We start from the raw sequence: 57,671 nt of genomic DNA on the forward strand, positions 1-57,671 counted from the left end.
GATGATTTGTCTGCCATCTTTTTTGACCTGTTTTGAGCCACAGAAAAAGCATTTTTTGTGTTCAAAGCTTTTGACCTCGCTAAAAGCCTTACAGAATAAGGCTTTTCAAACTTTTTAGCACCTAAAATGTCCCTTTGCCCTCATAAAAGGTAAGAGTTTCAACTCATAAGGAGTTTTTGATGAACATACTGCTCTATGGCATTAGCAACTGCCATAGCGTGCAAAAAGCACGGCAATGGCTTAGCGCCCAACAAATCGATTATCAATTTATCGATTTCAAAAAACAATTACCCAATGAGAGCCTAATCTACCAATGGCTAAAACATATTGAACTCGCTCAACTTCTAAATAAACGCAGCAAAACATGGCGCGGCCTGAGTGCGGCAGAACACAGGCAAGCCGAAACAAGAAGCGGCGCTATCGCCCTGATAATTAAATATCCAAGCCTGATAAAACGCCCCATCTTGCAATATCCGCAAGGCATTACTATCGGCTTTGATGCGGAAATTTATCAGCAACGCTTCGCCGTCTAAAAAATCATGAAAAAATCGCTTATCATCCATGCCCTTGTCAGCCTCATCTGCGTACTGAATTCAACGACTAGGATTCCGAATATTTTGAGATGCTTTATCATGAATTGTCGATAGATTGCGCCCAGAGCGCCATAAATCTTCGTTTATGGCGCTCCATGCGATTCCAAAGCGGTTTCTAGCACAAATCGCGCTTGCTGCCCTGCGCTGCCTGCCACTTCTGCGCAAAAATCCGCCAAACTGCGCAGCCACAAGCCGTAATCGCCGTATAGCGCGCGGTATAGCACAAAGACTTCTTCCGTATCGCAATGTTTTGCCACGTCAATGACTTGATATAAATTGCCTTTGTAATGCCGGTAAATGCCTTTAATCGGTACGGTCATGTTTTTCTCCTGCTGCAAGAAATGTTAATAATAAGGGGCGATGGTCGGAACCGAGCCAAGACAGGGCTTCCGCTCGTATGGCGATATTGTGGCCTAAGATATGGTCGATATTGAGAAAAAACGGACGCCACGTGGGCAGATAATAAGGCGTAGCGGTCTGCAAATCCGCCTCGGCAAGCAGACGGCGGAACAGCGGTGAAAAGGGGCTGCTGTTCAAATCGCCCAAGACAATCACGCGCTCATGCTTTGCCGCTTCAGCGGCGATTATATCCAAATAAGCGTGCCGCGCCGCCGCCAATTCGGCACTAATCGGCGGTGGCGGATGAACGGTCAGTATATGCACATCCGCAGTCTCGGCAAGGATATAGGGATACTCCGCCGCCATCCGCACTTGGCAGCGCTTAAGCGGCTTGCGGCTCCAAAACAGCAGGGCAAAGGGACTGTCTTCGGCAAAGGCGCAGCCCTGCGGATAGTCGGCGCGCAATTCCCGCCACGAAGCGGCTTCGGGATGCATTTCGCCGATAGCGAGCATATCGGGTGCCAACTTACGGATGCGCGCCACTTCATCTGCCGCCGCCGTATTGTGCAGATGCGCGTTATACCACAGCAGCCGCTGCTGCCCCGCCGTCTCGGGCAAGCGCTGCGAAACGCCGCCCTGCATCAGCCATATGAAGGCGCCCAATGCACAAAGCAGCCACAAATAGCGGTATTTCCGCCCTGTGCACAAGGCGGTCAAACCGAAAATCACCGCATAATGCGGCAGAAAATGGCTGAACAATTCTGTATAGTCAAGGAATTCAAAAAGAGTTACAATTTAAACACATCTCGCCGTACTCTCTGCGCTACCTGTTAGCAGCATTACTGTACCACTTTTTCATTTCTTTGACTATATACCACAGCGGTAGCTGTCCTAAGCCGATGGCGAGCAGCGATAAAAAAGCCAGCAAACGCAAACGGCTGATGAGGATTATGCGCCATTTTTGCATGATTCAGCCTAGAAAAAATCGCTTACGCCCAAAGGCGTTCTGCCTAATAAGGCGGCAAAGGTCTGATTATCCGCGCAAGCCCCCTGTTCCAGCAAAGTCATATTGTCGCGGCTGATAAAGCCTTTGCTCAAGTGTGCTGCCAAGGGCAGAAAAGGCTGCATCAGTGTCAGCGGCACATTTACGATGGTCGCCGCCTTTTTGCCATAAAAATTGCGGCGCAACAGGTTGAGATATTCCGCCAAGCTCACTTCCTGCGCACCGGTCATGTGAATAATGCTGCCTGAAGACACATCCGCCGTCAGCATCACCTTCATTCCTTCCGCCACTTCTTGCACATGCACGGGCTGCAGGCGGAAACACCCGCCCTCGGGCAGCGGTATCACGGGCAAACGTGCCAAACGCAGAAAATGCCGCGTATTGATGCTGTCGCGACCATAAACCAAAGAAGGTCTGGCAATCAGGGTATGGATGCTGCTGGTAGCAAGCGCCGCATCACCGCGCCCCTTGCTGCCGACAAAGGCAATATCCTGCGCCGCATCCGCACCCAAAGCGGATAATTGCAGCCATCGGCGCACGCCCTGCGCCTGCGCCCATTGCGCCAATTGCAGCGGCGCCAGATGATGCACTTGCTCTAAAAAGGCGGCATCAAGACTCATCACGCCCACACAATTAACCACCGCTTCCATGCCGGCAAAATGCGATGCCATATCAGGCTTCAAAGCGGCAAAATCTATCTGCCCGCGCCCCAATGCCTTGACTTCATGCCCCGCCGATAACAAGGCTTGCTTTACCGCGCGCCCGATAAAGCCGCTGCCGCCTAATAATAAGACTTTCATTATTGCTCCTAAAACCGTCTTCAATCCGCGATATTGTACGCGCATTTAAGTATATTGTTAGAAATATTATGCTTTTCCTAAAACCGTCTTCAATCCGCGATATTGTACGCGCCCGACAAAAAGCCCTACAATCGCCTGTTTTCAACCATCGGGACATCTTCATGACGATTGCTTTTTTCTGCGTGCTGCTTGCCGCGCTTTTGCCGCTTTTCTGTGCTTTTTATGCCAAAATTGCCGGCGGTTTTGATTTTCAGCGCGATAACGGCGAACCGCGTGTTTTTCTTGCTCGCAGCACAGGCATTGCCGCCCGCGCGAATGCGGCTCAGCAAAACGGCTATGAAGTTTTTGCGCCTTTTGCCGCCGCCGTCATCATCGCCCATATTTCGGGCAATGCCGCACCGAATACCATCAACTTTTTCGCGGTCTTATTCATCCTCTTTCGCTTAGCATTTATCGCCTGCTATCTTGCCGATAAAGCCTTACTGCGTTCGCTGATGTGGACAGGCGGATTTTGCTGCATCATCGCGCTTTTCCTCGCAGCCATTTAAGCGGCAGGCACATATGTAGAAATAAAAATGAGGCAAGGCGGCGAGCCGCAGACAGTACAGATAATACGGCAAGGCGAGCCAACGCTGTATCATTGCAATTTTAATCGACTATATTAGGCTATCTTCTGTTTTTTCAGACGCAAAGCATTACCCAATACGGAAATAGAACTCGCCGCCATTGCTGCGCCGGCAATCACGGGACTGAGCAAACCGAAAGCCGCCAGCGGTATACCCAAGAGATTGTAGAAAAAGGCGAAAAAGAGATTTTGCCGAATCGTTTTCAGCGTCATTCTTGCCACCGTCAAGCCCTCTGTCAACTGCTTGAGACTATGCCGCATCAAGGTTGCCGAAGCGCTGTGCACCACCACCGCCGCGCCCTCCTGCATGGCAAAGCTCACATTTGCCGCCGCCAAAGCGGGCGCATCGTTCACACCGTCGCCGACCATCGCCACGACCTTACCCGCCGCACGCAATGCCTGCACCGCCGCCGCTTTCGCCCGCGGACTCATCTCACCCTGCGCATCGGCAATGCCTAATTGCGCCGCCACCGTCTGCACCACGCTGTTTTTGTCGCCGCTCATAATCAGCACTTCAATACCCTGCGCCTGCAAGGTCGCCACCGCTGCCGCGCTATCGTCTTTTAAAGTATCCGCCAAAGCAAAAGCGCCCAGCGGCACATCATTGACCGCCACCGCCACAAGGCTCGCCGTCTCCCATACCTTATCCGCATTCGGCGGCAAATCGAATCCGCACCATGCCGCCTTGCCGACCTTAACCAAGCCCAGCCCCGCCACTTGCGCCTGCACGCCCTCGCCGACCACCGTTTGCACCGCTTCTGCCGAGGGAATCTCCAAGCCGCGTGCTTGCGCCGCCTGCCACAGCGCCTGCGCCAAAGGATGCCGCGCATATTGCTCGACCGCCGCCGCCACGCGGAGCAATTCCTCCTCGCTCACGCCCTCCGCCGGCAATACCGCCGTCAACTCGGGCTTGCCCTGCGTCAGCGTACCGGTTTTATCCAAGACTACCGTATCCACGCGCGCCGCCTCTTCCAATGCCGCCGCATCTTTAAACCACACGCCCTGCCGCACCGCCTTACCCATGCCGACCATCACCGCCGCCGGCGTTGCCAAACCCAAGGCGCAAGGACAGGCAATAACCAAGACCGCCACCGCATGCATCAAAGCCTGCGTCCAATCGCCTTGCAGCCAAAACGTTAAGACAAAAGTCACAGCGGCAATCGCCACCACACTCGGCACGAACACCGCCGCCGCCTTATCCGCCAAACGCGCAATCGGCGCTTTTGTGCCCTGCGCCTGCGACAAAGCCTGCATCATATCGCCCAAGACCGTCTGACTGCCCAATTGCTCGGCGCGATATTCCACGCTGCCCTCGCTCAACATCGCCCCTGCCAACACGCGGCTGCCTGCCGCTTTCGGCTCCGGCAAAGACTCACCGGTAAGATGGCTTTCATCCGCCCAAGCCTGACCGTCCAAAACCACGCCGTCCGCCGCAATCCGCTCGCCGTGGCTGGCGCGCAAGACATCGCCGATACGCACTTCGGCAAGCGGCAGACATTGCCAAGCCCCCTCGCGCCACACATTAACCTGCTGCGGCGTGAGCTTAAGCAGCAAAGCCAAACTGTTCAAACTCGTTTTCTTGCTGCGCTGCTCAAGGAATTTGCCCAAAGAGACAAAAGCCACCACCATCACGCCCGCCTCAAAATACACCGGCGCACCGTGATGCTGATGCGGCGCAAAAAACAACATGAAAACCGAGTAAAAATAAATCGCCAAAGTCCCCAAACTGACCAGCACATCCATATTCGCCACACCGCCGCGCACACTCATCCATGCGCCGCGATAAAAAGGCAAAGCCAGCCCCCATTGCACCACGCTCGCCAAAGCAAATTGCCACAGCGGTGGCAACATCCAATCATGCCGCCCTATCAGCATGCCCGCCATGCCGAACAAAAACGGCAGATTAATCAGCAATAATAAAGCCAAACGCCAGCCCATCTGCGGCGTTTCCTGCTCCGTCCATTCATCGGCATCTGTTTTCAGCTTCGCCCCGAAACCCGTTTTAACAATAATTTCCTCAATGGCCGCTGCCGTCGTTTGATTGGCATCAAAACGCACCTGCGCCTCTTCGCTGGCAAAATTCACACTCGCCTCGCTGATAAAAGGCTTTTTATTCAGCACCTTTTCAATTCTTGCGGCGCAGGCTTGGCAAGTCATGCCCTCAATCTGAAAACGCGCGGCGGCATTGCTCTGTGTCATGCTTTACTCGGCGCGCGCCTCAAAACCGCCGTCTTCAATCGCGGCAATCATCGCCTCGGGCGCAATCTGCGCGGCCTCATAAGCAACCGCCGCCTGCTGTTGTTCCAAACTGACTTCCGCACTCTGCACGCCGTCCAAGCCCTGCAAAATATTGCTGACGCTCTTCACGCAACCGCCGCAAATCATACCCTCAATATGTAAAACAATCTTCTGCATCTGTACTCTCCAAAAACGCGGCATTGCCGCAAAAATGCTACTATAAGCCTTTACCCTAGGTTAAAGTCAAACATGAATATCAGCCAAGCCGCCGCCGCATCAGGACTATCCGCCAAACAAATCCGCGACTACGAAAAATACGGACTCTTGCACAGCAGCCGCAACCCTTCCGGCTATCGCCAATACAGCTCCGCCGACATCAAACGCCTGCAATTTATCCGACAAGCCCGCGCCGTCGGCTTCTCCCTCGCACAAATCTCCCGCCTGCTGCATCTGCAGGAAAATCCGCATCGCCACAGCAGCGAAGTCAAAAGTCTGACCGCCGCCCATATCGCGGAAATCAAAACGCAAATCGCCGATTTGCAGCACATGCTCGCCCTGTTGCAAGACTGGCACGACGCCTGCCAAGGCAATGACTGCCCCGACTGCGCGATTTTAGATAGCTTGCAACAGACGGCTAAAAGCAGCCGGCAAGATTAAATTTCTCTTAATCTATTAATCACGTCGGATATTCAAATCAATAAATTGCGCCAAAAATAATGGACGTGCATAAAATGCACGAGAAGTAGAACCATGACCAGCCCCTTTTGTTCTTGGTTGAATATACTGTCCCATTTTACCTGTTAAAGTAAGAAATCCCCTTTTAGGATCTAGCAAGGTATCTCTCACTAAATCATAATCCGCTTTTACCGCTTCATATAATTCCGTACCTTCATCAAGATCCAACTCTACAATATCGTGGATCACAGTTGGATCATTAAAAGTTTTCCCAACAATCCTTGCAACCACAACAGCTTTTTCAGCTTAGCTAACAAATGGCTCTCAGCAAATTCTTTTTGACAAACATTTACAGGGTCTATCATAGTAATTGCCATAGTTTCTTTAAAAGTTAATTGACCATTGCGTAAAAATTTTAACGGTACAGACTTTAATTCCCAAGATCCAAAATTAGGAGATTGTGCCGAATTTAATGGCAGCTCTAGAAAACGTTCTATCACATGACCTGCCCAGCCTTTATTGACCGTGCCATTTGCAGTAAGAATAGTCACCCCATATTTTTTAGCCAAATCGTGCAAATTTTGACCGATTAATACTTGCATCCTTTCAATTGCTTCTTTACGTTCCATTATTCAATCTTCTCTTTGCTAGTTCAAAAAATTCATCTTGCATTTCACAACCACAAAATTTCCGCCCATGTTTCAAGGCAGCGACAGCAGTTGTACCGCTACCCATAAAAGGATCAAAAATCAAATCTCCAACATTAGAAGCTGCTTGGATACAACGCTCTAATAACATCAAAGGCTTTTGTGTAGGATGCCTACCAAACATTTTTTCAGATTTAGCCGGTGGCGCAATTTTCCATATAGATTTCATCTGCTTACCGCTATTCTGCAATTTCATTGCATCATAATGAAATACGTGCTTAGATTTTTTATCTTTTTTTGCCCAAATTAAGGTTTCTGTTGAATGGGTAAAAAAGCGGCAGGAAAGATTTGGTGGAGGATTAGGCTTTTCCCATGTAATATTATTTAAAATATGATATCCAATACTTTGCATCAAATAGCCAATTAAATAAATATTATGATAAGTTCCGCATACCCATATTGTGCCATTAGGCTTAAGCAAGGCATAGCATAAACGCAACCATTCTTCATAAAACTCTAAATCTGTTGAAAAACCTTTAGATTTATCCCAATCTCCTTTATTTACAGATACCATCTGACCATTTTGACAAGTAAAACCATCATTAGAAAGAAAATAAGGTGGGTCGGAAAAAATCATATCAAAGCAGCCATTGGGATATTTATCTAAAACACGACGCATGACAGTCAAAGCATTTTCATGATAAATAACCGCATCTGCTAACAAATATTTTCTTAAACCAACCGAATAGGTTTCAGTTTCCTCTCTAAAAACTAAAAAATCATTTTTCATAAATTGCCAATAATTCTACAACTTTTTTTCTACTACTACCTTTTGCAGCAATATTACGTTGCACAAAAATAGTTTCTAAACGGGCAATTTTATAAATTTCACGAGTAAATTCTGTATCATGATTAGAAATTAAGATTGCTTGTGTATTTTGAAAACTATCTTCTGCAATCTTTGCCAAACGTTTTTGATCGTTATCAATAAATCCTCCTTTCGCATAGGCAGTAAAAGAAGCTGTTTCACTTAACGGTACATAAGGAGGATCACAATAAATAAGGTCATCATTATTAATCATAGTAAATACTTGCGCAAAATCGCCCTGCATCATTTCTACCCTAGGTGCCTTTTCTAAAAATTTTTGCATCTCAATTTCTGGAAAATAGGGTTCTTTATAACGTCCAAAAGGAACATTAAATTTACCTTTACTATTATATCGACACAAACCATTAAAAGCATGACGATTCAAATAGACAAACAATGCCGCGCGTTCTATCAAGTCACTACTATTATTAAACATTTCTCGCAATTCATAAAAGCGGATTTCCTGATTATTTTCAGAATTAAAAAAACTTTTTGCATAATCAATAAATGACTGTTTCTCTTTCTTTAAAGTTTGAAATAAGCCAATAAGATCGGGGTTGGTATCATTAAGTAAATAAGCTTCAAATTCTAATGCTAATGATAAAGCGGCAGATCCTGAAAATGGTTCAATCAGGCGTTTACGTGCTTTATTGGGCAAGTTGGCGGCAATAAAAGGGCTAAGTTTTGCTTTGCCTCCTGCCCATTTGAGAAAAGGTTTGGACATATTCATTAGTTTAAAAATTTTTGCCATTATACCTTATTGAAGGCTATTTAGCATCTTTCTGTTGAGCGCCTATCAAAATAAAAAAGCCGGGATTTTGTTCCCAGCTTTTTTATTTTATTTAGTTCTCACTCCTTATTCTGCCAGTAGATCCGCCGCCTTGACCGTCTCTCCGTAAACGGGCAGCAAGGTTTTTTCATAGGCGCTTTGCAATCTGCCGTCGGCTTTAATGGCGGCAATTTCCTCATTCACCCATTTCAGCAGAGCTTCATCGCCTTTGCGTACCGCCGGAGCGATAAAATCGGGATTGCCCAGATTGCCGATAAAAACGCTGTAGCCCGCATTTTCATTCGCCCATGCCCACAGCAGCGCATTGTCATGCGCTAAAGCGGCACCGCGACCGTCTTTAAGCGCATCGAAGGTTTCGGTGTTTTGGTCGTATTTGAGCAAAGCGATGTCGGGTTGGTTTTTACCGAACCATGTGTCGGCGGTCGTGCCTTTATTGACCAAAAGGGTTTTGTCTTTCAGTTCGCTGATGTCTTTTATCGGCGCGCTGTCGGGGGATACCACGCCGAGAGCGACTTTCATATAGGGGCTGGCAAAATCCACCACTCTCTCACGCTCGGGGGTTTGGGTGAAATTCGCTAAGATGACATCGACTTTGCCCGATTTGAGATATTCCACGCGGTTGGCGGCTTCGGTTAAGACAAATTCGACTTTATCCGCGCTACCCAGCAAATCTTGGGCAAAATATTTGGCGATTTCCACATCAAAGCCTTGATTTTTGCCGTTTTGGTCAAGATAGCCGAAGGGCGGTTTGTCGCCGAAAACACCGATGCGGATGCTGTCGCGGGCTTTGATGTCATCCAGCGTATCGGCAACAGAGGCAAGGCTTGCCAATGCCAAGGCGGCAGCCAAGAGGATTTTTAAAGGTTTCATAGGTTTCTCCTTAGGTTAAGTAAATCAATAAGTCAATCCGTTTAAAAATTGCCGCGCGCGTTCGCTTTGCGGGCGGATAAAGAAGGATTGCGGACGGTTTTCTTCGATAATCCTGCCGCCGTCCATAAACAGGATGCGGTCGGCGACTTTTTCCGCAAAACCCATTTCATGAGTCACAATCAGCATACTCATGCCTTCGCGCGCCAAGCCCAGCACCACATCCAAAACTTCGCGCACCATTTCGGGATCGAGCGCGGCGGTAATTTCATCAAGCAGCAAAATATCGGGGTTCATGCACAGGGCGCGCACAATGGCAATCCGCTGTTTCTGTCCGCCGGAGAGTTCGCGCGGATAAGCGTATTTGCGCGATAAGAGTCCCACGCGTTCCAGCCATCGATCCGCCTCCGCTTCGACGTCCTCGCGGCGGCGTTTCTGCACTTTGAGCGGCGCCAGCAAAATGTTGTCAATCACATTCAAATGGGCAAATAATTCATAGCTTTGAAATACCATGCCGATATGTTGGCGTGCCGCCGTCCAGCCGATGTCTTGTCCTAAAACGCCCTGCCCTTGCAAACGGATTTTGCCGCCTTGAATGACTTCTAAACCGTTGATACAGCGCAGCAGCGTACTTTTGCCGCAGCCCGAAGGTCCTAAAATGACCAGCACTTCGCCTTTTTCCAACCGCAAATCAATTTTTTGCAAGGCAATGGTCTCGCCATAGCGTTTGTGCAAACCTTCGATTTCAAGTAATGCCATTTAACTTTCCCACCGTTTTTCTAAACGCGACGCCCACAGCGACAGCGGATAGCAAATCAAAAAATATAAGATGAAAATCAAGCCGTAAACCCATAAAGAGGCATTCGCTACGCCGCTCAAGCCGCTGTCTGCCAGCGCGCCGCTATGCTTGGCGCTAAGCAGGGAGTTTTCAATCAATTGCTGCCCCACTTTGATGATTTCAATCACGCCAATCAAGGCTGCCAGCGAGGTAGTTTTGACCATACGGGTAAACAGATTAATCATGCCCGGCAAGACGCGGCGCAATGCCTGCGGTGCTTCGATAAAGAAAAAGACTTGTCGGGCGGATAATCCCAAAGCCTGCGCCGATTCACGCTGGTGCCGCTCAATCGAGCCCAGTGCGGCACGCAGCAAATCGCCCGCTTCCGCCGTCCCCCATAAAGTAAACACCCAAATGCAGACCCACAGTCCGTCAATATGAATCCCCGTCCATGTCGAAAAGCCGAAATGCAAAACAAAAAGCCACAGCAAAATCGGCACGATGCGGATAGTTTCCAAATACAGGCGGCAAAGCCAGCGCAGCATCCGAGACTTGCTGCGCATCAGCAGACCCAAGCCCGTTCCGAAAACCGCCGACAATGCCACGGAGATAAAAGCGATTTGCGCGGTCAGCCACAAACCCTGCGCCAGACGCGGAATATTCTGCCCCGCCCACAACCACTCAAGTCCCATATTTCGCCCTCCTGACGCGCCGCTCGCCCCAAGAGGCAAATGCCGATACCGGCAGCAAAATCGCCAAATACGCGGCAAATAAAAGAAACAATGCCTCATTGGTCATATATTCGCTGCCGATGATGTCTTTGGTCACAAACATCAACTCCGCCACCGACACCGCATTAATCACCGAGGTTTCCTTCATTAAAAACAAAGCATTTGCCGCCACCGCCGGCAAAGCGACCGCCCAAGCCTGCGGCAGCAGCACATAACGCAGCACTTGCGCTCGCCGCAATCCCAAAGCCCGCGCCGCTTCTATCTGCGCCGGCGGCACCGCCTGCAAACCGGCGCGCAGCACCTCTGCCATATATAGTCGAAGAATTGAAAAAGTATTACGGCGTTGACTCGCTTTGCCGTACTATCTGTACTGTCTGCGGCTCGCCGCCTTGTACTACTTTTTCACTTCTCCGACTATAACTGCCGCCTAAAAACGTCAGCGCAATCACGCCGCAGGTAAAGCCGTCCCAACGAATGCCGATCTTAGGCAAGCCGAAATAGAGAAAATACAGCTGAATGAGCAAAGGCGTATTGCGCGAGACTTCAATATAAATCCGCGCCGGCAGATAGAGAAAACGCGTGCGGTAAGTAGTGATGAGGGCAATCAGCAATCCTAAGAGCAAAGACAGGGCGATGCCCCAAGCCGAGAGCTTGAGCGTCAAGCCGGTTGCCTCTATAAAACGCGGCGCGCTTTGCCAAATATAATTCCAGTCTATACTGCCTGCCTTCAAAGAAGTAGGGATTATAAAAGAGCGCCACAGCCTGCTTTAGAGCGTTTTCTTTGGGGCTTATGAACATTTGGAATGAGACCTTATCCATAAAAATTTTTCATTATTCCATAATATTAAATCATTTTTATTCATCTAACCTTTCGCTTAGAGTATTTCTCATCGAGTTAAGTAAGAAAGGAATCCCTATGAGTCAGTCTAATATTTTTCATTATTCCGTTAAAAGCCATGTTTTTGACGAGCATTACGAGCCGGCGAGCAGCACGCGCCTGACCACTAATTTTGCCAATTTGGCGCGCGGCGAGAACCGTCAGCAAAATCTGCGCAATACCATCAACATGATTAATCACAGATTCAACGATTTAGTCCATTGGGACAATCCCAATAGCAATCGCTACAGCATTGAGCTGGAAATCATCTCGGCAGATTTGCATATTGAAGGGCATGAAGAAGTCTTCCCCTCGATTGAAGTGCTGAAAACCAATATCATCGACCACGAGAAAAATCTGCGGATTGAAGGATTAGTCGGCAACAGCTTTTCATCCTATATCCGCGATTATGATTTCAGCGTATTGCTTTTGGATTACAACAAAGACAAAGCGCAATTCAGCGTTCCGCAAGGTTTCGGCGATTTGCACGGCGAATTGTTTAAATATTTCCTGCGTTCGGAAGTGTATCAAGAGCATTTCAAAAAACCGCCGGTCATTTGTCTGAGCGTTTCCACTACCAAGACCTACCATAAAACCAGCAATTACCACCCCGTCTTAGGCTTTGAATACCGGCAAGACCAAGACTCGCTGACCGATGACTATTTCCGCAAAATGGGCTTGGAGGTGCGCTATTTCATGCCGCCGAAATCGGTCGCGCCTTTCGCCTTCTATTTTGGCGGCGATTTATTAAGCGATTACAGCAATCTGGAATTGCTTGCCACCATCGCCACTATGGAAACCTTCCAGAAAATTTACCGTCCGGAAGTGTATAACGCCAACTCGGCGGCAGGGCAGGTGTACCGCGCCAGTTTGCAGTATCAGGATTTTTCAAAAACCGCCATCGAATACGATAGAGAAGAACGGACGCAATTGGCCATCAAGCAAGGAAAATACGCGGAAGCACATTTCATCAAACCGCAGCAGCAGCTCATTGCGCAATGGCTGAACACCTTAGCCTGATGGCTTTGATACAATCGCGCCGGAAGCTGAACTTGATCATCTTCAGCTTCCGGCTATTCGCATGATGCTAACCATCATTTCAGAGGACTGTTAACAATGAATATTTTATTACCCACTTCCACCGCCGGCAGCCTGCCCAAACCCAGTTGGCTGGCAGAACCGGAGCAATTGTGGTCGCCTTGGAAACTCGCCGACGAGCAACTGGCGGCCGGCAAACAGGACGCTTTATTGCTGTGCCTGCAAGAGCAGGAACACGCAGGGCTTGATATCGTCAGCGACGGCGAACAGACCCGCCAGCATTTCGTTACTACTTTTATCGAGCATTTGGACGGCGTGGATTTCAACCGCCGCGAGACCGTGAAAATCCGCAACCGCTACGATGCCAGCGTGCCCTCAGTCGTCGGCGCGGTCGCACGTTCCAAGCCGGTCTTCGTGCAAGATGCGGCTTTTTTGCGCCGCCACACCCGCCGCCCGATTAAATGGGCATTGCCCGGCCCGATGACCATGGTCGATACTCTATATGATGGCTACTACCACAGCCGTGAAAAACTGGCTTGGGAATTCGCCAAGATTCTCAATGAAGAAGCCAAAGCTCTCGCCGCTGCCGGCGTGGATATTATTCAATTCGACGAACCGGCGTTTAATGTCTTTTTTGACGAAGTCAAAGACTGGGGCATTGCGGCTTTAGAAAAAGCCACCGAAGGGCTGCGCTGCGAGACCGCCGTGCATATCTGCTACGGCTACGGCATCAAAGCCAATACCGATTGGAAGAAAACCCTTGGCTCGGAATGGCGGCAATACGAGGAAATTTTCCCGAAACTTCAGCAATCTCAAATCGATATTATTTCCCTAGAATGCCAAAACTCCCATGTGCCGATGGAGTTAATCGAGATTATCCGCGGTAAAAAAGTCATGGTAGGCGCGATAGACGTTGCCAGCAATCAGATTGAAACGCCGGAGCAAGTGGCGCAAACCCTGCGCAAGGCTTTGCAATTTGTCGATGCCGACAAACTCTATCCTTCCACCAACTGCGGCATGGCCCCGCTGGCACGCCATATTGCCAAAGGCAAAATGCAGGCTCTAAGCGTGGGCGCGGCAATTGTCAGACAGGAATTGAGTGTGAAATAGCGCACAATGCTTCCCTATTCATGAATCCAAGGGCAATACTGCCTTTACATATAGGGAGTTTCAAAAATACATTTCCAATCCATTATTGCAGTCTTCGGCGACTAATCGCCTAAGACTGCAATAATTTCTTCAAATCGCTAATCGTCGCCATGTTTTTCGCTTTTTCGGCGGCAGGGTCGTGCGCTTTGCGTCCGTCCTGCCAGTTAATTCCTTCTTCGGGTAATTCGTCTAAAAAGCGGCTGGGCTCGCTGCTTTGCCACTGTCCGCCTTTTTTGCGCTGCTTGGCATAGCTGAGGGTGAGGTTGCGTTTAGCGCGGGTCATGCCCACGTACATCAGGCGGCGTTCTTCGGCGATACCTTCTTCCGTTTCGCTGCTGTTGGCATGCGGCAGCAGTCCTTCTTCAATGCCAATCATATAGACGAAGGGAAATTCCAAGCCTTTGGCGGAATGCAGAGTCATCAGTTGCACGGCTTCGCTGTCTTTTTCTTGACGATCGAGAATATCGAGCAGCATAAGATGTTGCATCAAGGCGGCAAGATTTTGAAAGCGTTCTTCTTCTTGCAGTTTGCCAATCCATGCTTTGAGTTGCCCGATGCGCTCGAGGCGAGTTTCCACTTGTTTGGGCAGAGCATAGAGTTCGTAGAGATAGTCGCTGTATTCGATGTCGGCAATGACTTGCTCGAGGACGTCCAGCGGCAATTCGTTTTCCGCCATTTGCGCCATATGGTTGAGCCAGTTGCAAAAGCTGCCGAGGGCTTGGGCGGCGCGGTTACCGAGTTCGCTTTGCAGAGCTAAATCGGTGGCGCATTGTGCGAGCGGCTGTTGGCGGCGGTGGGCATATTCTCCTAATTTGCTGAGTGTTGCCGCACCGATTTCGCGTTTCGGCACATTGCAGACGCGCAGAAAGGCGGCATCGTCTTCAGGGTTGTTGATAAGGCGCAGATAGGAAAGCAGGTCGCGAATTTCGCTGTGTTCAAAAAAGCTAGTGCCGCCGCTGATGCGGTAAGGAATGCTGAGTTCGCGCAGTTTTTGCTCCAAAACACGTGATTGAAAATTGCTGCGGTACAGAATCGCAAAATCGCTGGGGCGGGCCTGGTGGCGAATTTGCTGGGCATGAATGTCATAAGCGATATTTTCCGCCTCATTTTCTTCATTGCGGGCGGAAATCACGCTGACCCCTTCGCCTAATGTGAGGGTGGACCAGAGCTTTTTCTCTACCAAATGGCTGTTGTGGGCAATCAGTTCATTGGCGGCATGCAGGATTTTTTGATGGCAGCGGTAATTCTGCTCCAATTTGATGGTTTTTAACTGCGGATAATCCTGCTGCAAATTCAGCAGATTTTGCGGCTGCGCACCGCGCCATGCGTAGATGGATTGGTCGTCGTCGCCCACGGCAGTAAAGGCGCAGAAAACGCCGCTCAGCAATTGCATCAGCTGATATTGGCAGTCGTTAGTATCTTGATATTCATCGATTAATAAATAGCGGACGCGGCTTTGCCAATAATTGCGCGTCTCGCTTTCGGTTTTGAGCAATTGCACGGGCAGCAGCAGTAAATCGTCAAAATCCACCGCATTATAGGCGCGTAGGCGTTCTTGGTAAGCGCCGTAGGCGATTGCGCTTAATTTGCTGAGTTCGTCATCGGCTAATTGCAGTGCCTGTGCCGCATCAATATTGCTGTTTTTATAGGCGGAAATACGGCTTTGCACGGCTTGCAATTGGGCATTGTCTTCGCTTTTGGTCAGCTCGCGCAGCAGCGTGATGCCGTCGCGTGCATCTAAAATGCTGAAGCCTTTGCGTAGTCCCAGTTTGGGATATTCGCGGTGCAATATGTCCAGTCCCAAGCGATGAAAAGTGGAAATATGCAACCCCCGCGCCGCGCTGCCGAGTAGATGACGGCTGCGCTCGCCCATTTCGCGTGCGGCTTTATTGGTAAAAGTGACGGCAAACACGCTGTTTGCCGCATAATTCGCCTCTTGAATCAAATAGGCGATTTTGCGCGTAATCACGCCGGTTTTGCCCGAACCGGCGCCGGCAATCACGAGCAAAGGTCCGCCAAGATAGGTTACCGCCTGCTGTTGCTGCGGATTTAAAGGAATCTGTTCTGCCATCTTATCCTTGCGCGCGCGGCGAAGTCTGCCATATCACGCTGAAAATAATAATTAAACCGATACATTGTGCTAAAAGCAAAGTGCCGACCACACCCTGCCATTGCCATGTTTGAAAACTCAAAGCGCAGAGCCATGCGCCAGCCGTTCCGCCGCAATAATACGCCATATAATACAAACCTGTCGCCAAAGAGCGACCTTCGCGCACATGCAGGGAAATATAGCTGATGGTGGCGGATTGGGTGATAAACACGCCGGTGCTCATCAAAATCAAGCCGCAAAAGACCAATGTCAGCGGCTGGGTAAGGCTGATCAATATCCCGCACACAGACAGCGCGAGGGAAAGTGCCATTGTGCGCGGCGCGCCGAATTTGCGCAATAGCCATGTTGCCGCCGGCGTAATCACCATGCCGATTAAATAGACGCTGAAAATATTTGCCAATTGCGCGGTATTCAAATGATAAGGCGCTTGCGCAAGCCGCAAATTGATAAAGGAAAAACAGCCGACTAAAGAAAACAAAACGAAAAAGCCCAAAGCACAGGAAGATAAGACAATGCGGTTATGCAGATGCGAAACCAAACTGCGCATCGCCGCGCTCAACTGCGGTTTGGCGACAAAATGCCGCGAAGGCGGCAATTGCCACAGCACCAGTAAAAAACCGGCGAAACTCAAGCCCGAAAGCAGCAACATGCTGAATTGCCAACCGATCCATTGCGTTAAATGCCCGAGCAGAAAACGCCCGCTGAAACCGCCGAATACCGTGCCGCAGACATAAAACGCCATCAATTTACCGATATGCTCGCTTTCAAATTCCTCGCCCAGATAAGCAATCAAGCAGACCGTCATCCCCGGCACAAAAACGCCGACCAAAAAACGCAGCAGAGTAAAACTTTCGATCGTCGGCACATAAGCCGATAAAGCTACCGGCAGGCTATAGAAGAAAATCGCGCTGCAAATCATCCAACGCCGCCCGAAAGCATCGGAAAGCATGCCGATAAAAGGCGACATCAGCCCCATGCCCATCACGGTAACGCCCACCGCCAAACCGATTTGCACCTCGTCTGCCTGAAAATGCCGCATCAGCAGCGGCAAAATCGACTGAATGGAATAAACCTGCATAAAGGCTAAAGCACCGATAAAAGCCACCGTCAGGCTAAACATCGGCGTAGGACTTGCTTTTGGGGACATCGCAGACTCAAGAAAGAAAAGCGCCATCATAGCAAAACGCGGCGCATCATAAAGCGCGGTTTAGGGAAGATACGTTTTATACTCAGAAAAACCATAAAACTTCAGTCATTTTATGGCACAATCGCATTTTTCATCTCATCATTACAAGGCGATGTTTTCTTCTCTTTCAGCGCTGAATCAAGCGTTTTTGTCTGCTTTGGCGGATAGCGGTTTTCACGGCGAATTTTCTACGGCAGAGGCGCAGCGCAGTGTCTATGCCACGGACAATTCGGTTTACGAACGCACGCCGCAGGCGGTGATTTGGCCGCGCAGCACGGCGGACGTGCAGGTGGTTTTGGCTTTGGCGGCGCGCGAGGAATTTCGCCAAATCGTGATTACCGCACGCGGCGGCGGCACCGGCACCAACGGACAATCGCTGACCGACGGCATTGTGCTGGATGTGTCGCGTTTCATGAATGATATTCTTGAGATTGACGTGCAACATCGCCGCGTACGCGTGCAGGCGGGAGTGGTGAAAGATCAGCTCAACCGAGCGCTCAAACCTTACGGTTTGTTTTTTGCCCCTGAATTATCCACTTCCAACCGCGCCACTATCGGCGGCATGATTAATACCGATGCTTGCGGGCAGGGCAGTTTACGCTATGGCAAAACCCATGACCATGTGCTGGGCTTGCGCACAGTTTTGCTGGGCGGGGAAGTGCTGGATTCCGCCGCTTTGCCGCGCCATAACTGGCAGATGCAGATAGCGGATAAATCGCCGCAGCAGCAGGCTTTGTATGCGCAGATTTTCCGTCTTGCCGCTGATAATCAAGATAAAATCCGCCGTTCTTTTCCGTCGCTGACGCGCGCGCTGACCGGCTATGACCTGCCGCATGTATTAGACGAACAAAGCTTTAACATTAACAGTATTCTCTGCGGTTCGGAAGGTTCTTTGGGCATTATTTGCGAGGCGGAGCTCAATGTGCTGCCGATTCCGCAGCATCGCGCCCTCATCAATATCGGCTATGCCGATTTCCAATCTGCTTTGGAAGATGCCAATGCCTTGATGAGCCAATCGCCGCTGTCGATTGAAACGGTGGATTCCAAAGTCTTGGCGCTGGCGCAGCAGGATATTGTCTGGGAAAGCGTGGCGCGCTTTTTTCCCGCCGCCGAGGGCGCGCCCGTGCAAGGCATCAATCTTTTGGAAATCGATGCCGCTGACGCCGATGCTTTAGCCGCGCATCTGAGTGCTATTCTCGCGCATTTGCAAAGCGATAGCAGCGTTACCCGCCTGACTTGCACGGTAGCCCGCGGCGAGGCGGAAATCGAGGCGGTCTATCATATGCGCAAACGCGCGGTGGGTTTGTTGGGCAATGTGCAGGGCGAGCAGCGTCCTTTGCCCTTTGTGGAAGACACCGCCGTGCCGCCCGAGCATCTTGCCGCCTATATCAAAGCCTTTCGCCAAGTTTTAGACGACAAAGGCTTGGCTTACGGCATGTTCGGGCATGTGGATGCGGGAGTGCTGCACGTGCGTCCGCAACTGGATATGAAAGTCGAGGGCATGAAAGACAGCTTGCGTGAGATTACCGAAGCGGTCGTAGCGCTGACTCATCGCTACGGCGGTGTGCTGTGGGGCGAACACGGCAAAGGGCTGCGCTCGGAATATGCGCCGACCTTTTTCGGCGATTGCTGGGATTTGATTTGCCAAATCAAATCAGCCTTTGACCCGCATAATCAGCTCAATCCCGGTAAAATCGCTGTGCCCTATGCCGGCGATGCCGAACTGACGCCGCTGACCGCCGTACCGATGCGCGGCGATTTCGACCGCCGTATCGACAAACAAGACTGGCAGAATTTCGGTAATACCCTGCAATGTAACGGCAACGGCGCCTGTTTTAATTTTGCCTTTGACGACCCCATGTGCCCCTCATGGAAAGTAACGCGCGATCGCCAGCATTCGCCCAAAGGGCGTGCCATGCTGCTAAAAGAATGGCTGCGCCGCAAAGCTGATAGCAGCCTCACGCCCGACTTCGAACAAGAAGTCTACCAAGCCCTGCACGGCTGCCTGTCCTGCAAATCCTGCGCCGGACAATGCCCCGTGAAAGTCGATATTCCCGATGGCAAAAGCCGCTTTTTAGCCGAATATCATCGCCGCCACCGCCGTCCGCTGCGCGATTATCTGATCGGCTATTTGGAATACCTGATTCCGCATCTGGCAAAAATCGCGCCGCTGTATAATCTGATGCAGAACAACCGCCTGATGCGCAGCATCAACCGCAAAATGTTGCGTTTAAGCGATGCACCGCTCTTTCATTCCCAAGCGCGCGCAGACCTTGCCGCCTACGGCGTGCAAATGTTGCGCAAAGGCGAAACCCCGCCCAAGCAAGACAATGCCGTCATCGTGCTGCAAGACGCCTTTACCCGCTATTTCGACACGCCGGTATTTCTCGACTGGCTGCGGCTCTTGCAGACTTTGGGCATCAAAACCTATCTGCTGCCCTATTTTCCCAACGGCAAACCCCTGCATGTACATGGTTTCCTTGCGCATTTTTACAAACTGCGCCGCCATAACGAGCAACTGCTTGCCGCCGCCGCAGAAAGCGGCTTGCCGATTATCGGGCTAGACCCCGCCATGACCTTAGTATTTCGTCAAGAATATCTGAAAGATGCGCCGCAGCAGCCCGAGCGCCGCATTTTGCTGCCGCAGGAATGGCTGCGCGACTACTATCTGCCGACACATCCGCCGCTAGCTGCGCCCTTAGACAAGCAAGGCACAACCTACTATTTCGCCGCGCATTGCACCGAGAAAACCCAATTGCCCGGCTCGGACAAAGACTGGCAGCGGATTTTTCAACATTTCGGCTTAGATTTGCAGCCGGTGGCGGTAGGCTGCTGCGGCATGGCGGGCACCTTCGGACACGAAAGCGAACATCAAGCACAATCGGCGCAACTATTTGACATGTCTTGGCAAGCGCCCGTTACACAATACGGCGGACAATTGCTGGCTACAGGCTACTCCTGCCGCAGCCAAAGCAAACGCATGAGCGGCACCGTTTTGCAGCACCCGGTGCAAGCCTTGCTGAAAAATTTGGCAAATGTGGCTAGGAATTCTTGACGAAGCATTTTGAGTCGAGATGATTATATAGCTTCTTCAGATTAAAATGAGACAATAAATATTTTCAACATATTGAAAATATTTCAATATGTTGTGTTAAGACGTGTCATTTTAATCTGAAGAGACTATATTTAGTGTTTAGCGATAAAAACTGTTTTCTGTAACCGTTTTTCCACTATTTCTACTAATTTTTCCACAAATATACTAAAAATTTGCTAATATATGCTGCGAGAAATCGGCGATGTTAGCGCAAGTTTAGCCGGTCTTTCTCATGAAAGCTTATCCTGTTCTGCTGATTGAGAATATTGAGAGGTAATGATGTTAAATACTTTCTTGAAAGATTTCGAAACCATTGTAAATATCGACTCTTATAGTTATGACCCTGAAGGCACCGCTAAAGTGGCGGCATTTCTACAAGCAAAATTTGATGCCATCGGCTGGATAACGGAATTACGCCATTTGGACGATAAAGTCGGTCCGGCTTTGATTTGTATGAATAAGCAGGCCGACAGCTTTGATATTTTGCTTTCCGGACATATGGATACGGTGTTTAAAGCAGGTACGGTTAAAGAAAGACCTTTCCGCATTGAGGGCAATCATATTACCGGCCCGGGGGCATATGATATGAAACCCGGTTTATTGCAGGCTTTTTATGCCTGTGAAAAACTCACGAAAAATGATGATTTGTCTGATGCTGCCATTTGTATTGTTTTCAATCCTGATGAGGAAATCAGCTCGATTTTTTCGCGCCCGCTCTTAGAAGAAATGGCGAAGAAAACCCAATATGCGGTGATTTTGGAATCTGCGCGTATTAACGGTAATTTTGTCAATGAACGCAAAGGAATTGCCAAATATGTGATTGAATTTTTAGGTAAATCTGCGCATGCGGCAGTAGATCCGCAAAATGGCGCCAATGCCATCAATGCTTTTTTACACATCGGGCAAATGCTTTTGGACAGCGCGGCACCCGATAAAGGCACGACAATCAATATCGGTACGGTCGAAGGCGGTACGACGCCCAATACTGTGCCGGAATATGTGAAAATCCAAGTGGATTGCCGTTTTACTAATATGGATGAAACCAAGCGTTTAAACGATATTATTTATGGTCTGAACGACACTCAGACCAAAGAAAACGTACGCATCCGCGTGAGCGGCGGTTTGACTCGTCCGCCTTGGGCAAGAAGCGAAAAAGGCTTGGCATTTTGCGCGGCAGTAGATGAAATCAAACAGCGTTTGGGCATCGAAGCGGATTGGGCTTCTACGCCCGGCGGCTCGGACGGCAATTTCTTTGCGGCTTTAGGCGTGCCGACCATTGACGGCATGGGACCTGTGGGCGGTAAAGGGCATAGTCCCAATGAATATTTGGAGCTTGATACCATTGAGCCGCGCACGGAATTGCTTTATGAAATTATCAAGTATTGCTGTCGTATGAGTTAATCCATAGGAGAAACATTATGTTAGCTATAGTGCTTGCCTTGATAGTAACGCTGGGCGTGGGCTATCTCATCGTGAAAAAATACAAAGCCCAGTTTGTCTTGCTCTGCGGCGGGATTATTTTGATGTGTTTCGCCGTCCTGCTTGGTTTGGGCGAAATTCTGCCGCCGGAGAAATCAACAGGTTGGGTGGGGTTTGATATTTTTGAATTTATCAAAACGGTATTGAGTTCGCGTGCCGCCGATTTAGGTTTGATGATTATGGCAGTAGGCGGTTTTGCGCGCTATATGGATAAAATCGGCGCAAGCAAAGCCTTAGTCAATTGCGCGATTAAACCGCTTAATGCGATTAAAGCACCCTATTTGGTTTTGGCATTGTCTTATATCATCGGGCAAATCCTAAATGTCTTTATCCCCAGCGCATCGGGTTTGGGCTTATTGCTGATGCTGACCATCTTCCCGGTTTTGATTAGATTGGGCATTAGCCGCGAGGGGGCTGCCGCTGTGATTGGCACGGCAGCCTGTTTGGATCTTGGTCCGGCTTCGGGCAATGCCGTTTTGGCATCAAAAACTGCGGGTATTGATATTGCGGAATATTTCCTCAGCTATCAGCTTATGTTGGCAATCCTAACCATGCTGGTTATCGCAACCGCGCATTTCTTCGTGCAAAAATATTTTGATAAAAAGAACATCGCGATGGGTGATCAATCTGCTCCCGAATTGGCAGAGGACAGCGCGCAAGAAGCCGCGCCGCCGGCAATCTATATTTTATTGCCGCTCCTGCCGCTGGCTTTGATTCTGACTTTTAGCAAATTCGTGATTGATTCGGTCAAAATGAACGTGGTTACCGCTATGCTGATCAGCCTCTTTTCGGCGATGCTGTTTGAATTGGTAAGAAAACGCGATTTGAAAACCGTGTTTGCGGAAATGCAGGTCTTCTTTGACGGCATGGGTAAACAATTTGCCGCGGTGGTTACCCTCATCGTGGCAGGCGAAACCTTTGCCAAAGGCTTGACCGCTATCGGTGCTATCGACATCATCATATCTTCGGCGCAAGGTTCTAATTTGGGCGCTTTTGCCATGACCGGCATCATGGTGGCGATTATTGCGCTGTCTGCAATCGTAATGGGCTCTGGTAATGCACCGTTTTTCGCTTTTGCCGCCTTGGCACCGAAAGTGGCGACAGGATTAGGCATTGCACCTGCCTTGATATTATTACCCATGCAATTAACCGCAGGGGTAGCACGCAGCATGTCGCCGATTACGGCGGTTATCGTGGCGGTATCAGGGGTAGCAAATGTTTCGCCCTTTGAACTGATCAAGCGCACCGCCATTCCCATGGCTTTAGCATTGATTACCATCTTTTGCGGCACTTTTGTTTTATATCATTAAGCCTTAGGCAAACATCGGGCGTATTATTTGCGATGCGCCCGATGTTTAGCGACTGTCGAAGCATTGAAAAAGTATTATGGACTTGGCTCGCCTTGCCGTACGCTCTTGTACTGTCTGCGGCTTGCTACTTTTTCACTTCTCCGACTATAAAACAATATTTATTCAAAAAAATCAATAGCTTTTCAACCATTGATTGTCATAAATCTGCCATACATTTTCAGTCCTGAGACTCTTGTTTAAACGCTTTGTCGCGGTCTTGCTCAAATTCGCCCCATAGGGCGTTTAAAATCGCGAGCAAGACGGCGAAGCCGAGTCCGAGTATCCATGCAAAATACCACATCATTTTCTCCTAATAGGCATTATGGTCGTTTTCGCGCAGATATCGCGCGGTTACTTTGCCGCTCATGATGCGAAACGCCCATGAGGTGTAGGCGATCACAATCGGCATCATCACGATGGTGGCGAGGAGCATCACGATGAGACTGCGGTGGCTGGCGGTGGCGTCCCAGACGGTCAACCCCGAAGACAAATCGCTGCTGCTCGGCAAAATAAAGGGAAAGAGCGAGACGGCAAAGGTGGCAATGACGCCGATGATGCCGACGGAGGAGGCGGCAAATGCCAACAAGGTTTTGTCTTTGCGTGCCAAGAGCCATGCGGCGCTAAAGCCGAGATAAGCCAAGGCGGGAATCAGCATTGTCAGCGGGTATTGCCGATAATTATTCAGCCATGCGCCTTGGATGCGGCTGACGTTTTTGGCCAGCGGATTGGCAATTCCCTGCGGGTCGATGCTGCCTGCCGCCGCTGCATAGCCTTGGATATGGGCGACCCAAATACCGCCGAGGCTGAATAAGATTAGGCTGAGTAAGAGGAAATAGGGCAGGCTGCGGCGGGTGCGGGCGTAAATCGCACCTTCACTGCGGTGCATCAAATAGATGCCGCCGTGTAAGATCAGCATGGCGACGGAGAGCAGACCGCATAGCAGGGCAAAAGGATTGAGCAATGCCCAGAAAGAGCCGGTGTAGAAGATGCGCATATCGGCGTCGAAATGGAAGGGTACGCCGAGTATGACATTACCAATCGCTACGCCGAATAAGAGTGCCGGTACAAAAGAACCGATAAATAAGCACCAATCCCAAGTGCGCCGCCAAAGCGGATTGGCAATCATGCTGCGATATTTAAAGCCTACGGGGCGGAAAAACATCGCCCACAGAACCGCCAGCATTGCCCAGTAAAAGCCGGAAAAGGCGACGGCGTAAACCATCGGCCATGCGGCGAATATCGCACCGCCGCCGGTAATCAGCCAAGCTTGATTGCCTTCCCAATGCGCGCCGATGGTGTTGATGACGATGCGGCGTTCTTCATCGCTTTTTGCCACAAAGGGCAGGAGCGAGCAGATGCCCATATCGTGTCCATCCATAATCGCAAAGCCGATTAATAAAAAGCCGATGCACAGCCACCAGAGGAATTTCAAGGTGGCGTAGTCGAAAAGATTGATAATGTCCATGGTTTATTCCTTGCCGCTTTCTTTGTCGTAACGTCCTGTGCCTAAAGAGCCCGGGCCTTGGCGCACGTATTTGCACATCAAATAGACTTCCACTATCAGCAGCACCGTGTAAAACAGGATAAAGCCCGACAAGGACAGATACAAATCCCTCGTCGTTAGAGAGGATGCCGAGAGATGGGTGGGCAAAACGCCGTAAATTGTCCAAGGCTGGCGGCCGTATTCGGCTAAAAACCAGCCGGCTTCAATCGCTATCCACGGCAGCGGCAGGGCATAAAAGGCGCTGCGCAGCAGCCAAGGTTTGTGTGTAAAGGTGTTTTTGACCGAATGCCAGAGGCTGAGGCTGAAAAGCAGCAGCATCAAGACGCCGCACAAGACCATGAGGCGGAAGCTCCAAAACATCGACCAGACTTTCGGCACCGAATGGCGCGCCGCTTTGTCCATCATGTCGGGGCTTGCCTGCGCCACATCGTCGGTATATTGCTTGAGCAATAAGCCGAAGCCCAAATCCTGTTTATGCGCTTGGAAGATTTCGATTGCCTGCGCATCGTGTTTATTGCGGCGCAGGGCTTCCAAAGCGATGACTGCCTGCTGCCCCGAGGCAATGCGTTCGCGGTTGTGCGCCACGATTTCCTTGATGCCCGGAATTTCCTGCGTTAGCGAGCGCGTGCCGATAATGCCCATGAGATAGGGGATATGAATGGCGAAATCGTTTTTCATTTCCGCCTCATTGGGAATGGCGATCACATTAAAACTCGCCGGCGCCGGCTCGGTTTCCCACATCGCTTCCAGCGCGGCTAATTTGGTTTCCTGCGCCTTGCCAATGCTATAGCCCGATTCATCACCTAAAACAATCACAGAAGCAATGGAGGCAAAGCCGAAGGCGGCGGCAATGCGGAAACTTTTTTTCGCAAATTCCACATCCTGCTTTTTCAGCAGATACCAAGCGGAAATCGAGAGCACGAACATCGAGCCGGCGACATAGCCGGCGGAGACGGTATGGACGAATTTATTCTGCGCATCGGGATTGAAAAAGACCGCGCCGAAGCTCGCTAATTCCATGCGCATGGTTTCAAAATTAAATTCCGCGCCCACAGGGTTTTGCATCCAAGCGTTGGCAATCAGAATCCACAGCGCGGACAAATTGGTGCCTAATGCCATGAACAGCGTGACCAAGAGATGCTGGCGGCGCGACATTCTTTCCCAACCGAAGAAAAACAGGCCGACCAAGGTCGCTTCTAAGAAAAACGCCATCAAGCCTTCAAATGCCAGCGGTGCGCCGAAAATATCACCAACATAATGCGAGTAATACGACCAATTGGTGCCGAATTGGAATTCCATCGTAATGCCCGTGGTTACGCCGAGGGCGAAATTGATGCCGAATAATTTGCCCCAAAACTGCACCATATCGCGGTAAATCACTCTGCCGGTCATGACATAGACCGATTCCATAATCACTAAAATCCACGACAATCCCAAGGTCAGCGGCACGAAAATAAAGTGATACAGCACCGTGACGGCGAATTGCAGTCTCGACAGCTCGACAACGTCCATACATTCTCCTCTTCTGCTTAAAATGGCTTATCCAACGATAAGATGTTGCCATTATCCGGCAAGTGATGACTGGCAACAATCAGCCAGCCTTTGCTTTGCGTCGTGCGCAGATGCCGCCACAGCTTTTGCCGCGTGTTTTCATCCAGTCCGGCAAAAGGTTCATCCAGCAATAATAGCGGCTTGGGACGCAGCAATAGTCGGGCAAGGGCAATCCGCCGCGCCTGTCCGCCGGATACGGCGCTGCCGTATTCACCCAAAGCGGTCGCCAAACCTTGCGGCTGCGCCCGTGCCCAGTCGGCTAAATCGACGCTTTCCAAGACCGCCCACAGTGCCTCATCGCTGAAATCCTCACCCAAGCGCAGATTATCCGCCAAGCTCAAATCGAAAATATCCACTTGTTGCGCCAGATAATTGCTACATTCGGGATGATAGGCTTGCGCATCCAGTCGCACTCTACCCAAGAGCAGCGGCAATTCTCCGCCTAAGGCATCGAGCAAAGTCGATTTGCCGCCACCTGAACGCCCGCACACAATCAGGGCTTCACCGCGCGCCAAGCGGAAAGAGCAATCTTCGACCCCGTTCAAAGCCCCTGCATGGCGGGCGGAAAGCTGTTCGGCAATCAGATATTCGGCTTCGTTCAGCGCGGCATTGACAGGCGGCGCGGCAATTGCACCCGAGCGTTGCGGCGACGCTAAGGCATTGAGGCGGTCGCGCGCGGCAAGGGCAAAGCCGAGCGCCAGATATTGCGCCGTCAAGGCTTGCAGACTTTCCGTCAAACCCAAGAGCGCCAAAACAATCGCCAGCAGCAGCGGCAGGCTTAAGACTTGCGTTTGCAGCAGCGGCAGGGCTTGCCACAGCAAGAGCAGCAGGGCGAAAGCCAAAAGGCAATGTTGCGCCCATTGATAAAGCGAAGCCCAATATTGCTGTCGTTGTTTGGCGCTGCGGTAAGCGGCATCGGCGGCAAGAAAGTCGCGGCGGCAATCCGCCCAACGCTGCCATAATAAAAGCGGCGTTAGTAAACGCAGGGGTTCCAATAATAAACTGCGCCGCTGCTGCGCCCAATCGGCATCGGCACACGCGAGGGCGCGCCCCTGTACAGCGGCTGCGGCAGGCAAAATGATTCCTGCCAGCAATACGGGCAGGCTCAGCCAAGCCGCCAAAGAAGGCGCAATCCAAAGCAGCCACAGCAGCAGTAGCGCTTGCAGTGCCAATGCCCACAGCCAAGGCATGAAAAAGCGCAGCGGTAAATTATCCAGCAAATCGATATCGCTGCTTAATCCTTGCAGGGCATGGACAGAGACGAATTGCCGCTGAGGATTGGCGGCGATGCGGGCAAAGAAATGTCCGCGCAAATCGCGCAGCAATGCCAAGACCGCTTCATGCGAAGTAAGGCGTTCGCCGTAGCGTCCCGCAGTACGCGCAATCGCCAGAGCGCGGATAATCGCGGCGGGGCGGAAATAGTCGAAGCTGAAAACGCCGGCAAGCGCGGTCAAGCCCGCCAAAGCGGCGGCGCTGATAAACCAGCCTGAAACGGCAAGCAAAGCCACACCGGCAAACAGCGTTATCGCGCCCAAAGTCCATGCCAAGAACCATTTGCCGCTTTGCAGGCGGCACAAATCTCTCAGCCGCAAAGGATTGTCTTTCATCTCCGCTCCAAATCGATTAAGCCGTCCAGCCACGGCAGACCGCCAATGTCGTGCCCGACCAGAATCAGGGTTTTGCCCCGACTCAATTCGCCTAACAGGGCATAAATTTCTGCGGCGGTTTCAGCGTCCAAATGGGCGCAGGGCTCGTCTATCAGCCACAGCGGCGCATCGCGTAGCAATAATTGCGCGAGACAAAGACGCTGCTGCTGTCCGCCTGATAAGCCGCTGCCTCTTTCGCCCAAACAGGTATTGATGCCCTGTGGTAGGCGCGCAACCAGTTTCCATAAGCCGACTTGTTCCAATACGGCTTGTAAGGCGGCATCGTCGGCATCGGCTTGGGCGAGGCGCAAATTAGCGGCAATGCTGCCGCGCATCAGGCTGGGCGATTGGGCTAAATAAGCGATGTGCTGCTGCCAGTCGCTGCGTTTAATCGTATTGAGCGCGATGCCGTTAATCCGTATCTCTCCCTGATAGGCGGCAAAGCCGAGCAGCGCTTCTAAAAGACTGGATTTGCCGCTGCCGCTGCGCCCGATGACGCCAATGCGTTCGGCGGCGGCAATTTCTGCCGATAAGGCGGCGAGCCGCCGGCGACCCTCAGGCGTCCGTATGCTGAGATGGTGCAGCTGAATTTGCGGCGGCTGCGATGTCAGCGGTGCTTCACCGTCTGCTTCGGGCAATGCGGGCGTTTGCAATAAGCCTTGCAAAGATTCAATCGCCGCTTGGGCTTGCGCTTTGGCATGGTAATCGCTGCCCAATTGGCGCAGCGGCAGATAAAATTCCGGCGCCAATAAGAGAATGAATAAGGCGCTTTGATAAGGAACCGGCACTTCGCCCTTTGCCCAAGGCAGAATGCCCAATAATCCTAAGCCCAAATAAACCGCTACCAAGGCAATGGCTAAGGCGGAAAATAATTCCAAGACCGCACCGGATAGAAATGCCAAACGCAGCACCCGCATACTGCTGCGCTGATAGGCACCGGCGGCAGACAGCACTTCCCGCTGCGCCCATTGCTGCGCGCGCAGGCGGCGCAGGGTCGGCAAACCGCGCAGCAAATCTAAAAAACGTCCGCCCAATTGTTCCAAGACCTGCAATTGCTCGCGGCTTTTCTCCGCCGCCAAGCTGCCGACCAATATCATAAACACCGGCACCAAAGGCGCGCTGAGCAGCAGCAATCCCGCCGCCAAGGGACTGTGGAAGCACACCACCGCCGCAATCAATAAAGGCGTGAGCGCGGCGACTCTGCTTTGCACATAAAAGCGGCTGATAAAGCCGTCCAAGGCATCGACTTGTTCTAAGATTTGCATGCTTAAGGCGCCGTCATTGCCGATATGCGCCCGCGCCGGCCCGAGGGTTGTCAGGGCATCCAATAAGCGGCGGCGCAAATCGCCGCGCACAAGCAGGCTTAAGCGCTGCAATAAGATGTCTTTGAATAAATTCAGGCTGGGACGCAGCACGAAACACAGCAATAAATACGGCGCATTCTGCTGCAAAATGTCTGCCTGCGGGGGGAGATTGCGGGCAAGGGCATTTAGCCAATCGGCAAAAATTATCGCCAATAATGCCGTTTGCACAATCAATAAGCCCATGCCGAGCATCGCCAATATCAGCGGCGGCCGCAAACGGCGGCGGTAAGGGCGTATCAAATCATTAAGCAGAGAAGCGGCAGGCGGTCGCGGCATGAAGATTCACAATGGCGAAAAACGCGGTTAGTGTAGCGGTCTTTGTCGGATAAACGCTAAAAAATTTCGATAAACATCAGTTTTAGCAGAATTTTTATCATAAAACAAAAGCAGCTTGCGCTGCTTTTGCGGTGTTGAAAATTAAATCGGCGCCTCGGTGAAATCATAAGTAAAGTTGGCAAGCGGCGGTACGATGCCGTCGCCTTGCAGAATTTGCAAATCATAAGGCCAAACGCGCGACAACTGTGCCGGCGATTCCATATGGTCAACAATCAAAGTAGCATTATGCTCCTCGGCATAACCCTTAATCGCTTCCATGAAACGCGTTTCTTCATCTTCTTCAAAAGTATCGATTTCGCGCATATCCAGCTTAATCACATCGGGTTTGATGCGTCCGAAAATTTCTTTAATTTCCTCATCAAAGCGCGCAATTTCGGTAATCGCCACTCTTGCCCCTAGCGGACGCATTTTTTCTATCATATGCATCGTGCCGCTAAAGGCATTGATCGCGCTATCCATGCTGATTTCTAAAACAATCTGCTGAGGCGTAATCCCTGTTTGCTGAAGCTGGCTTGCCAGCCATGTCGGAAATTCCTCATCATTGAGCGTATCATTGGTCAGCGACAAAAAGCCGATCAGATGCCGCTGATCACCGTCATAAGATAAGACATCCTGACAGAATTGGCGCACTTTGAGTCGGTCCAACTGCCGTCCCAAACCGTAGCGGTCAGCCAATTGCAGCATCATATCCAATTCCAATTCTTCTTCCATTTCTTCCGCTGTCGCCAAAATATTAATTCGAGTGGCAAAACGCGGCACACCGTCAGGCTCCAGCATGGTAATCGGCTGATAACGGTAATTTATTTTATTGCTTTCTAACAATTTATTAATCATATTCAGGCGGCGCTCGTCTTTACGCGACATATCTGCCGCCGCCGGTTCCGCCACACGATCTTTGCCCTGCCCTAAAGCCAAACTACGGACGGCGCGGAAACTTTTCGCAATCAAATCTTCATAGATGCTGTCTTTACGCACTTCCTGCATGCCTGCAAAGGTATGCGGATGAATCAGACGACCGATGTTTTCCGGCACCAATTCATCTAAATGCGCCACCAGATTTTTCACGCGCGTAATCGCTTGCTCTTTATCGCCGTCAATCCACAATACTAGGGCATCGTCGGTAAATCGCGCCATTTCTGTCGACGGCGGCAGCAAACGCTGCGCCGTTTCCGCCACGCTGTGCATCAAGATTTCAGCAGGTTTGTAGCCGTCTTTTTGCAAGACTTCGCGGTAATTTTCCAGCCATAAATAAATCCAGACGCCCAAAAACTGATTTTCCGAACGCTCTTGGGTCTGCGTGATAGAAGCTTTTAAAATATTGCCTACCCCTAAACCTGTGGTCGGGTCGACACCGCCGCCTCCGCCCGCACTAGCATTGCGCAAATACATCTGCACCGCATCTTCGCCGCGGAATTTCACTTGACTAACCTGTGCAGTAAGCTCTAATTTGCCGTCTTCATTATCGTGAAATTCGAGTTTCTCGCTCGGCACGACGTCTTTTTCCATTGCTAATTTCATCAATTGCTTCACATTGCGCTCGGATTTCAGCGGCACAAAACTCATAATGGTTAAGGACTCAAGCGCCGCCTTATCTTTGACTTTGAATAAGCGTAAAAAGGCAGGATTGGCATCTAAGAACAAACCGTCCTGCAAATAGCAAATAGGATCGGGCAAATCATCAAACAAACGCTGATAACGCTGTTCCACCCCCTGCAAATGATGCTCTGCATGAATCATCGCCGCTTCATTGGCATGAAGACGCATCACATGTTGGACGGCGCGAATCGCAGTCAGCAAATCGCGGCGTGCGCTGACGAATTCCGCCCCTAATTTCACATAAGCGTCGCTGCCGCTTTGCCAATCCGGCGCTACGGTCAAAACAGGAATATGCCGTCCCAAGCGGTGCAGAAGCTGCTTGACTTTATCCATGCTCGGCAAGCTCTCATCCACCGACAGGACAATCAAATCCGCATGATAATCTTTTAAAACATTTTCCACTTTTTCAAGCGTATCCGCCGTTTTCTCTTGCGTAAGGAAAAAACGCTGCACCCCTTTTTGGAAAGCATTCAACCATTCCATATCGCGGCTGATAAAGAGCAAAGAACAGGTTTGTTTTTGGTCTGACATGAAAAATCCTTTCAAATGAATAACGGCTGCGCAAAAGCAAAAAGCAAGCCATGACGAAAAATGTGACTATGATAACAGAATTCGTTCCCTGCCATAGAGCGCAATTTCTCTGCGAGTTTATTCGTCGCGGTAGAACCGCTATAATCCGCGCATTATCTTATAAAGAGAACGACTATGGCTTTTTTAGACAATGTCCTGACCCAATCCTTGGATTTGCGCACTCCCCTTTGGCAAGCCCCCCTGCCCTTTGAACTCGTCAGTCCGCAGACGGCGGGAGAAATCAGCGCAGCAGGCGCTTTAGGCATCATCACCATCGGCGAAAGCGGCAATTGCCGGCAATTACAAGACGCCCTCGCGCAATACGGCGAATATCATCAGCAGCCCGACATCTGCTTTAGCCACCGCCTGCCGCAATCCCCGCATTGGCAAATACCGCAGGACGCGCAAGGACAGCTGCAACACTTAGCACATCAATATCAAATCGATTATCCCTTGCCGAAAAACGATCATTTCTTAGACTTACTCGATACGGCCATACAAGCTTCGCCGCGTCTAATCGGTTTTGCCAACGGTATTCCCGAAAAAGACACCATCGCCTTTATTCAATCGCAGCAAATTCCCACCTTCGCTATTTGCCACAGCGTTGCCGAAGCGATTGCCGCTGCCGATTTCGGAATTGATTATTTAGTCTTGCAAGGCGTCGAAGCCGGCGGCGAGCAGCATCGTTTTGAAAACGCCCTGCCCGAATTACGACAAAGCGCTTTGGCGCTCCTGCAGCAAGTCCGCAATCATGTGTCCCTGCCGATTGTTTTATGGGGCGATTTCACCCACGGCGCCGATATTGTCGGCGCTCTGCTTGCCGGTGCACAGGCAGTGATGCTTGACCGCCCGCTGCTGCAATGTACGCTGTCCCCCGAACAAATTGAAGTTCTTAGAAAAAGCAGCGAGTACGATTTCCGCACAGATTACCGCTTCACGAACCGCGCCCTGCGTTATCTGCCGATAAAGACAGACACGCCAAATCTGGATTATCTCGACCCTATGCTGCGCCAAGTCTTCATGGAGCACTATTTCAGACAATATCCTGAAGCCAAACCGCTGAGCATGAGCGTCAGCGCCAATCAACTTCCCACAACGCTCCATCAGCTCTTAAACAGCCTCAACGAGCAAATGCGGCACTATCTTGGCTAAACTACTGGATTACGCGCAGATTGAATACGACAGCAACAGCCTGCGCAACACGCTGTACGGCGATATTTATTTCAATCCGCAACAAGGCTTTGCCGAAAGCGAACATGTGTTTATCCGCGGCAATCGTCTTGCCGAACGATTTGCCGCATTAGGCAGACACACGCATTTCACCATCGGCGAAACCGGCTTTGGCAGCGGCATGAACTGCCTGCTGGCGGCGGACTGCTTCCTAAAACAAGCACCTGATGACTGCCGCCTCATCTACATCAGCTGCGAAAAACACCCGATTCCACTAGAAGACCTGCGTCGCATCCATCAAAACTGGGAAAATCCCGAACTGCGCGCAGCCCTCTATCAGCAATACCCACATTGCCGCCACGGCTTTCATTGGCTGCATCTGCATCCGCGCATCGACCTCTTATTACTATGGGGAGAAGCCAACGAACTCTTACCCGAACTGCATAGCAGCGTTGACGCTTGGTTTTTAGACGGATTTGCCCCCGGTAAAAACGCCGATATGTGGTCGCCACGCATTTTTCAAGCCATTGCCACCCATAGTCGTCTTGGCAGCACCATTGCCACCTTCAGCGTCGCACGACAAATCCGCGACGGACTCAGTCAAGTCGGCTTCAGCCTGCAAAAACAAAGCGGCTTCGGACGCAAACGCGACATGCTGATCGGCGAACTCCAATCCAATCATAATCCTGCGCCCCATTGGACAAGTCTCGCCCCGCCTATAAACCCTCACAACAGCGTTAAAATCATTGGCGCAGGACTTGCCGGCATGGCAAGCGCTTGGGCATTAGCCAAACGCGGCATCGCCGTAGAAATCTATCACTCGCCGCAGCGTCCTGCCGCCAGCCAAGTGCCGATTGCCGTTCCCTTCTTGCAAGTCGGGCGGGAAGACACCCCGATGCGCCGCTTTCAACTGGCGGCATGGCGCTACAACAAAGGCTTTTTTGCCCAACTGAGCGCACAATTCCCCGAACAAGCATTTCTTTATCCGCAAGACATCGTCTTAAGCGCCAAAGACGATGCCACTGCCGAACGCCACCAACAAATTGCCGCCGCCCAGCTCTTCAGCCCCGATGAATACCGTTTAGAAGCAGACCGCCATCTCATCTTGCACGGCAGCGGTACTATTGATACACCGGCTTTGCTAGACATCCTAAGCCGCCACTCGCTGATTCGGCTCATCGAGCAAGACATTGACCGCAAACAATTAGACACTTGGCAAAACGACAGCGTCATTTTTGCCGGCGCTTGGCATCATGATTTGCTCCCCCAAGACTGGCATCGCCACCTGCGCCCTTTGCGCGGACAAGCCTGCATCGCAGGCGTCACACCGCATTTCGAACAAGCCGCCACCTGCGCCCACTACAGCATCCTGCCCTTTGCAGACAGACAAAAAATCTACATCGGCTCCGCATACCAGCCCAATTGCGCAGACGGCAGCATCCGCTGCGCCGATAACGAGCTGCTGCTCAAACATTTTCAAGACAGCTACCCGCAATACACTGCTCATTATGACAGCGCCTTTGCCGGCGTACGCGCCAGCAGCCGCGATTATCTGCCGTTTATCGGACCAATCCCTAATCCTCAAGCGCTCAAACAAGCTTATCACAAATGGCAATTCGACAAACATATCCCCATACGCGCCAATCCCGAATATCCGCGCGCATGGTATCTGCATGCGGGACTTGGTTCCAAAGGCTGCCTGACTGCCTTTTACGGCGCCGAACTCCTTGCGGCTATGATGCTTAATACCCCTCTGCCTATCGAAGAATCATTAATCAGCCAACTGCTGCCTGCACGCGCCCTTATTCGCGACATTATCCGCCGCCAGCAGGCAACAGACTGATTTTCTGCTATCATAAGCGCATTTTGACAATGGAGGTCGTATGAAATCTTTTCTTTTTCTAGTCGGTGTTATCGCTTTTTATTTAGGCGTCAACTATTTTTCTTTTACAGAAGGAGCAGTTCAGCGTTGGGCGAAAAAAAGCCAATTTCCTGATGAAGAAAGCACTGCATTATTTTGCAATATGCTGCAAGCAGAAACTATTGTTAATTTTAATTACACAATCAACAGCCGTAGCACTAAAACAATAGAACCAAATTCAAGTTCTCTATGTAATTATTACAAGCAAAATATTATTCCTGGTGCAAAGCCTCACACTGTTCGAGTACATACTAAGATCATTTCCCATCAGCATAGCGAAGAATTACCATTTAATAAAGGAAAAAGCCAAATTGAAATTTCTATTATAAAAGATAAACTTAAAATTAATAGAAAAATTGATATAGAATTAAAACGCAATCTCCTAGGTGATTTTACAATCCTTTCCATTAAAGGACATGACCAAATCACTCAAGAAGAGAAACCCAGACATCGTTATTAAAAAAGACAATACAAAGCAGGGATTAATCCCTGCTTTGTATTGCTTATTTGAATCAATAAGAAAGCTTAACCCAGTAACAAACTATCATCGCTTACGGTCTGACCGCGTTGTTTTTCAAACAATGCCAATAAATCCGGTACATCTAAAGAAGCGCGTTCAGCGCCGCTAATATCAAAAACCACCTGACCTTGATGCAGCATGACGGTACGGCTACCGATATCCAAGGCTTGGCGCATGCTGTGCGTGACCATTAAAGTTGTCAGGCTTTTCTCCGCCACGATTTGCTGGGTTAAAGACAAGACAAAATTCGCCGTTTTAGGGTCAAGGGCGGCGGTATGCTCGTCCAGCAATAAAATGCCCGAGGGTTGCAGACTGGCCATCAGCAGGCTTACCGCCTGTCTTTGTCCGCCCGAAAGCAAGCCCATGCGGTCTTTCAAGCGCTGTTCGATGCCCAAATTCAGAGCTGCCAACGCTTCTGTAAATTGGCTCAAATAACGTGCCTGTACAGCGCGTGCCAAGCCTCGTCCTTGTCCGCGTTTCATTGCCAAAGCCAAATTTTCTTCGATACTGAGATGGGCGCAGGTGCCGGCCAGCGGATCTTGGAAAACACGCGCCACTTGCGCGCTGCGTTTATAAGCAGGAAATTTGCTTACATCTTCACCGTTAATCAGCACGGCACCGCTGTCCACGCGTATTTCTCCCGAAATGGCATTGAGCAAAGTGGATTTGCCGGCCCCATTAGAACCGATGACGGTTACAAACTCGCCTTGCTGTAGAGATAAGGACATGCCGCGCAAGACGGGATTTTCCAAAGGCGTATGTGAATTAAAGGTTTTATAAATCTCGCGTACTTCAATCATGACTGCCCCCGCTTCAAACATTTGGCGGTAAAACTGCGGATATCGCCTAATTTAATCGCTAATAACATCAGCACAGTAGTGATCAAATTAATATCTCCGGGCTGCAAGCCGATGTCGCCGCCGCTTAGGGCGAAAGCGATAACCAGGCGGAAAATAATCGAGCCGATCACGCAGGCCAATAAAGCACGCAAAACCGTTTTAGGCGATAAAACCGCTTCGCCACCGATTAAGGAAGCCAAGCCGACGACCAATACGCCGACGCCTAAAGTCACATCGGCAGAACCACGACTTTGGGCGAATAAACCGCCAGCCAAAGCCGCCAAACCATTGGCAATAGAAATACCCAAAATGACCATCAGACCTGTCGCTACGCCTTGCGCACGCGCCATATTCGGATTGGCTCCAGTGGCGCGCATCGCCAAACCGATTTCGGAATTCATAAACCACCACAGCAAAATACCCACCACCGTCAGAACGATAGCAAACAAAATCACGGGCACGATTTCTAATGCCACCGGCAATTCGTAAAAGGGCGTGAGAATGCTGTCTTCGCCCAACAGCGGCAGATTCGGGCGTCCCATAATCCGCAAATTAACCGAATACAAACCATACATCACTAAGATTGAGGCAAGCAGGTGCATGATTTTAAGGCGTACATTTAAAAAACCGGTAATCGCGCCGGCAAACATACCCGCTATAACGGCAACGGCAATCGATGCCCAAGGATGCCAACCTTGCAAAATCAAGGCTGCCGATACCGCCGCACCCAAAGGGAAACTGCCTTCTACGGTCAAATCCGCGAACTCCAGCACGCGAAAAGATAAATACATCGCAAAAGCCACAAGGCTATAGACCAGCCCGGTTTCCATCGCGCCCCAAAATGCGGTTGAACTCAACATAATGCTTCACAATTCTTGTTTATTTTAGACATCTTGCCAATAGAAAAGCCGCCCGCAGGCGGTAATTCGGCAACTGCCGCTATTTTGACACTCTCAATCCGGTCAAGCAAGCGGCAATCCTGTTTTAAAATGATAGCGGCCTAGGGCAGGACATGCGCCGCGCTATCAATCACAGACTGCCGCAAACTCAGTCCCATTTTTTCTGCTGCCGTTTTATTTAAGTACAATTCAGGGTTTTGCATAAATTTCACCGGTATATCGCCAATCGTCTCGCCTTTTAAGACCGCGGCAATCTGCTTGCCGGTTTCGCGACCGATTTCATAGAAACTAAAGCCTAAAGCGGCAATCGCACCCTCCGCCACAGAACCGGTATCGGCAGAAAACAAAGGAATATCTTCTGCTTCCGCCACTTGCACGATAGAACTGAACGCCGTTACCGCCGTATTATCCGTCGTGATAAAGAAAGCATCCGCTTTGCCTACCAAAGAGCGGCTGGCATCCAGCACTTCGCCGGTTTTTGTTGCCGGTGCTTGTAGTAATTTCAAACCCTTACTGCTGACAATTTGCTCCAGCTCCGCAACGGCGGCAACAGAATTCGCCTCGCCCGGATTAAATACCGTACCGATGGTTTTTACCTCAGGCATGAGGCTCTGAATCAATTCAATATTTTTTTCAAGCGGCACCGCATCGCTGGTACCTGTCACGTTTTTGCCGGGTTTTTCTAAATTATCCACTAATTTTGCCTGCAAAGGATCGGTAACGGCGGTAAACACAATCGGAAAACGTCCACGCGCCGCTGCTGCCAAACTCTGCGCCGACGGTGTGGAAATACCGACCAATACCGCCGGTTTTTCGCCGACAAATTTTTGCGCGATTTGCGTGGCAATACCCATATCGCCCTGAGCCAATTCGCGTTTAATCTGCACCGTTTCGCCGTCTTTATAACCGGCTTCTGCCAAAGCATCGACCAAACCTTTAAAATCCGCATCCAAAGAAGGATGCGCGACAATCTGCGCGACCGCCACCACCGGTACATCCGCCGCCCAGCTTTGCCATGTACATAAAGCCAATAAGGCACACAATGATTTTTTCAACATTATTTCTTCTCCTTAACAATTTCAGAAGCCTGTTCCAATAAACTTTGCGGCAAAGTCAAACCTTGACGCGCTGCCGCCGCGGGATTAAGCACAATGCGGCTTTTTTCCACTTCCGCCACCGGCAAATCGCCCGCTTTGGCGCCTTGCAAAATCGCAGCAACCTTATCCGCCGTTAAACGTCCGACATCAAACTCATCATAACCAACGCCTACCGCCGCGCCGATCGGCACGGAATAAGTGTCGAATACGAACAAAGGCAATTTATGCTGCTCCGCCACCTGTACCAAAGAAGGCAGACCGCTGACCGCGGTATTATCCAAAGTAATCAGCAAAGCATCGACCTTGCCCACCAAGGAACGCGCTGCATCCAACACTTCGCCGGTATTTTTTGCCGGCGCGCTAACCAAAGTCAAACCGCGCGGCTGCATGGTTTTTTCCAACATCACATTGCTGGCATTGGAATTATCCTCGCCCGGATTAAACACCGTGCCGATATGCTTTGCCTCAGGCAGCAGACTGTGCAGAGTCGCCACATTCTGCTCATAAGCCAAAGCCTCTTTGACTCCCGTCACATTACCGCCCGGTTTTTCCAAATTATCCACCAATTTTGCGGAAATCGGATCGGTAATCCCGGTGAACACAATCGGCAAACGCCCCTTTGCCGCGGCAATTACCGCCTGCGCTGAAGGCGTGGTGCTTGCCACAATCACATCCGGCTTATCGCCGACGAATTTTTGCGCAATCTGATTATTGATTGCCATATCGCCTTGCGCAATCTGATAATCGATGTGCAAATTCTTGCCCACCACATAGCCGTGCTCCTGCAAACCCTGCACCATACCGGCATAAATCTCGTCCAAAGCAGGATGCGCGATAATCTGGCTATAGGCAATCTTAGCCGCCTTCTCCTGCGCCATGACCGCCGCGCTGAAAGCTATGGCGGCGCTTAATAATAGTCTGCGAATCTTCATCGTTTTCTCCTCGTTAAAAACACAAGCATAAACAGAAATATTCATGCCGACAAGCAAGAAGCGCAAACCTTCCTCTCGGAAAAAGCGTAAAATAACTGTTTTTGGACAAGCAAACATGAGCCAATGGATTGAAAGCCAAGCGGGTTTTATCAAACCTCGCGACCTGCAAAACATCAGCAATGCCCTCGCCGGCGGCGCAATCGCCGTCATTCCCAGCGATACAGGCTATGCCCTCGTCTGCCGTCTGGGCGATAAAAACGCCAGCAACCGCATCCGCCAATTGCGCGAACTGGATAAAGACCATCCCTTTACCATCATGTGCAGCGATTTAACCCATCTGTCGCAATATGCGCGTGTGGACAATGTGCAATTCCGCCTACTCAAACGCCTCTTCCCCGGCGCCTTTACCTGCATATTGCCGGCAAGCAAAGAAGTACCGCGTCTCGTGCAACATGAAAAACGCAAAACCATCGGCATCCGCACTCCCGAACACGGCATTTGCCAAAACATCATCACCGCACATCAAGAAGCCCTGATGGGTATCTCCCTCAACAGCGATGAAGAACAATACTTCATCAATCTGCACGATATGGACAAAGCCTTTATCAATGCGGTGGATATCATCGTCGATTGCGGCGAAATGCCCTTGCGTCCCAGCACTGTCCTCGATTTGACCGAAATGCCTCCCCTTATTTTGCGGCAAGGCGCGGGCGATACCAGTTGCTTACAGCAAGAATGATATTAGCAACAATAAATTGAAAACGCTTAAGATTTATTCAATCAGCGGGCAAAAAATTTTGCTCTGCTGATTTATTTCTACTTTCACAACACTTCCAAATCAAATCCACAAGTATTACACTATAAAGCCACAATCACATTCTTCTAAAGGTTGATAAATATGAAAGCAGAAACGACCGTAGATAGACGCGCTAAAATCCGTCAGATGCTCGAAGCGAATAATGTGGTCAGCTCACAACAGCTTGCAGAGTTATTTAACGTATCTTTAATGACCATCTATCGCGACCTTGACAGCCTGCAAGAACAAGGCATTGCCAAACGCCAGCACGGCGGCGCCATTCTCGCCAACCGCTTTATCTCCGCTCGTCTGCGCGGCAAAAAAGCCAATATTCATTTAGATGCCAAACGTGCCGTCGGTCGTTATGCCGCCCGCCACCTTATCGATACCCAAGACGATGCTATCATCATCGCAAACGGCTCTACCACATTGGAATTCGTGCGCCAATTGCCCGACGTACCCATCAACGTCATGGCGAACAGCTTGGAAGCCCTCTCCATTCTCAGCACCCATGCCCATACCAACCTCTACTCGCTCGGCGGCGAACTACGCAAAGACGTGATGGCATTTGGCGGCGCAATGACGCAGGAAAACCTGAAACAATGCCATTTTGCCAAAGCCTTTATCGGTGTGGACGGTATTGACATGCTCTCGGGGCTGACCAGTATCAACGAACTGACCGCGCGCACCGCCCGCCAAATGACCGAGCAGGCCGACCAAGTCTTCGTACTGACCGACAACAGCAAATTCGACCAAAAATCTTTCCGCACCATCTGCAGCTTCAAAGCCATTGATGCCATCATCACCAACCGCGGCGTGCCGGCAAAATACCGTGCTTTTTTAGCCGAAAATGACGTGGAATTAATCGAAGTGGATTAAGTATTGAGAAAACCCCTCTATTTTTTGCTTTCACAGTCATAAGTGTCTTTGCATTTTCAGTGCGAAGATAAAATTTTACTAGCAAAAATTTAATTTTTATTACAAAATGCGCGCAGCGTGTGTCGCACACGTTGCTTTTGCACAATGAAATAAGGAATTATGATGAAAGAACAACAAGTCACATTAACCAACCCGGCAGGTTTACACGCTCGTCCCGGCAAGCAATTAGTCCAATTGGCCAAAGGCTACGAAAGTGAAGTGACCCTCATCAAAGCCGGCGAACGCTACAATGCCAAATCGCTGATGAAACTCTTGCAAGCGGGCTTAAGCCAAGGCGACGTATTGACGGTTGAAACCAACGGCGCGGACGAAGACGCCGCATTAGCTGCGATTGTTGAATACATCAACACCTTAGAAGAATAATGAACCGTCAATTAAAGGGGCTTGCCGCCTCTCCGGGCATTGCGGCAGGCAATGTTTGGATATTCATCCCCCAAAGCCCTGCAATCCATTTCCAAGCCAGCGATAATGCCGAAGCAGAAATTGAAGCCTTCCGCCATGCGCAAAATACGGTAGAAGCACATCTGCAAAGCCTGTATGAAAAAGTGCTGGCGGAACAAGGCGAAGAGGAAGCCGAAATCTTTTCCAGCCATATCGAACTCTTGCGCGACGAAGAATTCGAGCAAGACGTACTGGCATTGATGAAAGACGAACAATACAGCGCCACCAGAGCCGTTAAAGAATATCTCGATCAAGCCGCCGCCACCATGCGCGCCTTAGACGACGATTACCTCAAAGAACGCGCGGCGGAATTTGAAGACCTGCAAAAAAATTTATTGCTCGCGCTCAATAATATGCCCTTTGCCTCTTTAGGCGACGCGCCTGCCGATACGATTATTTTCGCTCAAGACCTAAGCCCTAGCGAAACCGCACAGCTCAATCCCAAAAACGTGCGCGGCTTCGTTCTGGCAGGCGGCGGCTTGACCAGCCATGTGGCGATTTTAGCGCGCAACATCGGCTTACCGGCAGTGATGGGCATCAGCGACGTTTTAGAACAAGTGCAAAACGGCGAAAGCATTTTGCTTGACGGCAGCCGCGGCGAAATCATCGTGCAACCTGATGAAGCCACACAAGCGCAATTCAGTCAAAAAGCAGCAGTGGAAGCGCAATTGCAGGCCGAATATGCCGCCCTGCTTCATCAACCTGCCACCACGACCGACGGACAGACCATCAAACTGTATTCAAACATCGGTTCGCCCAAGGATTTGCACCTTGTCGAAGACAATGGCAGCGAAGGTATCGGCTTATTCCGCAGCGAATTCTTATTCATGAGCGCCAACAGCGCGCCCAGCGAAGAAGCGCAATATCAGGCCTACAAACAAGCAGCAGAGCATTTGGGCGAACGCCAATTGATTTTGCGCTTAGCCGATATCGGCGGCGACAAACCCCTGCCTTATCTCAACTTCCCCCATGAAGAAAATCCTTTCCTAGGCTGGCGCGGCGTACGCATTTACGATGAAATGCGCCATGTTTTTGACGTACAAATCCGTGCCGCCCTGCGTGCTGCGGTTCATGGCAATCTGCAAATCATGATTCCCATGGTCAGCAATGTCGATGAAATTTTGTTCGTGCGCCATGAAGTCGCCACGCAAGTCGCCGCTTTGCAGGCGGAAGGCAAAGCCTGTAATCCCGACATCAAAATCGGCATTATGATTGAAACGCCTGCCGCCGTCCTGATTGCGCCGCAATTGGCCAAACATGCCGATTTCTTCAGTATCGGCACAAACGATCTGACGCAATACATCATTGCCGCAGACCGAGGCAATACGAAAATCTCCTCGCTTTACGACAGCTTGCACCCTGCCGTCTTGCGTGCCATGAAAATGGCGGTAGATGCCGCGCATGCCGCCGGCATTGAAATCGGCGTCTGCGGCGAAATGGGCGGACAAATTGAAGCCACACCGTTTTTAATCGGCATGGGCTTCCACGAACTCTCCGTTTCAGGTCGCGGCGTTCCTGCCGTTAAGCACCGCATCCGTCAATTGAGCGCCAAAGATTGTCGCGCCTTGCTTGAAGAAGCCTTGCAATTAGACGACGGCATTGCCGTACGCCAACTGCTTCATCAACGTCTTCCTTAAGCATTTTCACAGCAAAACCGCAGAAATCCTCTGCGGTTTTTTATTCCCTGCGCTACAATAAACGCCGCAATCATTTTCAAAGGAAGGCATCATGAAAAGTTTAGGCGAATTCATTATTGAAAAACAAAGCGAATATCCGGAAGCCAAAGGCTCATTGTCAGGCATCTTATCTGCCATCAGACTCTCCGCCAAATTCCTCCACCGTGACATCAACAAAGCAGGGCTTATCAATGACGTCCTCGGCGATGCCGACGCAGAAAACGTACAAGGCGAACAGCAAAAAAAACTCGACGTTCTTGCCCATGAAACGATTAAAAAAGCCCTTTTTATGCGCGATGATGTGGCAGGCTTTGCCTCCGAAGAAGAAGAAAACTTCATCGCTTTTAATACCGAACGCGGCAAAAACGCCAAATACATCATTCTTACCGACCCGCTCGACGGCTCGTCCAATATCGACGTCAATGTCGCCGTCGGCACGATTTTCTCCATCTACCGCCGCGTAACCCCCATCGGCAGCCCCGTCACGCTGGAAGACTTCTTGCAGCCCGGCAGCCGCCAAGTCGCCGCCGGCTATGTCGTCTATGGTTCTTCCACCATGCTGGTTTACACCACCGGCAACGGCGTAAACGGATTTACTTACGACCCTTCGCTAGGCATATTCTTGTTATCGAATGAAAATATCCGCATTCCCGAACAAGGCAGCATTTATTCCGTCAATGAAGGCGGCTATGTACGCTTCCCGCAAGGCGTGAAAAAATACATCAAATACTGCCAAGAAGAAGCCCCGCAGGAGAATCGCCCCTATAAATCGCGCTATATCGGCTCCTTAGTCTCCGATTTTCACCGCAACATGCTCAAAGGCGGTATTTATATGTATCCGCAAGCCAGCAGCTATCCGCAAGGAAAATTGCGGCTTAATTACGAATGTAATCCGATGGCATTCCTTGCCGAACAAGCCGGCGGCTTAGCCACTGACGGCAAACAGCGCATTCTTGACATCCAACCGCAAAGCCTGCATCAGCGCAGCCCTTTCTTTACAGGCTCGCAGCACATGGTAGAAAATGTCATGCAATTCATCCAAGATTATCCCGATGAATAATCATATAAAAAATAACCGTCTATAATTGCTTTACCTAAAAATCGCTAGGCGGTTCAAAAGGCGCAATATATTTTCATTTTGTTAATTAAAGAATTCTAAGCATTTTTAATACACTAACTAATCAAAGCGTGTTATTTTAATGCCTGCAATTATAGTCAATTCAGGTCAAAATAAAACACGCTTTTTATGTACTGGCTCAAACAATAGGAAACCTAGCATTTCAAGCATTCGTCTTTGCTATGAACCGACTATATATTGCAGTAAAAAATATTTAATGAAAAAGGAATAATGATGAAAAAATTATTAGTTTCTACACTGTTAGCTGCCAGCTCCATGAGCATGGCGCAAAGCGATATGGCAACCGATGCCGCGCAAGCCGATGCCGATACCGTCAAAATACGCGAAGTCAGCTATTCTTGCCGACAAGGCGGAAACTTAGTCGTAAACTATGGATTTAACGTGCAAAAATTACCTACATATGCGGAAGCCTTTTTAAATGGAAAAACGCGTTTTATGCCAATTAATCTCGTTCACTCTAGCATTGATGGTACTTTTTTTGGGGAAAGTGAAAACAACTGGCGTCTAAGTACTGATTATATGGAGTTAAACAATTACCATAAAATATATTTATCAATGATACAAAACCCTGGCGATGAAATCACGCATAAAGATTGCCACGTCGTCAAAACGCGCAAAATCAAAGGCTAATTGCCGAACATAAAAAAACAGCCGAACGGCTGTTTTTTTATGTGTCAGTTTTATAGTCAGTTCATGACAAAGAAGAACATTATATTTTTAACCTTAGCTTAGGCATTTATGCCTGAAAGCACACATCATGATGAATTGTGTTGGGCATAAACACCTAACCTACTAATTTATAAAGAAGCAGGTCGGATTCTTGAATCCGACAAATTTATGTTTTAAGTAATGTCGGATACAAGTATCCGACCTACCCGATTAAAAAATGATTAATTTTGCCATAAATTTACCATATCAACAGAATAGGCAGAGGCTTAGGCATTCTCCGCATCGCTGCCATCCTCGGCATCGTTCTCTTCGTCGCCGCCTTGCTCGGCAATGATTTTCGCCACTGCAATCAGTTTTTCCTGTTCACTGGTGCGAATGAGGCGCACGCCCTGCGTATTGCGTCCGCTGGTAGAAATTTCCGCCACACGCGTACGCACCAAAGTGCCGTTATTAGTAACCAGCATGATATGCTCGTCTTCCTCCACTTGCACCGCATACACGGCTTCTCCGTTGCGCTCGCTGCACATAATCGACAAAATGCCTTTGCCGCCGCGACCTTTTGTCGGGTAATCGCTAATCGGCGTACGTTTGCCGTAGCCGTTTTCGGTAATCGTCAGAATCGCGCCCTCTTCTTTGACTACGCATAGGGCAATGACGCGCTGATCATCTTCCAAACGCATACCGCGTACACCGCCGGCACCGCGTCCCATGCTGCGCACGTCCTCTTCATTAAAGCGCACGGATTTTCCTGCATTGGAAAATAGCATAATGTCCTGCTTGCCGTCGGTAATTTCCACATCTACCAATTCGTCGTCTTCGCTCAGATTGATGGCAATGATGCCGTTGGCACGCGGACGGGAATATTCGGACAAAGGCGTTTTTTTCACCGTTCCCGCCTTAGTAGCGAAGAATAGGAATTGGTCTTCAGGATATTCCCGCGTGGTCAGCACGGCATTCAGGCGCTCGTCTTTTTCAAAGGGCAGTAGATTGACAATCGGTTTGCCTTTTGCCTGTCGTCCTGCCTGCGGCAATTCGTAAACTTTCAGCCAATAGACTTTCCCTTTGTTGGAGAAGCACAGCATGGTGTCGTGCGTATTCGCCACAAACAATTGCTCGACAAAATCCTCGTCTTTGACTGCCGTAACCGATTTTCCCTTGCCGCCGCGCCGCTGCGCTTCGTAATCGCTCAAAGGCTGGGCTTTGATATAGCCTTCATGGGATAAGGTAATCACGCGGTCTTCTTCGGCAATCAAATCTTCCAAACTTAAATTCAGATGCGTGTCTAAAATGTGGGTGCGGCGCACATCATTAAATTGGGTTTTAATCTCCAGCAATTCTTCCTGTATAACCGCCTGCAAACGCTCCGGCACTTGCAAGATTTCAAGCAAATCTTCGATATTGCTTAAAATTTCTTGGAACTCTTCAAGAATCTTATCCTGTTCCAGCCCCGTTAGGCGGTGCAAACGCAAATCTAAAATCGCCTGCGCCTGCTCCGGCGACAAATGATAGCCGTCCGCCAATAAGCCATACTCTGCCGCCAAGCCGTCGGGGCGCGAATTTTCCGCGCCTGCTCTTTCCAGCATATCGACAACCTGACCAGGGCGCCAAACGCGGCTAATCAAGGCTTCTTTGGCTTCCGCCGGCCCGCTGGAAGCGCGAATCAGAGCAATGACTTCATCAATATTCGCCAAAGCCACCGACAAGCCTTCCAAAATATGCGCACGTTCGCGTGCCTTGCGCAGCTCAAAAATCGTGCGGCGCGTAACCACTTCGCGGCGGTGCGCCAAAAATACCTGCAAGACTTCTTTTAATGACAATAATTTCGGCTGTCCGCCGACCAAAGCCATCATATTGATGCCAAAGACGATTTGCAATTGCGTGAGTTGGAACAGATTATTCAGCACCACTTCCGCCACTTCGCCGCGGCGCAATTCAATCACCATGCGAATGCCGTCTTTATCCGACTCATCACGCAAAGCAGTAATGCCGTCGATTTTCTTTTCCTTGACTAAATCCGCGATTTTACTCAGCAAATTCGCCTTATTGACCTGATACGGCAATTCATCGACGATAATCGCCTGCTTGCCGCCCTCATCGCCCTCAATATGGGTTTTGGCGCGGATATAAATCCGTCCCTTGCCGGTCTCGTAAGCCTCGCGAATCCCCTTCGCGCCGTTAATAATCGCGCCGGTGGGAAAATCAGGGCCGGGCAAATGATGCATCAAAGTCGCGGTATCGGCCTGCGGATTGGCAAGCAAATGCAGACAAGCGTCAATCGTTTCGCCCAAATGATGCGGCGGAATATTGGTCGCCATGCCCACCGCAATGCCGGAACTGCCATTGACCAATAAATTCGGAAAACGCGCGGGTAAAGCCACCGGCTCCAACTGGCTGCCGTCATAGTTTGGCGTGAAATCGACCGTTTCTTTTTCAATATCCGTCATCAAACTATGGGCGATTTTCGCCATACGCGCTTCGGTGTAGCGGTGCGCCGCCGCAGGGTCGCCGTCAATCGAGCCGAAGTTGCCTTGTCCGTCTACCAGCGGATAACGCAGAGAAAAAGGCTGCGCCATGCGCACCAAAGTGTCATAAATCGCGCTGTCGCCATGCGGATGGTAACTCGCCATCACATCCCCGATAACCCGCGCCGATTTCACATATTTCTTATTCCAAGCATTGCCGTTTTGATGCATGGAATACATCACACGGCGATGCACAGGCTTTAAACCGTCGCGCGCATCAGGCAAAGCACGCCCGATAATCACGCTCATCGCATAGTCCAAATAAGAGCTGCGCATCTCATCGACTAAATTGATAGGGAGAACTTCTTTGGCAAAATCACTCATTTGACTTCTCTTTTGCTGAATCTCTAAAAATAACGCGCTATTTTAGCACGTCGGCGCCGTTTTTTCTGAGCCGAAAGGCGCATCAGCCTTCATTCACGCCCCACAACCAAGCCGCACCGCGCACGCCGCTCGAATCGCCGTGCAAGGCTTTTTTGATAGGCGTGAAAAATTCGCGTCCGAAAATATATTCGTTTACCAAAGGCGGCACATTTCGATACAGACGATCAATATTGCAGACGCCGCCTGCCAGCACCACCACATCAGGATCAAGCGTATTCACATAAGCCGCCAAGGCTTTTGCCAAGCGGCGCTCGTAGGCTTGCAGCGATTGCTCGGCAATCGGATCGCCCTGCTCGGCAAGCGCGCTGATTTCATTGCCTTTTAAACGCCGACCGCTGCGGCGTTCATAATCATCGCACAAGCCCGTGCCCGATACGAACTGCTCCACGCAGCGGTATTTTCCGCAATAACATTGCACATTATGCGAACGCTCCTCCTCATCCTGCCAAGGCAATTCATTATGCCCCCATTCGCCGCCGATACCGTTCGCGCCGTTCCAAGGTTTGCCGTCAATCACAATCCCCGAACCGCTGCCCGTGCCTAAAATCAATGCCAGCACCACTTTTTTACCCGCACCGGCACCGTCGGTCGCCTCGGATACCGCCATGCAATTCGCATCATTGGCGATACGCACCTCGCGCCCCAAGAGCGCCTTCAAATCGGCATCCAATGCCTGCCCGTTCAGCCAAACGGAATTGGCATTCTTCACCTTACCCGTGAAAGGCGAAATCGTACCGGGAATGCCGATGCCGACCGTGCCGTGCAGAGCGGTCGCCGCTTCGGCATCATCGACCAAACTTTTAATCGCCGCCAAGGTCTCGGGATACGAACCGCGAGGCGTGGCAATCCGTTTGCGGAATAATTCCTCGCCGCTGTCGCTCAAAGCGATTACCTCGATTTTTGTACCGCCCAAATCAATACCGATACGCATAATTGCTCCTTTATGATGTTTCAACACACAGAACGACACTTAGACTATTTTCTATGTGCTGCCCTGAATGAGAAAAGGTCATACTTCTCTCGCATATTATCCTGCCTGAAGAAAAGGCTTCAACCAACAGGAATTGTTGATGAGTAACCAGTCCATTTGATAAAACATAGGATTTTATACCAATGTTTTATATACTTGTATTTTTAACACACCTCTTTGGGATACCTTTCATGCCGCCTTCCATGTCTATTTTAGTGATTGACGACGATATTTCGCTGTGCGAGCTGCTCAGCGATACTTTTGAAGAGTACGGCTATCAGGTGAGCTGTGTGCAAAGCGGGCAGGCGGCATTGGCTTTATTAAGCACGGGTCAGCAGTTCCAACTGATTTTTTTAGACCTTATCCTGCCCGATATCAACGGGCTTGTGTTGCTGCAACAGCTCAAAAACCTCGTCAATACGCCGATTATCATGTTAAGCGGCTTAAACGCGGAATCCGACGTAGTGGTAGGCTTGGAAATGGGCGCAGACGATTATATTACCAAGCCTTTTTATCCGCGCGTCGTGGTCGCTCGCGCCAAAGCCGCCATTCGCCGCGGCCAACCGCAAAGCTGTCCGTCGCCGCAGCAGCAGGGATGGCGTTTTCAACAATGGTTTTTAGATACCGATAAACATAAATTGTATTCGCCGCAGCGGCAGGAAATCGAACTCACCCAAGGGGAATACCTGCTGCTGTTCACTTTACTCTCCCATGCGCAAAAAGCCCTGTCCCGCCAGCAATTGCTGGAATTAACGCACAGCGAAAACTTGGAAATTTTCGACCGCACGATTGACGTGCTGATTATGCGCCTACGCAAAAAAATCGAGCCGAATCCGAAAGCACCTACTTTTATCCAAACGGTACGCGGCATTGGCTATATGTTCAATTATTCGGTAGAAAAATCAGAATAATCAAAGCCCAATACCTGATAGCGATTGATGGCGGATAAAATCCCTTAAGCGCGGATAATCGACTGCGCCTTCGGTTGCGGAAACGGAAAACAAATTGAAATAAGCCAAGCCATGCCCCAGCTGCAATGTTTCCTGCAAAGGCAGATTCTCATGCAATCCGTACAAAACGCCGCTGCAAAAGGCATCGCCTGCTCCTAAGGTGCTGACAATTTTGTCTTTTTCCACCCAATAGGAAGGCAGTGCCAAAGCATTGCCCTGCCAATCGCAGGCTGCCGCATATTTCGGCGAATGCACGACCACCGCCTGCTTCACGCCTAAGCGCATAATGTTTTGCGCCGCCATTATCAAATCTTTTTCCGTAGAAGCCGTCTGCTTCGCGGCGGTCAAACTTTTCGCCTCGACATCATTAATAATCACAATATCGACATAGGGCAGCACCGGAAGAATCACATCGGTAAAAATCTGCTGATTTTCGACAGAAACCAAATCGATGGAAATTAAAAAACCTTTTTCTTTCAGCGTAAGGAGCGTCTCTTTCAATACCGCTACATCCAATAATGCCGGCAGCAGCGGCAAATAGGCGATATGCGCGATTTTGGCATCACAATCAATCGCCGCCACCGCTTGCGCGTCATAATGCTGCATCGCCCCGATATAGTGGAAAAAAGTACGCTCTCCGTTTTGACTGTTAATCATCACATCGGTAAATGATGTGGGTAACTCGCTTTCTATGAGCGCGCTTAATGCCACTTTATATTTTTGCGCTTGCCGCAAAATAAATTGCCCTTCGCTGTCTTTACCGATAGCGCCGCTTAAAAACAGCGGCAGCTCGGCATCCAGTTTGGCTAAATTGAATAAAACATTGGTGCAGCCGCCGCCGCAATATAGCCCCATCTGCGAAATGGTCGCCAGCATCGTTTCTTTGGGATATTCCGAGATGACTAAGGTGCGATCGACTAATAAATTCCCCAGCGCCAGAATTCCCTTACGTTCCTGCATAATGCCCTGCTTTATTCACGCTGTTGAAAATGTGCATTTGTTCGGCGACCGTTTGGCGAACCGCCTGTTGCATATGCGCCATGATAATCAAATATTGATTATATTTTCCGCTGGATTCCGCCGCCTTCATGCTGGCAGCTAAGCTGTCCAATGCCGCCTGCGACATGCCGGTAAAGAAATTGATTTTGCAAATGCCAAGTTCGATCGTTTTGCGGAAATCTTCTGCGCTGATGCCCGAACCGCCGTGCAGCACCAAAGGAATGCCGACGGCTTTATTGATGTCTTCCAAACGCTGAAAATCGAGCTTCGGCTCGCCTTTATATTTGCCATGCGTATTGCCAATAGCAACGGCAAGCGCATCAATGCCCGTCTGCTCGACAAATGCTTTTGCTTCTTCGACTTTGGTATATAAGGCGGCATCCGCGCTACTTTCCAATGCGCCGCCTTCGTCGCCGCCGACTGCGCCAAGCTCGCCTTCAACAGAAATATTATAAGGACGGCACAATTCCACCACTTCTCGAGTTTGGCGGATATTGTTTTCATACGGCAATGAAGAGCCGTCAAACATAATCGATGAGAATCCGCAATCGATTGCCGCTTTAATCGTCGGCAGGGTTAAGCCGTGATCTAAATTCAGGCACACGGGAATGCCGGCTTGATGCGCTTTCTTTTTGATATATTCGGCAGCCGAAGACAAATCGATATATTGCAAATGCACTTCCGCCACATTGATAATGACGGGCGATTGCCGCTCTTGAGCGGCGGCAAATACCGCATCGATAAAGTTCGAATCAATCGCATTAAAGGCGCCTACGGCAAATTTGTGTTCTGCGGCAAGAGCAAGCATATCTTTCAAATTAATCAGCGGCATAAAAACTCCTTATAATCGCTGCAAAGCAAATGGATAGGGGCTTCGTCTTCCTCAATGGTGGAAAAACGTCCCAGCGGATCTAAAAAACGGTTGTCGGTAAGATCGTCGTTCGCCATCGAGACTTCGCCCGCCAAAACATCACCCTCTTCCGCCCAAAAGCTGTGATAAAGCGTAGGCGCAGACAAATGCTCTGTCCGGGATGCAGGCGGATTTTGTCGCTGGCGGCAATTTGCCGTCTTTCGCCGTCTATGCTGACTTCAATGGCGGATACCTCGTCCAACAAATCCGTGGTTTCATCGCGCTTATATAATTGCAGGCTTAAAACGCCGCCGCCCCGATTGATAATATCTTCCATTTTTTTCCAATGGTAATGCATCGGCGTAACTTGATTTTGCTTGACCAGCATAATTTTTTCGGCATAGGGTTTGCCGTTTTTTTCAGATTGATTGCGCAAAGTAAACAAGGTTAATCCTGTTTGCGCAAAATTGCCCAAATTAAAATCGGTCACATCCCAGCCCAAATTGGATTCTAATATTTCCGCATACGGCTCTAAGGAAAATGTCTGCCAGTCTTTTGCAGAAAATTCGGCAAATTTCGGCAAGGAAAAACGGTATTGCGCCATGATTTGCTTGGCGTCTTTAATTGCCTGATTGATTTCGGAGCGTTTCATTCTTATCTCCTGTAAAGAAATGTTCCTGTCTGTTTTTCGGCAACACATCCCTTATTTACTGTTTGATTGCATCGTTAAGCCGTTGCACAAGGCAACGGCTTATGCCTTAAAGCTTATTTTACTGTCCAGCCTTTGTAATCTTTGATGTTATCGCGATTAATTAAGGTCACCGGAATCAAGACGGGTTTTTCCGGCGCCGCTTTGCCTTGCAAAATATCGTAGCCGATTTGCACCGCTTCCGCCGCCATGACTTGCGGATCTTGTGCCGGCGTGCCTTTGAACAAACTGTCCGCCTGCTTCAAAGCATCTTCGCCGTCAGGAGAGCCGTCTACGCCCATAATGAAAAACTCTTTGCGTTGTGCTTGTTTCGCCGCCAAGTCCGCGCCGATAGCGGTCGGGTCGTTGATGGCAAATACCGCATCGATTTTCGGATGGGCGATAAGCAAAGAAGTCATCACTTCCAAACCGCCTTCACGGCTGCCTTTCGCATTTTGATTATGGGACAAGAGATTGATGTCTTTATATTTTGCCAAGACATCCATACAGCCTTGCACGCGGTCTTGCACGGCAGATACCGGCGGGCCGTTGATAATCACCACATTGCCTTTAGCATTGATGGTATCCACAATCGTTTGACAAGCGATTTCGCCTGCTTGGTAATTGTTAGATGTTACGGTGGCATCCGCGCCGTCAGCCGCCACATCCACCGCAACCACAACAATGCCGGCATCGCGCGCCCGCTTCACCGCAGGACCGATGCCTTTGGAATCCGCCGCATTCAGAATAATCATATCAGTTTTGGCGGCAATGAAATTATCGATTTGAGCTACTTGCTGACCTAAATCGTAGCCGCTGGAAACCGAGGTGACATTCACTTTGTCGCCCGCCAATTCTTTGGCTTTCAACTCTGCTCCTTTTGCGATTTGCACGAAGAACGGATTAGCCAAATCGCCCACGGTTACCCCGATGGATGTTAACTCTTTCGCTTGTGCAAAAGGCGCGGCAGCGAGCATGGCAGAGATGACTAAGATTTTTAATTGCATACAGAATCTCCTGTTGAGAGTAGTTAAAAAAGTGCTAATTTGATTTGCGCGTACGGTATTTGTCGATTAATACCGCCACGATAATCACAGCGCCCTTAATAACGAGTTGCCAAAAATAGGACACGCCCATCAATGTCATTCCGTTATTCAATGTCGCGATAATCAGGGCGCCGACTAAGGTGCCTGTAATCGTGCCGATACCGCCGACAAAACTCGTACCGCCCAAAATGACGGCAGCAATCGCATCCAATTCATAACCGACGCCAAGATTGCCGTTAGCGCTGTACAAACGCGAAGCGCTCATCACGCCGCCCAAGCCGGACAATAAACCGCTGGCGGCATAAACGAAAATCAGGACGAAGGAAACTTTAACCCCTGTCAGACGGGCAGCCTGCAAATTGCCGCCGACCGCATAAATATGTGTGCCCAAGGTGGTGCGGCGCAGAATAAACCAACAGACCGCAATCACGGCAAAAGCGATAATCACCAACCAAGGCACCGAACCGAGATAACCGTTGCCAATCCAAGCAAAAGCGATATTGGAATTAATGACTGTGGTGCCATCCGCCGCCAAATAAGCGAAGCCACGCAGCGCGGTATAAGTGCCGAGCGTCACGATGAAAGGCGGCAATCCGGCATAGGCCACTAACAAACCGTTAAACACCCCCATACCCAAACCGGCGAGCAAAGCAATCGGAACGGCAAAATGCGCGATGGCGGGATTTAAAGAACTCACCAACGCCAAAACGGCAGTAACGCCTAATATCGAACCTACGGACAAATCGATGCCGCCGGTTAAAATCACGAAAGTCATGCCAGCCGCCAAAACGATATTAATCGATGCCTGCCGCGTAATATTCATGATATTGGCTTCGGTCATAAAATTCGGCGCGATAAAAGAAAAAACCACCACAATCAGCACCAGCACAGGCAAAATACCCATGGCTTGCATGGCATCGGCTAAGACCGACTTTTTCAAATTTGGTTTCGCGACAACATTGTCCATTTTTTACTCCTTACTGCAAAATTAGATGCTTACACCACAAGCCAGCGCCATGATGTGTTCTTGCTTAATATCCTGCCCGGCGACTTCGCCCGCAATTTCCCCTTCGCGCATCACGTAAACACGGTCGCTCATGCCTACGATTTCAGGCAACTCGCTAGAAATCATCAAAATTGCCACGCCCTGCTTCGCCATTTCGGTCATCATTTTATAAATCTCGCTTTTCGCCCCCACATCTACGCCGCGCGTCGGTTCATCCAAAATAAACAGTTTCGGCTGAATCGCCATCCAGCGGGACAAGAGAACTTTTTGCTGATTGCCGCCGGACAAACCGCTCACCTCCACATTGGCATTGGGTACGCGGATATGCAGATTATTGATCGCCTGCTCGGTATCCTGTTTGCCCTTTTTCTGATTGACAATCATCATAGTGGCATCGCGTTCCAGCGTAGCGATAATCACGTTTTTAAACACGTTCATATCAAGGAACAAACCTTCTTCTTTGCGGTTTTCAGGTAATAAGGCGACACGTTGGGCAATCGCATCCCGCGGCGATTTAAAGCGGATTTCCGCGCCATTGAGATAGATTTTTCCCTGCGTCGGCTGGCTTGCTCCAAAAAGCAAATGCGCCAATTCCGAACGTCCGGCACCGACCAAGCCCGACAAACCGACAATCTCGCCGGCTTTGACCGTCAGCGACGCATTTTTGACTTTCTTGCCGTCGCCGAGATTTTCGATGCGAATCACTTCTTCGCCCGCCGGCACTTTTTCCTTATTGAACAAATCCGTCAAAGGACGCCCTACCATCATCTGTACAAGCGTGTTGGAATTCAGGTTTTCGCGCACCAAAGAACCGACATATTTGCCGTCGCGCAGCACGCTGACCCTATCCGCCAGCTCGTAGATTTCCGCCATGCGGTGGCTGATATAAATAATCGCCAAACCTTCGGAACGCAGCTTTTTAATCAATGCGAAGAGCTTTTCGGTTTCGCGGGAAGACAGCGCCGCCGTCGGCTCGTCCATGACCAAAATGCGGCTTTTACGGTGCAAAGCGCGGGCAATTTCTACTTGCTGCTGCTCAGCAATCGTTAAAGAAGAGACTTTCTGATGCGCAAAAAATTGCGCCCCCAAACGGTCTAAAACCTCTTGGGACTCTGCCTCCATCTGTTTGCGGTTTAAGCCGAACAGCGTTTTGATTTCGCGCCCCAAGAAAATATTCTCGGCAACCGTCAAATTCGGCGACAGATGAATTTCCTGATAAATGAGGGTAATGCCCGCACGAATCGCATCTTTGGGCGAAGCAATCGGAAAAATCTCCCCGCCAATCTTAATTTCGCCCGAAGTGGCGACATAGGCGCCGGCGAGAATCTTCATCAGCGTACTTTTGCCCGCGCCGTTTTCCCCCATCAAGGCATGGATTTCGCCCGAATAAACATCTAAATCGACCGCTTGCAAAGCATAAAAATCCCCGAAACGCTTGGCAATTTGGCGCATTTCCAATAAGGGTGCGCTACCGTTCATCGGGGCGCTATCGTTGGCGATAGAATTAACGGCGTCTTCCATGCTTAATGTCTCTCAAGGCTATTTGATGGACGCCCAGTAAAACACAGCTTTATGAACAGAAAATGTTAAACATCCGTTCATATTTGTCATAATCCGCCGAGCGACAAGGCTTAGAATCCAAGAAAACACTATGGCGAAAAAATGATGCAAACACCCCGCTTCTCTAAAAAAACCTACAGCGTAAAACTGCGCCTCATCGCTTTTGTGGCGCTGGCGGTGCTACTCGTAAGCTCTATCAGCATCATGTCGGCAGCAGGGCTTCATTCCACCTACCATTCCCTGTCTAATTTGCGTGAACGCTCCCTCAGCCAAATGTTCTTATCGATGACCCTCGGAGTAAAAATCACGCAAATCTCCACTTACGCCAACAGGCTGCGCGAAACGGTACGCGCTTTGGAATACCAAGAAGCATCGGCACAACTGGCATCGCATTTGCAGCAAGTGCATCAATATCTAGAAGAAGGCAGGCAGTACGGCGAAGCGGAACAAAGCCAATTTGCCGATATCATTCATTCCCTTGAATTGCTGGAAAACAGCGTACAAGATTTATTGCAGCAGACTCATCAGCGCCATGTCTTAAACACCACCATCATCAGCAAACTCAATCAATCCCTGCTGTATTTGGAACACATCAAGCGCTTGGAAAAACGCAGCGCCTCTGCTCTGCCCGAAATCTCGCACCATACCGCTGCTTCGGCAGCCGCATCGCCGTTTAGCCAAATTCAAACCCTGATAGAAACCGCCACCAAAGGTTCGTTTTCATCCGAAACCTTCATTGCCATCCGCTCGGTCTTTAATTTTCTGCCCGAACAAAAACAACCCGATATTCAGCAGGAATGGCAAAAAATAGAACAGGAATTTGCCCACATTATTCAAGCCGCCTACCAATTGGAAGCCATCAACCAGCGGATTCAGTTTCTGACTTTCCAAATCGATTTTCTGGTCGCCAAAATTGATGGCGACTACAGCCGTCTGGCACAGGATAAAATCATACAAGTAAATGAAAATTCGAAACAAATTCAAATCGCACTATCCAAGCAAATTGTCTTAATCCTGCTGACCGCACTGTTTACCATTGCGCTGATATGTATTCTGGGCGGCTATATTTATCATCTATTCGGCAACCGCCTATATTCCATTACCCAAGCCCTGACCCGTTTATCGCAAGGAGATAAAGCCATACAAGTGCCGCAGCAGCAGCGTCAAGATGAAATCGGCGAATTGGCGCGGGCATTTTATATTTTCCAGCAAAATGTGCTGAAACTGGACCATGCCGATGCCCTCTTAAAAGAGAAAAGCGAATTGCTGGAACGCACCTTCTTCGCCATGCGCGACGGTTTGGCGATTTTCAATCCGCAAGACGAGCTGATTTCCTACAACCGCCAATTCATCGAATTGCTGCATTTGGATACCGAACAAATCGCTATGAACTTCTCACAACTGGCGGCTTTTTTGCAGCAACAGCAAGGCAGCATTTACGGCAGCGGACAAGTGCTAAACGAAGATGCGCTGCGCGAAATCCGCAGCGAGCAGGAACCGCTGGAAATCGACTATAAACAGCAGATTTTGGAATGGCGGATTAGCGCCCTGCAAGATGGCGGCTTGGTCGCGTTTTTAATTGACCGTACCCAGCGCAAAAAATTGGAACTCGATTTGGCGCATAGTCAGAAAATGCGCAGCATCGGACATCTAACCGGCGGTATCGCGCATGATTTCAATAATTTACTAGCCGTCATCATCGGCAATTTAGACCTCATCGACACCGGCAGTCTCAGCGAAAAACAGAGGAAACGTCTGCAACGCGCCTTAAAAGCGGCGGAAAACAGCGCCACGCTTACCCAACGCCTCTTAGCCTATGCCCGCAAACAACCATTAAACCCCAGCGCTTTGGACAT

At 50.0% G+C, this 57,671-nt stretch carries 51 protein-coding genes and 2 pseudogenes (1 of these 53 running past the window's edge); 19 read left to right on the top strand and 34 right to left on the bottom strand.

Annotated features, from left to right (window positions below):
- Positions 1 to 179: 179 nt before the first annotated feature.
- On the top strand, positions 180 to 533 hold the full coding sequence (locus ACJHVI_RS04770; protein WP_483183501.1) for a Spx/MgsR family RNA polymerase-binding regulatory protein: 354 nt from the start codon (positions 180 to 182) through the stop codon (positions 531 to 533).
- A 143-nt stretch (positions 534 to 676) separates the two neighbouring features.
- On the opposite strand, the gene ACJHVI_RS04775 is transcribed toward ACJHVI_RS04770, so the two are convergent.
- The 4 genes from ACJHVI_RS04775 to ACJHVI_RS04790 form a co-directional block, all read right to left on the bottom strand.
- Complete coding sequence (locus ACJHVI_RS04775) at positions 677 to 913, bottom strand: DUF1653 domain-containing protein (protein WP_483183502.1); 237 nt, start codon at positions 911 to 913, stop codon at positions 677 to 679.
- Positions 897 to 1,691: an endonuclease/exonuclease/phosphatase family protein gene (locus tag ACJHVI_RS04780; RefSeq protein ID WP_483183503.1), complete on the bottom strand. Its 795-nt coding sequence runs from the start codon at positions 1,689 to 1,691 to the stop codon at positions 897 to 899. The genes ACJHVI_RS04775 and ACJHVI_RS04780 overlap by 17 nt, the downstream gene beginning before the upstream one ends.
- Before the next feature lie 64 nt (positions 1,692 to 1,755).
- Positions 1,756 to 1,899, bottom strand: coding sequence for a hypothetical protein (locus ACJHVI_RS04785; protein WP_483183504.1), 144 nt, complete (start codon positions 1,897 to 1,899; stop codon positions 1,756 to 1,758).
- Between the two features lie 8 nt (positions 1,900 to 1,907).
- Entirely contained in the window at positions 1,908 to 2,735 is an 828-nt protein-coding gene (locus tag ACJHVI_RS04790) for an NAD-dependent epimerase/dehydratase family protein (RefSeq protein ID WP_483183506.1), read from the bottom strand.
- Positions 2,736 to 2,896: 161 nt separating this feature from the next.
- On the opposite strand from ACJHVI_RS04790, the gene ACJHVI_RS04795 reads away from it, so the two are divergent.
- Positions 2,897 to 3,283: an MAPEG family protein gene (locus ACJHVI_RS04795; protein ID WP_483183563.1), complete on the top strand. Its 387-nt coding sequence runs from the start codon at positions 2,897 to 2,899 to the stop codon at positions 3,281 to 3,283.
- 113 nt (positions 3,284 to 3,396) lie between these two features.
- On the opposite strand, the gene ACJHVI_RS04800 is transcribed toward ACJHVI_RS04795, so the two are convergent.
- Both ACJHVI_RS04800 and ACJHVI_RS04805 read right to left on the bottom strand, forming a co-directional pair.
- On the bottom strand, positions 3,397 to 5,559 hold the full coding sequence (locus ACJHVI_RS04800) for a heavy metal translocating P-type ATPase (protein WP_483183507.1): 2,163 nt from the start codon (positions 5,557 to 5,559) through the stop codon (positions 3,397 to 3,399).
- Between the two features lie 3 nt (positions 5,560 to 5,562).
- Positions 5,563 to 5,775, bottom strand: a complete 213-nt coding sequence (locus ACJHVI_RS04805; protein ID WP_483183509.1) for a heavy-metal-associated domain-containing protein — start codon at positions 5,773 to 5,775, stop codon at positions 5,563 to 5,565.
- A 72-nt stretch (positions 5,776 to 5,847) separates the two neighbouring features.
- Between ACJHVI_RS04805 and ACJHVI_RS04810 the strand changes: the two genes are divergently transcribed.
- Positions 5,848 to 6,255 (top strand): MerR family DNA-binding protein, encoded by a 408-nt coding sequence (locus ACJHVI_RS04810; RefSeq protein WP_483183510.1) that lies wholly within the window; start codon positions 5,848 to 5,850, stop codon positions 6,253 to 6,255.
- Between the two features lie 15 nt (positions 6,256 to 6,270).
- Here ACJHVI_RS04810 and ACJHVI_RS04815 read toward each other — a convergent pair whose 3' ends face one another.
- The 8 genes and pseudogenes from ACJHVI_RS04815 to ACJHVI_RS04850 all read right to left on the bottom strand — a co-directional run bounded on the left by ACJHVI_RS04815 (position 6,271) and on the right by ACJHVI_RS04850 (position 11,670).
- The gene (locus ACJHVI_RS04815; RefSeq protein ID WP_483183511.1) at positions 6,271 to 6,522 is read right to left on the bottom strand and encodes a hypothetical protein; all 252 of its coding nucleotides are present in this window, start codon (positions 6,520 to 6,522) and stop codon (positions 6,271 to 6,273) included.
- On the bottom strand, positions 6,519 to 6,902 hold the full coding sequence (locus ACJHVI_RS04820; RefSeq protein WP_483183512.1) for a MutH/Sau3AI family endonuclease: 384 nt from the start codon (positions 6,900 to 6,902) through the stop codon (positions 6,519 to 6,521). The genes ACJHVI_RS04815 and ACJHVI_RS04820 overlap by 4 nt, the downstream gene beginning before the upstream one ends.
- Entirely contained in the window at positions 6,892 to 7,710 is an 819-nt protein-coding gene (locus ACJHVI_RS04825) for a DNA-methyltransferase (protein ID WP_483183513.1), read from the bottom strand. The genes ACJHVI_RS04820 and ACJHVI_RS04825 overlap by 11 nt, the downstream gene beginning before the upstream one ends.
- The gene (locus ACJHVI_RS04830) at positions 7,700 to 8,518 is read right to left on the bottom strand and encodes a DNA adenine methylase (RefSeq protein ID WP_483183564.1); all 819 of its coding nucleotides are present in this window, start codon (positions 8,516 to 8,518) and stop codon (positions 7,700 to 7,702) included. The genes ACJHVI_RS04825 and ACJHVI_RS04830 overlap by 11 nt, the downstream gene beginning before the upstream one ends.
- Positions 8,519 to 8,644: 126 nt before the next feature.
- Positions 8,645 to 9,448 (bottom strand): cysteine ABC transporter substrate-binding protein, encoded by an 804-nt coding sequence (locus tag ACJHVI_RS04835; RefSeq protein ID WP_483183515.1) that lies wholly within the window; start codon positions 9,446 to 9,448, stop codon positions 8,645 to 8,647.
- A gap of 24 nt (positions 9,449 to 9,472) precedes the next feature.
- The gene (locus tag ACJHVI_RS04840) at positions 9,473 to 10,204 is read right to left on the bottom strand and encodes an amino acid ABC transporter ATP-binding protein (protein ID WP_483183516.1); all 732 of its coding nucleotides are present in this window, start codon (positions 10,202 to 10,204) and stop codon (positions 9,473 to 9,475) included.
- Positions 10,205 to 10,915 (bottom strand): amino acid ABC transporter permease, encoded by a 711-nt coding sequence (locus tag ACJHVI_RS04845; RefSeq protein WP_483183517.1) that lies wholly within the window; start codon positions 10,913 to 10,915, stop codon positions 10,205 to 10,207.
- Positions 10,905 to 11,670, bottom strand: a pseudogene (locus tag ACJHVI_RS04850) (amino acid ABC transporter permease). Before ACJHVI_RS04850 ends, ACJHVI_RS04845 begins: the two are co-directional and overlap by 11 nt.
- A 200-nt stretch (positions 11,671 to 11,870) precedes the next feature.
- On the opposite strand from ACJHVI_RS04850, the gene ACJHVI_RS04855 reads away from it, so the two are divergent.
- Together ACJHVI_RS04855 and ACJHVI_RS04860 are read left to right on the top strand one after the other, a co-directional pair.
- Positions 11,871 to 12,851 carry a putative oxygenase MesX gene (locus tag ACJHVI_RS04855; RefSeq protein WP_483183518.1) on the top strand — a complete coding sequence of 327 codons (981 nt, stop codon included), beginning with the start codon at positions 11,871 to 11,873 and terminating at the stop codon, positions 12,849 to 12,851.
- A gap of 96 nt (positions 12,852 to 12,947) precedes the next feature.
- A complete protein-coding gene (locus ACJHVI_RS04860; RefSeq protein WP_483183519.1) occupies positions 12,948 to 13,979 on the top strand; it encodes a methionine synthase in 1,032 nt (343 codons plus the stop codon).
- Between the two features lie 109 nt (positions 13,980 to 14,088).
- On the opposite strand, the gene ACJHVI_RS04865 is transcribed toward ACJHVI_RS04860, so the two are convergent.
- Together ACJHVI_RS04865 and ACJHVI_RS04870 are read right to left on the bottom strand one after the other, a co-directional pair.
- Positions 14,089 to 16,089, bottom strand: a complete 2,001-nt coding sequence (locus ACJHVI_RS04865) for a UvrD-helicase domain-containing protein (protein ID WP_483183520.1) — start codon at positions 16,087 to 16,089, stop codon at positions 14,089 to 14,091.
- Between the two features lies 1 nt (position 16,090).
- Entirely contained in the window at positions 16,091 to 17,275 is a 1,185-nt protein-coding gene (locus tag ACJHVI_RS04870) for an MFS transporter (protein WP_483183521.1), read from the bottom strand.
- Between the two features lie 151 nt (positions 17,276 to 17,426).
- Here ACJHVI_RS04870 and ACJHVI_RS04875 point away from each other — a divergent pair, with 151 nt between their 5' ends.
- The 3 genes from ACJHVI_RS04875 (at position 17,427) to dcuC (ending at position 23,197) form a co-directional block, all read left to right on the top strand.
- Positions 17,427 to 20,369: an FAD-binding and (Fe-S)-binding domain-containing protein gene (locus ACJHVI_RS04875; RefSeq protein WP_483183523.1), complete on the top strand. Its 2,943-nt coding sequence runs from the start codon at positions 17,427 to 17,429 to the stop codon at positions 20,367 to 20,369.
- A gap of 315 nt (positions 20,370 to 20,684) precedes the next feature.
- Positions 20,685 to 21,809: a M20 family metallopeptidase gene (locus tag ACJHVI_RS04880; protein WP_483183524.1), complete on the top strand. Its 1,125-nt coding sequence runs from the start codon at positions 20,685 to 20,687 to the stop codon at positions 21,807 to 21,809.
- Between the two features lie 17 nt (positions 21,810 to 21,826).
- Positions 21,827 to 23,197, top strand: coding sequence for a C4-dicarboxylate transporter DcuC (gene dcuC / locus ACJHVI_RS04885; protein WP_483183525.1), 1,371 nt, complete (start codon positions 21,827 to 21,829; stop codon positions 23,195 to 23,197).
- Positions 23,198 to 23,414: 217 nt separating this feature from the next.
- Here dcuC and cydX read toward each other — a convergent pair whose 3' ends face one another.
- The 6 genes from cydX to ACJHVI_RS04915 all read right to left on the bottom strand — a co-directional run bounded on the left by cydX (position 23,415) and on the right by ACJHVI_RS04915 (position 31,764).
- Positions 23,415 to 23,537, bottom strand: a complete 123-nt coding sequence (gene cydX / locus ACJHVI_RS04890; RefSeq protein WP_483183565.1) for a cytochrome bd-I oxidase subunit CydX — start codon at positions 23,535 to 23,537, stop codon at positions 23,415 to 23,417.
- Between the two features lie 9 nt (positions 23,538 to 23,546).
- Complete coding sequence (cydB, locus tag ACJHVI_RS04895) at positions 23,547 to 24,701, bottom strand: cytochrome d ubiquinol oxidase subunit II (RefSeq protein WP_483183526.1); 1,155 nt, start codon at positions 24,699 to 24,701, stop codon at positions 23,547 to 23,549.
- Positions 24,702 to 24,704: 3 nt separating this feature from the next.
- Positions 24,705 to 26,252 carry a cytochrome ubiquinol oxidase subunit I gene (locus ACJHVI_RS04900; RefSeq protein WP_483183527.1) on the bottom strand — a complete coding sequence of 516 codons (1,548 nt, stop codon included), beginning with the start codon at positions 26,250 to 26,252 and terminating at the stop codon, positions 24,705 to 24,707.
- Positions 26,253 to 26,269: 17 nt separating this feature from the next.
- Entirely contained in the window at positions 26,270 to 27,898 is a 1,629-nt protein-coding gene (locus ACJHVI_RS04905) for an ATP-binding cassette domain-containing protein (protein ID WP_483183528.1), read from the bottom strand.
- Positions 27,895 to 29,577, bottom strand: coding sequence for a thiol reductant ABC exporter subunit CydD (gene cydD / locus ACJHVI_RS04910; RefSeq protein WP_483183529.1), 1,683 nt, complete (start codon positions 29,575 to 29,577; stop codon positions 27,895 to 27,897). Before cydD ends, ACJHVI_RS04905 begins: the two co-directional genes overlap by 4 nt.
- Positions 29,578 to 29,718: 141 nt before the next feature.
- Entirely contained in the window at positions 29,719 to 31,764 is a 2,046-nt protein-coding gene (locus tag ACJHVI_RS04915; protein ID WP_483183530.1) for an EAL domain-containing protein, read from the bottom strand.
- A gap of 174 nt (positions 31,765 to 31,938) precedes the next feature.
- On the opposite strand from ACJHVI_RS04915, the gene ACJHVI_RS04920 reads away from it, so the two are divergent.
- From ACJHVI_RS04920 to ACJHVI_RS04930, 3 genes are read left to right on the top strand one after another with little or no spacing between them, the layout of a single operon-like run.
- Positions 31,939 to 32,955 carry a nitronate monooxygenase gene (locus ACJHVI_RS04920; RefSeq protein ID WP_483183531.1) on the top strand — a complete coding sequence of 339 codons (1,017 nt, stop codon included), beginning with the start codon at positions 31,939 to 31,941 and terminating at the stop codon, positions 32,953 to 32,955.
- Positions 32,948 to 34,816, top strand: a complete 1,869-nt coding sequence (gene mnmC1, locus ACJHVI_RS04925; RefSeq protein ID WP_483183532.1) for an FAD-dependent 5-carboxymethylaminomethyl-2-thiouridine(34) oxidoreductase MnmC1 — start codon at positions 32,948 to 32,950, stop codon at positions 34,814 to 34,816. The genes ACJHVI_RS04920 and mnmC1 overlap by 8 nt, the downstream gene beginning before the upstream one ends.
- 40 nt (positions 34,817 to 34,856) lie before the next feature.
- The gene (locus ACJHVI_RS04930; RefSeq protein ID WP_483183533.1) at positions 34,857 to 35,354 is read left to right on the top strand and encodes a hypothetical protein; all 498 of its coding nucleotides are present in this window, start codon (positions 34,857 to 34,859) and stop codon (positions 35,352 to 35,354) included.
- A gap of 65 nt (positions 35,355 to 35,419) precedes the next feature.
- Here ACJHVI_RS04930 and ACJHVI_RS04935 read toward each other — a convergent pair whose 3' ends face one another.
- From ACJHVI_RS04935 to ACJHVI_RS04950, 4 genes are all read right to left on the bottom strand, one after another.
- Complete coding sequence (locus ACJHVI_RS04935; RefSeq protein WP_483183534.1) at positions 35,420 to 36,214, bottom strand: ABC transporter ATP-binding protein; 795 nt, start codon at positions 36,212 to 36,214, stop codon at positions 35,420 to 35,422.
- On the bottom strand, positions 36,211 to 37,113 hold the full coding sequence (locus ACJHVI_RS04940; protein WP_483183535.1) for an ABC transporter permease: 903 nt from the start codon (positions 37,111 to 37,113) through the stop codon (positions 36,211 to 36,213). Before ACJHVI_RS04940 ends, ACJHVI_RS04935 begins: the two co-directional genes overlap by 4 nt.
- Before the next feature lie 140 nt (positions 37,114 to 37,253).
- A complete protein-coding gene (locus ACJHVI_RS04945; protein ID WP_483183536.1) occupies positions 37,254 to 38,210 on the bottom strand; it encodes an ABC transporter substrate-binding protein in 957 nt (318 codons plus the stop codon).
- Positions 38,210 to 39,181 (bottom strand): ABC transporter substrate-binding protein, encoded by a 972-nt coding sequence (locus tag ACJHVI_RS04950; RefSeq protein ID WP_483183537.1) that lies wholly within the window; start codon positions 39,179 to 39,181, stop codon positions 38,210 to 38,212. The genes ACJHVI_RS04945 and ACJHVI_RS04950 overlap by 1 nt, the downstream gene beginning before the upstream one ends.
- 115 nt (positions 39,182 to 39,296) lie before the next feature.
- Between ACJHVI_RS04950 and ACJHVI_RS04955 the strand changes: the two genes are divergently transcribed.
- From ACJHVI_RS04955 to ACJHVI_RS04980, 6 genes are all read left to right on the top strand, one after another.
- Positions 39,297 to 39,920 (top strand): L-threonylcarbamoyladenylate synthase, encoded by a 624-nt coding sequence (locus tag ACJHVI_RS04955; protein ID WP_483183539.1) that lies wholly within the window; start codon positions 39,297 to 39,299, stop codon positions 39,918 to 39,920.
- 159 nt (positions 39,921 to 40,079) lie between these two features.
- Positions 40,080 to 40,856: a DeoR/GlpR family DNA-binding transcription regulator gene (locus tag ACJHVI_RS04960; RefSeq protein ID WP_483183540.1), complete on the top strand. Its 777-nt coding sequence runs from the start codon at positions 40,080 to 40,082 to the stop codon at positions 40,854 to 40,856.
- A gap of 159 nt (positions 40,857 to 41,015) precedes the next feature.
- Complete coding sequence (locus ACJHVI_RS04965) at positions 41,016 to 41,279, top strand: HPr family phosphocarrier protein (protein WP_483183542.1); 264 nt, start codon at positions 41,016 to 41,018, stop codon at positions 41,277 to 41,279.
- A complete protein-coding gene (gene ptsP / locus ACJHVI_RS04970; RefSeq protein ID WP_483183543.1) occupies positions 41,279 to 42,994 on the top strand; it encodes a phosphoenolpyruvate--protein phosphotransferase in 1,716 nt (571 codons plus the stop codon). The genes ACJHVI_RS04965 and ptsP overlap by 1 nt, the downstream gene beginning before the upstream one ends.
- Positions 42,995 to 43,085: 91 nt before the next feature.
- Positions 43,086 to 44,093: a class 1 fructose-bisphosphatase gene (fbp, locus tag ACJHVI_RS04975; protein WP_483183544.1), complete on the top strand. Its 1,008-nt coding sequence runs from the start codon at positions 43,086 to 43,088 to the stop codon at positions 44,091 to 44,093.
- Between the two features lie 288 nt (positions 44,094 to 44,381).
- Entirely contained in the window at positions 44,382 to 44,801 is a 420-nt protein-coding gene (locus tag ACJHVI_RS04980; protein WP_483183545.1) for an ACP-like domain-containing protein, read from the top strand.
- A 305-nt stretch (positions 44,802 to 45,106) separates the two neighbouring features.
- Here ACJHVI_RS04980 and gyrA read toward each other — a convergent pair whose 3' ends face one another.
- Together gyrA and mak are read right to left on the bottom strand one after the other, a co-directional pair.
- Positions 45,107 to 47,686: a DNA gyrase subunit A gene (gene gyrA, locus ACJHVI_RS04985; protein WP_483183546.1), complete on the bottom strand. Its 2,580-nt coding sequence runs from the start codon at positions 47,684 to 47,686 to the stop codon at positions 45,107 to 45,109.
- An 82-nt stretch (positions 47,687 to 47,768) separates the two neighbouring features.
- Positions 47,769 to 48,677 carry a fructokinase gene (gene mak, locus ACJHVI_RS04990; RefSeq protein WP_483183547.1) on the bottom strand — a complete coding sequence of 303 codons (909 nt, stop codon included), beginning with the start codon at positions 48,675 to 48,677 and terminating at the stop codon, positions 47,769 to 47,771.
- Between the two features lie 230 nt (positions 48,678 to 48,907).
- Here mak and ACJHVI_RS04995 point away from each other — a divergent pair, with 230 nt between their 5' ends.
- Entirely contained in the window at positions 48,908 to 49,627 is a 720-nt protein-coding gene (locus ACJHVI_RS04995; protein ID WP_483183548.1) for a response regulator transcription factor, read from the top strand.
- Here ACJHVI_RS04995 and ACJHVI_RS05000 read toward each other — a convergent pair whose 3' ends face one another.
- From ACJHVI_RS05000 to ACJHVI_RS05025, 6 genes and pseudogenes are all read right to left on the bottom strand, one after another.
- Positions 49,628 to 50,626: a carbohydrate kinase family protein gene (locus ACJHVI_RS05000; RefSeq protein ID WP_483183550.1), complete on the bottom strand. Its 999-nt coding sequence runs from the start codon at positions 50,624 to 50,626 to the stop codon at positions 49,628 to 49,630. It abuts the gene before it with no gap.
- Positions 50,613 to 51,497 (bottom strand): ketose 1,6-bisphosphate aldolase, encoded by an 885-nt coding sequence (locus tag ACJHVI_RS05005; RefSeq protein ID WP_483183552.1) that lies wholly within the window; start codon positions 51,495 to 51,497, stop codon positions 50,613 to 50,615. Before ACJHVI_RS05005 ends, ACJHVI_RS05000 begins: the two co-directional genes overlap by 14 nt.
- Positions 51,488 to 52,215 (bottom strand): annotated as a pseudogene (locus ACJHVI_RS05010) (D-lyxose/D-mannose family sugar isomerase). Before ACJHVI_RS05010 ends, ACJHVI_RS05005 begins: the two are co-directional and overlap by 10 nt.
- 65 nt (positions 52,216 to 52,280) lie before the next feature.
- On the bottom strand, positions 52,281 to 53,210 hold the full coding sequence (locus ACJHVI_RS05015) for an ABC transporter substrate-binding protein (RefSeq protein WP_483183553.1): 930 nt from the start codon (positions 53,208 to 53,210) through the stop codon (positions 52,281 to 52,283).
- A 34-nt stretch (positions 53,211 to 53,244) separates the two neighbouring features.
- Entirely contained in the window at positions 53,245 to 54,216 is a 972-nt protein-coding gene (locus tag ACJHVI_RS05020) for an ABC transporter permease subunit (RefSeq protein WP_483183554.1), read from the bottom strand.
- A 21-nt stretch (positions 54,217 to 54,237) separates the two neighbouring features.
- On the bottom strand, positions 54,238 to 55,776 hold the full coding sequence (locus ACJHVI_RS05025) for a sugar ABC transporter ATP-binding protein (RefSeq protein WP_483183555.1): 1,539 nt from the start codon (positions 55,774 to 55,776) through the stop codon (positions 54,238 to 54,240).
- Positions 55,777 to 55,917: 141 nt separating this feature from the next.
- On the opposite strand from ACJHVI_RS05025, the gene ACJHVI_RS05030 reads away from it, so the two are divergent.
- Positions 55,918 to 57,671, top strand: the 5' portion of a protein-coding gene (locus tag ACJHVI_RS05030; protein WP_483183556.1) for an ATP-binding protein. The gene runs 853 nt beyond the window's last position; only the first 1,754 of its 2,607 coding nucleotides appear in the window; its start codon is at positions 55,918 to 55,920; its stop codon lies beyond the right edge, outside the window.

Source organism: Suttonella sp. (assembly GCF_056855035.1).

Bases quoted from the DNA above. Each gene is read 5' to 3' on its own strand.
- ACJHVI_RS04770 (WP_483183501.1), top strand. From the start codon at position 180: ATGAACATACTGCTCTATGGCATTAGCAACTGCCATAGCGTGCAAAAA.
- ACJHVI_RS04775 (WP_483183502.1), bottom strand. From the start codon at position 913: ATGACCGTACCGATTAAAGGCATTTACCGGCATTACAAAGGCAATTTA.
- ACJHVI_RS04785 (WP_483183504.1), bottom strand. From the start codon at position 1,899: ATGCAAAAATGGCGCATAATCCTCATCAGCCGTTTGCGTTTGCTGGCT.
- ACJHVI_RS04790 (WP_483183506.1), bottom strand. From the start codon at position 2,735: ATGAAAGTCTTATTATTAGGCGGCAGCGGCTTTATCGGGCGCGCGGTA.
- ACJHVI_RS04795 (WP_483183563.1), top strand. From the start codon at position 2,897: ATGACGATTGCTTTTTTCTGCGTGCTGCTTGCCGCGCTTTTGCCGCTT.
- ACJHVI_RS04800 (WP_483183507.1), bottom strand. From the start codon at position 5,559: ATGACACAGAGCAATGCCGCCGCGCGTTTTCAGATTGAGGGCATGACT.
- ACJHVI_RS04805 (WP_483183509.1), bottom strand. From the start codon at position 5,775: ATGCAGAAGATTGTTTTACATATTGAGGGTATGATTTGCGGCGGTTGC.
- ACJHVI_RS04810 (WP_483183510.1), top strand. From the start codon at position 5,848: ATGAATATCAGCCAAGCCGCCGCCGCATCAGGACTATCCGCCAAACAA.
- ACJHVI_RS04820 (WP_483183512.1), bottom strand. From the start codon at position 6,902: ATGGAACGTAAAGAAGCAATTGAAAGGATGCAAGTATTAATCGGTCAA.
- ACJHVI_RS04825 (WP_483183513.1), bottom strand. From the start codon at position 7,710: ATGAAAAATGATTTTTTAGTTTTTAGAGAGGAAACTGAAACCTATTCG.
- ACJHVI_RS04830 (WP_483183564.1), bottom strand. From the start codon at position 8,518: ATGAATATGTCCAAACCTTTTCTCAAATGGGCAGGAGGCAAAGCAAAA.
- ACJHVI_RS04835 (WP_483183515.1), bottom strand. From the start codon at position 9,448: ATGAAACCTTTAAAAATCCTCTTGGCTGCCGCCTTGGCATTGGCAAGC.
- ACJHVI_RS04840 (WP_483183516.1), bottom strand. From the start codon at position 10,204: ATGGCATTACTTGAAATCGAAGGTTTGCACAAACGCTATGGCGAGACC.
- ACJHVI_RS04845 (WP_483183517.1), bottom strand. From the start codon at position 10,915: ATGGGACTTGAGTGGTTGTGGGCGGGGCAGAATATTCCGCGTCTGGCG.
- ACJHVI_RS04855 (WP_483183518.1), top strand. From the start codon at position 11,871: ATGAGTCAGTCTAATATTTTTCATTATTCCGTTAAAAGCCATGTTTTT.
- ACJHVI_RS04860 (WP_483183519.1), top strand. From the start codon at position 12,948: ATGAATATTTTATTACCCACTTCCACCGCCGGCAGCCTGCCCAAACCC.
- ACJHVI_RS04865 (WP_483183520.1), bottom strand. From the start codon at position 16,089: ATGGCAGAACAGATTCCTTTAAATCCGCAGCAACAGCAGGCGGTAACC.
- ACJHVI_RS04870 (WP_483183521.1), bottom strand. From the start codon at position 17,275: ATGTCCCCAAAAGCAAGTCCTACGCCGATGTTTAGCCTGACGGTGGCT.
- ACJHVI_RS04875 (WP_483183523.1), top strand. From the start codon at position 17,427: ATGTTTTCTTCTCTTTCAGCGCTGAATCAAGCGTTTTTGTCTGCTTTG.
- ACJHVI_RS04880 (WP_483183524.1), top strand. From the start codon at position 20,685: ATGATGTTAAATACTTTCTTGAAAGATTTCGAAACCATTGTAAATATC.
- dcuC (WP_483183525.1), top strand. From the start codon at position 21,827: ATGTTAGCTATAGTGCTTGCCTTGATAGTAACGCTGGGCGTGGGCTAT.
- cydX (WP_483183565.1), bottom strand. From the start codon at position 23,537: ATGTGGTATTTTGCATGGATACTCGGACTCGGCTTCGCCGTCTTGCTC.
- cydB (WP_483183526.1), bottom strand. From the start codon at position 24,701: ATGGACATTATCAATCTTTTCGACTACGCCACCTTGAAATTCCTCTGG.
- ACJHVI_RS04900 (WP_483183527.1), bottom strand. From the start codon at position 26,252: ATGGACGTTGTCGAGCTGTCGAGACTGCAATTCGCCGTCACGGTGCTG.
- ACJHVI_RS04905 (WP_483183528.1), bottom strand. From the start codon at position 27,898: ATGAAAGACAATCCTTTGCGGCTGAGAGATTTGTGCCGCCTGCAAAGC.
- cydD (WP_483183529.1), bottom strand. From the start codon at position 29,577: ATGCCGCGACCGCCTGCCGCTTCTCTGCTTAATGATTTGATACGCCCT.
- ACJHVI_RS04915 (WP_483183530.1), bottom strand. From the start codon at position 31,764: ATGTCAGACCAAAAACAAACCTGTTCTTTGCTCTTTATCAGCCGCGAT.
- ACJHVI_RS04920 (WP_483183531.1), top strand. From the start codon at position 31,939: ATGGCTTTTTTAGACAATGTCCTGACCCAATCCTTGGATTTGCGCACT.
- ACJHVI_RS04930 (WP_483183533.1), top strand. From the start codon at position 34,857: ATGAAATCTTTTCTTTTTCTAGTCGGTGTTATCGCTTTTTATTTAGGC.
- ACJHVI_RS04935 (WP_483183534.1), bottom strand. From the start codon at position 36,214: ATGATTGAAGTACGCGAGATTTATAAAACCTTTAATTCACATACGCCT.
- ACJHVI_RS04940 (WP_483183535.1), bottom strand. From the start codon at position 37,113: ATGTTGAGTTCAACCGCATTTTGGGGCGCGATGGAAACCGGGCTGGTC.
- ACJHVI_RS04945 (WP_483183536.1), bottom strand. From the start codon at position 38,210: ATGTTGAAAAAATCATTGTGTGCCTTATTGGCTTTATGTACATGGCAA.
- ACJHVI_RS04950 (WP_483183537.1), bottom strand. From the start codon at position 39,181: ATGAAGATTCGCAGACTATTATTAAGCGCCGCCATAGCTTTCAGCGCG.
- ACJHVI_RS04955 (WP_483183539.1), top strand. From the start codon at position 39,297: ATGAGCCAATGGATTGAAAGCCAAGCGGGTTTTATCAAACCTCGCGAC.
- ACJHVI_RS04960 (WP_483183540.1), top strand. From the start codon at position 40,080: ATGAAAGCAGAAACGACCGTAGATAGACGCGCTAAAATCCGTCAGATG.
- ACJHVI_RS04965 (WP_483183542.1), top strand. From the start codon at position 41,016: ATGATGAAAGAACAACAAGTCACATTAACCAACCCGGCAGGTTTACAC.
- ptsP (WP_483183543.1), top strand. From the start codon at position 41,279: ATGAACCGTCAATTAAAGGGGCTTGCCGCCTCTCCGGGCATTGCGGCA.
- fbp (WP_483183544.1), top strand. From the start codon at position 43,086: ATGAAAAGTTTAGGCGAATTCATTATTGAAAAACAAAGCGAATATCCG.
- ACJHVI_RS04980 (WP_483183545.1), top strand. From the start codon at position 44,382: ATGATGAAAAAATTATTAGTTTCTACACTGTTAGCTGCCAGCTCCATG.
- gyrA (WP_483183546.1), bottom strand. From the start codon at position 47,686: ATGAGTGATTTTGCCAAAGAAGTTCTCCCTATCAATTTAGTCGATGAG.
- mak (WP_483183547.1), bottom strand. From the start codon at position 48,677: ATGCGTATCGGTATTGATTTGGGCGGTACAAAAATCGAGGTAATCGCT.
- ACJHVI_RS04995 (WP_483183548.1), top strand. From the start codon at position 48,908: ATGCCGCCTTCCATGTCTATTTTAGTGATTGACGACGATATTTCGCTG.
- ACJHVI_RS05000 (WP_483183550.1), bottom strand. From the start codon at position 50,626: ATGCAGGAACGTAAGGGAATTCTGGCGCTGGGGAATTTATTAGTCGAT.
- ACJHVI_RS05005 (WP_483183552.1), bottom strand. From the start codon at position 51,497: ATGCCGCTGATTAATTTGAAAGATATGCTTGCTCTTGCCGCAGAACAC.
- ACJHVI_RS05015 (WP_483183553.1), bottom strand. From the start codon at position 53,210: ATGCAATTAAAAATCTTAGTCATCTCTGCCATGCTCGCTGCCGCGCCT.
- ACJHVI_RS05020 (WP_483183554.1), bottom strand. From the start codon at position 54,216: ATGGACAATGTTGTCGCGAAACCAAATTTGAAAAAGTCGGTCTTAGCC.
- ACJHVI_RS05025 (WP_483183555.1), bottom strand. From the start codon at position 55,776: ATGGAAGACGCCGTTAATTCTATCGCCAACGATAGCGCCCCGATGAAC.